The following is a 54,848-nucleotide window of genomic DNA, read 5'->3' on the forward strand; positions in this document are numbered from 1 at the left end:
TGGAAGATGTGTGGACGCCGCTTGATTCGCTTGGACCGCTGGCCAAGCAACTGCTCGTGGAAGCGGTGACTGCCGCCGTCAGCCACGACGGCCGCATCAACGTGGCCGAAGCCGAACTGCTGCGGACGATCTGCGGCGTACTGCACTGTCCTTTGCCCCCGGTGCTGCATCGCGCCTGAGGCGCCCCACCCAGACCGATGACCACGACCCGGCCCGCAGTCCGCCTCGGCGCCTTCCGCGATGCCCTCGCGGAGTCGCCACCGTTGTGGTGGTCGCTGCTGTACTTCTTCAGCCTGTTGTGCGGCTACTACGTGCTGCGACCGGTTCGCGATGCGATGGGCGCGTCGGGCGACGTCGCCGCGGTGTTTCCGCGCTGGCTGGTCGACTGGACCAGTGGGGCCGGCATCGCGCTTGGCGACTACAACCTGCAGGTTCTCTTCAGCGTCGTTTTCGTGGCGATGGTGGCGTTGCAGCCGGTGTACGGCGCGCTGGTGTCGAGGTTCCCGCGACGGGTGTTCCTGCCGGTGGTGTACCTGGTGTTCATCGCCTGCCTGGTCGGCTTCCACTGGCTGTTCGACAGCCGGGTATCGGGACGCGGCGCGGCGTTCTACATCTGGACCGCGGTGTTCAACATGTTCGCGGTGACCGTGTTCTGGAGCTTCATGGCCGACGTGTTCGACAACGAGCATGCCAAGAAGCTGTACGGCTACATCGGCGCCGGCGGGACCCTGGGCGCGCTGGTCGGCCCCGGCATCACGCGGCTGCTGGTGGAGCCGCTCGGCGTCGCCAACCTGCTGCTGGTATCGGCCGGGTTCATGGCGATATGCCTGCTGTGCATCCTCAAGTTGCGGCCGTGGGCGATGCGACGTGAACGGCTGCATGGCGATGCCACCGGCGAGGACGCGATGGGCGGTTCGGTGTGGGCCGGCGTCCGGCTGGTGTGGCGGCGTCCGCTGCTGCGGGCACTGGCGGCACTGCTGTTCTTCGGCGTCGGCGTCGGCACGCTGCTGTACAACGAGCAGGCCGCGATCGTGCGCCAGTTCTATCCGGGCGCGGAAGCCGCGACCCGTTATTACGCGATGATCGACTGGGCGGTGAACGGCCTGACCCTGCTGGTCCAGTTGTTGCTGACGCGATGGCTGCTGCGTCGCTACGGGATCGGGCCGGTGCTGCTGGCGCCGGCGTTGGCTATCCTGCTGGGCTACTGCCTGCTGACCGCGTCACCGCTGCCGATGCTGGTGGCGATCGTGCAGGTGGTAACCCGTGCCGGCGAGTTCTCGCTCGGCAAGCCCGGCCGCGAAACCCTGTACACCCGGGTCGATCGCGAGTCGCGCTACAAGGCCAAGGCGGTGATCGATACCGTGGTCTACCGTGGCGCCGACCTCACCTTCGTCTGGTTGCACAAGGCGGTGGCGTTGCTCGGTTCGACGATGGTGTTCGCCACCGGTGTCGCGGTTGCTGCTGCGATGACTGCCGCGGCCTGGAGCGTGGTCCGGTCGCAGCGCGAGCTGCCGGACGACCCGGCCGATCCGGCACTTGACCGCTGAAAACGACAACGGCGGGCCCGGCTTGATGACGCCCGGGCCCGCCGTTGTCCTGTCCGCATCCGGAACGGTTACGCCACCGCGCGGTTTTCCTCTTGCTCGCGTTTGTAGCCGGCAGAGCGCAACTCTTCAGTGTCGAAGTCGTCCACGCTGATCGCATCGACGGTCATCTCGCGCAGCGCCTCCAGTTGCTGGCGTTCGTCGGCCGTGATCCAGCCCTCGCGTACCCCTTCGTCAAGTTGTTCGACGAACGTCAGCGATTCGATGTCGCTGGTCTTGAGCGCCTTCAGGAACTTGCGTTCGACTGGCTCGGCGAGGATCACCGCCTGCAGGTAGCTGTTGATGCGGCCGGCCGGGTTGTTGGCGGTCGGCGTGGTGTAGACCCCCGTGGCGAGGCGGTCCCGGGCTTCGTTCGGCGACATCAACAGCGATGCGGCACGGTGGCCGAGGCGATCGCTCGGCGGAGTCGCGCGGCGGCCCCACGGGAAGATCAGTGCCCACAGCAGCCAGCCGACCGGACGGATCGGGAAGTTGCGCAGCGCGCCGGAGAACGCCAGTTCGATCTTGTGCACGGCATCGTGGAACGACCACGCCAGCAGCGGCTGGTCGGTTTCCGGCCGGCCCTGGTCCTCGTAGCGCTTGAGCAGGGCGCTGGTGATGTAGAGCTGGCTGAGCACGTCGCCCAGGCGCCCGGACAGCGACTCCTTGAACTTGAGCTTGCCGCCCAGCAGCAGCATCGAGGTGTCCGCGCACAGCGCCAGCGCCGCCGAGTAGCGGTTGAGCTTGCGGTAGTAGCGGCGGGTGTAGGCATCGCCCGGTGCCTGTCCCAGCTTCGCACCGGTCAGTCCGAACCACAGCGAACGCACCGCATTGGAAATCGCGAAGCCGATGTGGCCGAACAGGTTGCGGTCGAACTCGCGCAGGCGCTCGCCCTCGTCCTCCAGCGTGGCCGCCTTCATCTCCTTGAGCACCCACGGATGGCACAGGATCGCACCTTGGCCGAAGATCATCAGCGAGCGGGTCATGATGTTGGCGCCCTCGACCGTGATCGCGATCGGCGAGGCCTGCCAGCTGCGACCCAGGTAGTTCTTCGGCCCGAGGATGATGCCCTTGCCGCCGTGGATGTCCATCGCGTCCTGCGCGACCTGGCGACCGAGTTCGGTGCAGTGGTACTTGGAGATCGTCGACGGCACCGCCGGCAGTTCGCCACGCGTCACCGCCGCAGCCGAAGCTTCCGACAGCGCGCTGATCGTGTAGGCGTTGCCGGCGATCCGCGCCAGCGCCTCCTGCACGCCCTCGAAGCGGCCGATCGACAACCCGAACTGCTTGCGGATGCGCGCATAGGCACCGGTCACGATCGCCGCCATCCTGGCGCCGCCACTGGCGGTGGAGGGCAGGGTGATCGAGCGGCCGATCGACAGGCACTCGACCAGCATCTGCCAGCCCTTGCCCGCATACGCCTCGCCGCCAATCAGCTGGCTCAGCGGGATGAACACCTCGCGGCCGTGGATCGGGCCATTCTGGAACGGGCTGTTGAGCGGGAAGTGGCGGCGGCCGATGTCGATGCCGGCGGTGTCGCGCGGCACCAGCGCGAGGCTGATGCCGATGTCGCGGGTCTCGCCGAGGATGCCGTCCGGGTCGTACATGCGGAAGGCCATGCCGATCAGGGTCGCGACCGGCGCCAGGGTGATATAGCGCTTGTCGAAGGTCAGCTTGACGCCGACCACGTTCGCGCCGTTCCAGTCGCCCATGCAGACGATGCCGAAGTCCGGGATCGAGGTCGCGTCCGAACCGGCCCACGGCCCGGTCAGCGCGAAGCAGGGCACCTCGCGGCCGTCGGCCAGGCGCGGCAGGTAGTGGTCCTTCTGCTCCTGGGTGCCGTAGTGCATCAACAGCTCGGCCGGACCCAGCGAATTGGGCACGCCGACGGTGGAACTGACCACCGACGACATCGACGAGAGCTTCTGGATGACCTTGTGGTTGGCCAGCGCGCTGAAGCCGAGGCCACCGTATTCCTTCGGCACGATCATCCCGAAGAACTTCTTGTCCTTGAGGAACTGCCACATTTCCGGCGGCAGGTCCGCGCGCACGTGGGTGATGTCCCAGTCGTTGGTCATCGCGCACAGCTCTTCACAGGGCCCATCGAGGAAGGCCTGTTCCTCGGCGGTCAGTGTCGGTGCGGGCTGGTCCAGCAGCACCTGCCAGTCCGGCTTGCCGGAGAACAACTCACCCTCGAAACCGACCGTGCCGGCTTCGAGCGCGACCCGCTCTGTTTCCGAGAGCGGCGGCAGGATCCTGGTGTAGAAGCCGAGCAGCGGCGCAGTGATGAATGGCAGGCGGATCGGCGGCAGCAACAGCGGCACCGCGATCAACGCCGCGATCAGTCCGGCGACGATCGTGGCAGCGCCGTTGGCGCCCAGCAGCCAGCAGGCGACCAGCCCCACCGCGGTGATCGCGGCCCAGACCGCGAGCCGCAGCCGGTGGTAGGCGGCGAAGGCGCCGATCAGCAGGAACACGAGGAACGGGACGGCGATGCTCATGGTGGCGCTCCAACACTTGATCGTGGATGGCGGTGCGATGGATGGGGACAGCTTAGTCACGCAACGGTGACGGCCATGGACAGCACCCAGCGCAAAACATACGGAAGAGTATGGTAAATTGCCCTGGTTGCTGTCAACCGGGCCGGGTTGTTCCGGGTGCCGCTCCAGCCGTGCATACGCTTCCCGTCCATGGCGTATGGTCGCTATACTCGAGACCCATGATGCCCGCCACCAGCCCGCCCCCGTCTCCCCGCGCCGAACGCAACGGCCGCCTCAGCGCCGAGGACTGGGCCCAGGCCGCGCTCGACCAGATCGCCGAACAGGGCGTGGCCGCGGTTGCGGTCGAGCCGTTGGCGCGTCGGCTTGGCGTGACCAAGGGCAGCTTCTACTGGCACTTCCCCTCGCGCGATGCACTGCTGGTCGCGGCGCTGGAGCGCTGGGAGAAGGTCGAACAGGAACAGGTCTTCGGCCACCTCGAGGCGATTGCCGACCCGCGCGAGCGGTTGCGCGCGCTGTTCGAACTGGTCGCGCACGAATACAAGGCCCACATCATCTATTCCGAGTTGCTCAAGGCGCTCGACCACCCGGCGGTGCAACCGGTGATCGGCCGCGTGTCGGAACGTCGGCTCGACTACCTGACCGCCTCGTTCCGCCAGGCCGGGCTCGGTCGGCTCGATGCGCAGAACCGGGCCCGGCTGGCCTATGCCGCCTACGTCGGCTTCCTCCAGCTCAACCTGCAGCTGAAGCAGGCGCGTCTACAGCACGACGAGTTCGAGGCCTACGTCGACCACATGATGGCGACGTTGATCCCATCCGAGCTGCCCCGGTGACCTGACCCGGCGACTCGAATTCCACTTTCCCGGGTCCGGCCCGGGTTGCCCTTGATTCCCCCGGCTGGAGACCAGTGCCGTGAATGCGATTTCCCAAGACACCGCCGCGCCCGCGGCGCCCACCGAAGGCAGTACGCTCGAAGCGCTCAATGCGTGGGTTGCCGAGGTCGCCGCGCTGACCCGTCCCGACACGATCCACTGGTGCGACGGCAGCCAGGCCGAGTTCGATGCGCTGACCGGGACGATGCAGGCCGACGGCACCCTGGTCCAGCTCAACCAGCAGACCCATCCCGGCAGCTGGCTGCATCGCTCCGATCCCGACGACGTGGCCCGGGTCGAGCACCTCACCTTCGTCTGCCCGTCCAACCGCGACGACGCCGGCCCCAACAACCACTGGATGGACCCGGCCGAGGCCCACGCGAAGATCGACGCGCTGTTCGACGGCTGCATGCAGGGCCGGACGATGTATGTGATCCCGTACTGCATGGGGCCGATCGGTTCGCCGCTGTCGCGGTGCGGCGTGGAGATCACCGACAGCCCGTACGTGGTCGCCAACATGCGCATCATGACCCGCATGGGCACGCCCGCACTGGAGCGGATCGAGCGCGAAGGCCACGAGCGAGCCGCGGGCGGCGAGCGGACAGACACGTTCGTCAAGGGCCTGCATTCGACCGGCGAACTCGACCCCAACCGCCGCTTCATCATGCATTTCCCCGAGGAGCTGACGATCAAGTCGTACGGCTCCGGCTACGGCGGCAACGCGCTGCTGGGCAAGAAGTGCCATGCGCTGCGCATCGCCAGCCACCAGGCCCGGTCGGAAGGCTGGCTGGCCGAGCACATGCTGATCCTCGGCCTGGAGAATCCGCAGGGCGAGACCCACTACATCGCCGCCGCGTTCCCCTCGGCTTGCGGCAAGACCAACCTGGCGATGCTGATTCCGCCGGAGGGTTACCTGAAGGACGGCTGGAAGATCACCACCGTCGGCGATGACATCTGCTGGATGCGTCCCGGCGCCGACGGCCGGCTGTACGCGATCAACCCGGAGGCCGGTTTTTTCGGCGTCGCCCCCGGCACCTCGAAGAAGTCCAACCCCAACGCGCTGGAGTCGATCCAGTCCAACACCATCTTCACCAACGTCGGCGTGACCGCCGACAACCAGCCCTGGTGGGAAGGCCTGGGCGAGGGCGAGCCGGTCACCGACTGGCGCGGCGAGCCATACGACGCGGACAAGCGCCCGGCGGCGCACCCCAATTCGCGCTTCACCGTGTCCGCCCGGCAATGCCCGAGCTATTCGCCCGAGACCGAGAACCCGGCCGGCGTGCCGATCTCGGCGATTGTCTTCGGCGGTCGCCGCGCATCGCTGGTACCGCTGGTGTTCGAGGCCCGCGACTGGACCCACGGCGTGCTCGTGGGCGCCGCGATGGGTTCGGAAACCACCGCCGCGGCCACCGGTGCGGTCGGCGTCATGCGCCGCGACCCGATGGCGATGAAGCCGTTCTGCGGCTACAACTTCGCCGACTACTTCAGCCACTGGCTGTCGTTCGACGACGGCAGCAACAAGTTGCCGAAGATTTTCCACGTCAACTGGTTCCGCAAGGGCGACGACGGCAAGTTCATGTGGCCGGGCTTCGGCGACAACCTGCGCGTGCTGGAGTGGATGATCGGCCGGGTCAAGGGCGAGGCCAACGCGGTCGAGACCCCGATCGGCCACCTGCCGACCGACGCCGACCTCAACCTCGACGGCATCGAGCTGGATGACGAGGCCCGGGCCAAGCTGTTCGGTTTCGAAAAGCCGGGCTGGCAGGCCGAGTTCGCCAGCATCGGCGAGTACCTCGACGAATACGGCCCGCGCATGCCGCAGGCCCTGAAAGACGAACAACGGCGGATCGCGGCCCGGCTCGCCAGCTGACCGGCGTCCGCTTGCCCCTGCAAAAGCCCGGCTCACCCCGGGCTTTTGTCATGTAGGGCCCTGCAGGACGATTTAAACCTTCTGGCGCCTTGTGCCATCCCAATGGCTATGCTGACCGCCGTGATCGAGCGCCCACCCGAAATCGACCAGGCCGGTGCGCCCCCGACTCCGGTCGAAGGCGGTGATGACCATGCCCTGGTCGGCGCCGCCGCCCGCGGCGAGGTGGCCGCGTTCGAGGCGCTGTATCGGCGCCACGTCGGCCGGGTGCATGGCGTCATCGTGCGCCTGGTGGGCGGCCACGGGGCCCGCGCCGAGGACCTCACCCAGGAAGCCTTCGTGCGTGCGTGGCAGGCGCTGCCGGCGTTCCGGTTCGAGGCGGCGTTCTCGACCTGGCTGCATCGGCTGGCGGTCAATACCGCGCTGATGGAACTGCGCAGTCGCCGCAGCCGGCCACAGGACGACGGCGACGACGAGGTCCTCGACACGATCGGCAGCGCCGATTCCGCCGGCCACGCCACCGCGCTGTCGCTGGACCTGGAGCGTGCGGTCGCGACCCTGCCGCCGCGGGCCAGGGCGGTGCTGGTGCTGTACGACATCGAGGGTTGGAAGCACGAGGAGATCGCCACCGAACTCGGGATGGCGGTCGGCAGTTCCAAGGCCCAGTTGCATCGCGCGCGCGGCCTGTTGCGTGCACGACTCGGAGAAAACTGATGAAGCGCGAAATTCCGCACGACGACGCGAGCGCTGCCAATGACGGACTGACCGATGCGTTGCGCTGGCAACTCCGCGCGCTGCGTCGCGACGAGTTGCCAGCGGCCGATCCGTGGCCGACGATCGCCGCGCGCCTCGCCGGCCCACGCGCCGAATCGCTGGCGACGCCTTCGGCGCACCCTGCGGGACCGCGCTGGGCGATGCCGGTTGCCTTGGCGGCGACCCTCGCGATTGCCCTCGGGTTCGCCGGCTGGTGGCAGGGTGCATCGTCGCCAGCCGCGCCGAGCCTGGTCCAGCAGGAAGCCAATGGCCTGACGCTCCAGTACCAGGCCGCCTTCGCCGAAGTCGATGCGTTGCCGGCGTCCGCGACCCTCGCGGTGCAGCCGGCCTTCGATGAACTCGATCGCAGCGCGCGGTTGATCCTCGACGCACTGGCCCGCGATCCCGATTCGCGGCTGCTGCTGGAACAACTTCGCCGCACTTATTCCCATCGTCTCGCGCTGGCCCAGCGCGTTGTCCTCGGTTGACCGGAGAAACCACCATGAGCCTCGCCCGACCTTCATCAACCCCGCTTCGAACGCTGCTCGGTGCCGGCCTGCTGCTGGCCAGTGCCGTGGCGATGGCCGGTACCCCGATTGACGAGAACCGGCCGCTCGATCCCGCCGGCCGGGTCGAAATAGAAAACCTCAAGGGACGCATCGAAGTGCAGGCCTGGGACCGGCCGGAAGTCCGTATCGAGGGCAGCCTCGGCAAGGGCGCCGAGAAGCTGGAGATCCAGGGCGACCGCCAACGCCTGAGCGTGCGGGTCAAATATCCCAATCGCGGTGGCCTTGGCTTCCTGTCCGGCGACAACACCGAACCCACCGACCTGCGCCTGATGGTGCCGTTGCGCGCCGACCTGGAGATCGACTCGGTCTCGGCCACGGTCGATGTCCGCGGGGTCGCGCCACGCGAACTGTCGATCGACAGCGTCAGCGGCGACGTGGCCGTGATCGGCGCCCCCGGCGAAGCCAGCATCGACAGCGTCAGCGGCGACCTGCGGTTGACCATCAACAGTCGCAATGTCGATGTCGAAAGCGTCAGCGGGGATGTCGACCTGCGTGGTCGGCTCGACGGCGAGGTCGCGGTCGAGACGGTATCGGGGCGGATCGACATTGCCGGGCACGAGTCCAGCATGCGCAACCTGTCGGGCTCATCCGTATCGGGCGACATGACGATTGCCACCGCACTGGCCTCTGGCGGCGAGATGTCGCTGGAGACGGTCAGCGGCGACGTTGAACTGCGCCTGCCGGCCAACCTGTCGGCCAACGTGCATGGCGAGAGTTTCAGTGGTGACCTGGAACTGCCGGGCGCCCAGGTCGACCACGCGCGGCACGGACCAGGCTCCAGCGTCCGTCATCGCTACGGCAATGGCGATGGCGAGATTTCGATCGAGACGTTCTCGGGTGACGCGAGGCTGCAACTGGATTGAGCCTTCGGTCCAGGGCGGATTGGTCCGGCAGGTCGCAGACCGGGACTTGCCGACTCAGAGGTCCTGCTCGTAGCGGACGTAGGGCACGGTGCCTTCGTCGCTGTCGCTGTTGCTCGGCGCAAACGGGTTCTTGCCCCGGGTGACGACGTTCTCGGCGCCCACCGTGAGCTGGCCGCTCCACGGGGTGCGCCACGTCAGCCCGACGCCGAGGCCTTCCCAGCGGCCCGGGTCGTTCGGCGTGTCGACCACGCGCCCGACGATATTGGCGGAGAAGTCGCCGATGCCGGCGCCGACGGTCAGGCTCTGGCTGCTCCAGCGATCGGCCAGTGCGGGCACGTCGCCAGCGGGGATCAGTCGTGCCCGCGCCCAGGTGCCGCCGATCGATACCGTGGCCTCGCGGCCGATGTTCTTCTGGCCGTACACGGTCAGCGTGTTCTGGTCCAGTTGGCTGGCACCCCCATTCGGGCTGAGCCAGGCGGGCAAGTTATCGCGGCCCTTGCCCACGGCCAGCGCCAGCTTGTTGCCTGCACGGCTGAGGCTGGCGCCGACGCTGGCCTGGCGGCTGCCGTTGCTGCGGGCGTCCTGGTCCAGCGCAGCGAGCATGCAGTGGTTGGCGAGGTTGCCGATGGCGCTGGCCAGGCCGGTCTTGCGGTCGCAGACAAGGCCGAGCGTATCGCCGGCATCGAGGCCGAATGCTGCATCGAGCGTTGTCCGGCCGACCCGCCAGCGGGCGCCGGTGGTCGCCGACCCGGTGGGTTCAAGCAACAGCACGGCTTCCAGCTTGCCGCTGGTGTTGTTCCATACCGGCAGCGCGGTGACGTCATCGCGTGCGACGGACTTGTCCGGCGACTGGGCATGCGCACCCGCCGCCACGCCAATGGCGAGCAGAAGGGCAAGCGGCAGTCGAAGCAGGCGTGTGTCCATCGTGCGGTACGACCGGAATCAACCGGCGGAGTTCCCCCAACTAATGACCCGATACTAGGACGCTTATGATTCTTTAACAATAATGATGATGTGAAGATCGTCCCAGAAACCGACCCTATTGCACGCGGTCGGGCGCCTCCAGTCCGGACGCCGGGAGCGCCAGCAGTCCCCTGACCTGTTCCGGGCTGAAACGATAGTGCTGCCCACAGAACTCGCAACGGATGTCGGCTTCACCATCGGCCACCGCCGCCAGGGCCTCTTCTTCCCCGAGCGAAACGAGCATGGACTCGACCCGGCTGCGGGAACATGAACAGGCGAACCGCAATGGTTTCCGGCCGACCAGTTGTACCCCGTCCTCATGGAACAGGCGGGTCAACAGGTCTTCTGCGGGCAAATCCAGCAGTTCGCCGGTATCCAGGGTGTCGAACAATGCACCGACGCGCAGCCAGCCGTCTTCGTCGCCTTCGTCGCCAGGCAGCTTCTGCAGCATCAGGCCCGCCGCGCGGTCGCCGTCGGTGGCCAGCAGCAAGCGGGTCGGCAGTTGTTCGGACTGGCGGAAGTAGTCTTCGAAAGCACCCGACAGCGAGTCCGACTGCAACGCCACCAGGCCCTGGTAGCGCATCGGCTCGCGGGTGCCGCGCGCGGGGTTCTCGATGGTGATGGCGAGCACAGCATCGTCCCCGAGTTCGCGCAGGTCGCGCGACACGCTGCCCGCGGCAGCCCCGTCCAGTTGCACGATGCCGCGCAGGGTGCCGGCGGCGGTGCATTCGGCGAACAGCGTGCGCAACGGACCGGTACCGCGCAGTTGGACCGACAGGCGACCGTCGACCTTGGCGTGGCCGGTGAACAATGCGGTGGCCACCGCGGCTTCGCCAAGCAACTCGACGGCGGCAGGTGCCTGGCTGGCGGCGTCGTTCGCGCGCTCGCGGATCTGTTGCCAGCTGTCCTGCAGGTGTACCAGCACGCCGCGCACGCCGGCGCCCTGTATGAGGAAGCGGGTCAGCTGGTCGCGGTCGGTGGACGGCGGCATGGTGCCGGGTTGCGTGTCGGGCTGGGTCATATCAGGCTGCGTCATGGTGGCTCATGCGCTGGCGCGCGCTTGGCGGATAATGCCGCGGAAGAAGGTCGATACAGCGAAGATGGGGGCATGGCACAGCCGGTGCAAGACACGCGCGAAAACCCGAAACCCCACCGGTCCCACCGTCGCTGGCTGCGGCGGTTGCTCATCCTGCCTTTCGCGCTGGCATTGTTCAGCGTGCTGCAGGTCGCGGCATTGCGATTCATCGATCCACCCTTCACCGCGTTCATGGCGGCGCGTCAGCTGCAGGCGTGGACCGGGCGGGATTGGGACTTCAGGGTTGCCTACGATTGGCGCGATCGCGGCGAGGTGTCGTCGCATCTCGCGGTAGCGGTGATCGCGTCGGAGGACCAGCGCTTCGCCGACCACCACGGTTTCGACCTGAAGGCGATCGAGAAGGCACGCGACGCCCACGAGCGTGGCGGCAGGTTGCGTGGGGCGAGCACGATCACCCAGCAGACCGCGAAGAACCTGTTCCTGTGGAGTGGCCGAAGTTGGGTGCGCAAGGGCGTCGAGGCTTGGTACACGCTGCTGGTCGAGGCCTTGTGGCCGAAGTCGCGGATCATCGAGGTCTACGTCAACGTCGCCGAATTCGGTGATGGCGTTTACGGCGCCCAGGCCGCGGCTCGGACCTATTTTGGAAAGGACGCATCGCAGCTGTCAGTGGCCGAGGCGGCGCGGCTGGCGGCGGTTCTGCCCAGCCCGAAACGTTACAGCGCCGCACGCCCCGGGCCCTATGTGCAACGCCGCACCCGCGCGATCCAGCGGCAGATGCGCCAGATCGGCGGGGTGGGGTACCTGGAGCAACTGGATTGAACGAGTTGGATTGAGCGAGTTGGATTTGAACCAGCTGGATTGATGCAGGCGGTCGGCTACCATGCCGGCATGAGCGCCACCGCCCCGCAGGACCGCCTGACCGTTGTCATCGCCGCCTTCAACGAGGCCGGCAGTCTGCCGTTGTTGCAACCGAGGATCATCGCGGCGCTGGATGCGATCGCGGATGCATACGGAATCGAAGGACGGATGCTGTACGTCGATGACGGCAGCACCGACGCCACCTGGGATGTCATGCAGCAGCTGGCCGCCGCGGATCCGCGACTCGCGCTGCTGAGGCTGTCGCGCAATTTCGGCAAGGAACTGGCGTTGACCGCCGGGCTGGACCACGTAGGGCAGGGCGCCGCGCTGATCCTCGATGCCGACGGTCAGGATCCGCCGGAGTTGATCCCGCAATTCGTCGAGCAATGGTGCCAGGGCTTCGATGATGTCCACGGCACCCGGCTCGAACGCGAGGGCGAAGGTTGGCTGAAACGCGGTACCGCGCACGCGTTCTACCGGGTCATCGGGCGGCTCTCGAAAACCCCGATCCCGGCGGATACCGGCGACTTCCGCCTGTTGTCGCCGCGGGCATTGGATGCGCTGCGCCAGTTGCGCGAGCGCCACAGGTTCATGAAGGGCCTGTTCGGCTGGATCGGTTTCAACCGCACGGCCATCCCCTACCACCGAGAGGCCCGGGTGGCCGGCGACAGCAAGTTCAATTTCTGGCGACTTTGGAACCTGGCGCTGGAAGGCATCACCAGTTTCTCGACCGCGCCGCTGCGGCTGGCGACCTACCTCGGCCTGATCACCGCGCTGGTCGCCTTCGCCTACGGCCTGTGGGTGATCGGCAAGGCGCTGTTGTGGGGCGACCCGGTGCAGGGCTGGCCGACCATGATGGCGGTGATCCTGTTCCTCGGCGGCGTGCAGCTGATCGCGCTGGGGCTGATCGGCGAGTACCTGGGCCGGCTGTACGAGGAATCCAAGCAGCGGCCCTTGTACGTCGTTGACGCATGGTTGCCGGACTCGGGGGTATGCTCGGACCACGTCCACGTGGTCGAGGGAGGCAGCCATGCGCAGCGTTCGGCATCTGTTGGAAGCGAAAGCGCCTGAGGTTTTTGCGATCGGCCCGGATGCGCCGGTGATCGACGCGATTCGGTTGATGGCGGAGAAGCACATCGGCGCACTGCTGGTGATCGAGGGTGGCCGGCTGGCCGGGATCGTGTCCGAGCGCGACTATGCGCGCAAGGTCGTGCTGCAGGGGCGTTCGTCGGCCAGTACCCCGGTGCGCGAGATCATGACCGCCGAGGTGCTCAGCGTCGGACTCGACGATACCACCGACCGCTGCATGCAACTGGTCACCAGCAAGCGCATCCGCCACCTGCCGGTGGTGGCCGATGGCGAGGTGCTGGGCGTGGTATCGATCGGCGACCTGGTCAAGGCGGTGATCGAGGACCAGCAGCTCGAACTGGACCAGTTGCAGCGCTACATCGCCAGCTGACCGGCGACCCTGCTGGTCCTTATTCGGCGTACTGGCCACCGCATCCGGCGTCGTCACCCGGGCCAAGTTCGAGCGTCGCCAGCAACGCAGCGGGCGGCGCGATGCTGCCCAGGGTCAGGGCGATCGCCGCGCGCAGGCCGATGCGGCCCAGGTCGGGCTTGAAGGTCGGTTGCTTGAACGTCCCGCCAACCAGCAATGGAGAACGGAACACCAGCAGGCTTCGGTCCTTCGGTCGCGGCTTGATGGTCAGGTCGAGCCGCTCGTCTTTCAGGTTGATGGTGCCTTTTCCGACCAGGATGGTATCGGTGGTGTCGAACGCCAGCGAGCGCGCCGTCATCATGCCGTCGTCGACCTTGAAGTCGCCGAACGCGCAGCGGATCGGGATCAGCCGGTCCTCGGTCAGCTTGAACTTGATGATCTCGGCGACATCGATACCGGCCATCTCCATCAGCAGGTTGCTGATCTTGCCGTGGCCGATGCCGAGCGCTACATCGCCATCGCTGCTGCCGAGCATCTTCGCGATCGAGTTGCCGCTGCCGGCCAGCTGGACGTGGCCGCCGACCTTGCCGATCGCGTTCTGGGCCAGTTCCACCTTCGGCAGCAGCTGCGAGAGGTCGAGGTTCCGTGCAGTGATATCGGCCTGGGTGCCGATCGGGGATTCGCGCGCGTCCATGCGGATGGTCGAGCGGATGTCGCCGCCGGCAACGCCGAAGTTGAGCGGGTCGAGCCGGAGCAGGCCGTTTTCCAGCAGCAGGTGCGCATCCATGTCGTCCAGTGGCAGCGACGGCGCGTTGATGCGCTGCGCCTTCAGGCGCACGTCGGCGTCCATCGCGCGCAGCTTGTCGAGCTCGTAGGGGGTATCGGGCAGCACGCGCGCACCGGCATCGGCCTTTGCGGCCTGCGCGGCGAGTTCGGGATTGCTGGTCTCGTCGCCACCCGCCTGCGGGGCGCCGCCGACGAAGCCGGCGAGGTCGTCGAAGTCGAGCCGCCTGGAATGCAGGTCGGCGCGCAGATACGGACGGTCGCCGCCGGAATCGACGTTGGCGTCGCCGGACAGGTCGCTGTCGCCGACGGTGCCGCTGAAATCGTTGTAGAACCAGACCTCGCCGTCGCGGGTGAAATGGCCGTCGAGGGTGTAGGGCGGGGTCGGGGGAAGCGCGATGCCGACCAGCGGATAGAGGTCCTCGAGGTTGGCACCGCTGAGCTGCAATTGCAGGTCGAAGTCGCGCAACCGCAGTGGGTCGAGCAGGGTGCCGCGCGCGTGCGCCTTGGTGTCGCCGGCCTGCGCATGCGCGTCGATCGTGTAGGGGCTGTCGGTGTCGCGCAGCGCCAACGGTGATTCCGCGCTGCCCTGCAGCGAGAAGGCATTGCCCTCCCAGCGGCCGCCGCCCTTGACGGTGATCGGTGGCGCGGCCTGGCCTTCGGCCGGCGCGGCAGTCGCCACGTCTACCTTGATGTCGGTGTCGTTGGCGGTGTCGAGGAAGGCCAGCTTGCCGTCATCGATCCGGATCCGCCGGAACTGGACTTCGCTGTCGCCGCTGTCATCACCGAACTGCCAGTTGCCACCGCCTTCCGGCCCGGTTTCAAGGTTCAGGCGTGGCGCGACGAGGCGCAGGGTCGGGATCAGGATTTCACCCTTGAACAGCGGCTTCAACGCGATGGCGAGTTCGAGTTGTTGCGCCGCGGCCATGGTTGGCTGCTTTGACCAGTCGGCATTGCCGAAGCGGAGGTCGTAGGCGCGGACGGTCGGGACCCAGCCGAGATCGACGTCGAGGTCGCCACCGATGTCGAAGTCGCGTCCGGTGCGGGCCTCGACCTGGCGCTCGACCGGTCCCTTGAACCAGTTCCAGTCCCACAGCAGGACCAGCACGACGATGCCGATCGCGACGACCGCCACCGCGCTCAACCAGGGATGGTCGGCGACCGGTTGCCACCAGCGGCCGCCTGGCGACGCGGCTGAGTCATTCGCAGTCGTGCCACCGTCGGCATGTCTTTCCGGTTTTGGGGAACTGGCAGCAGCCATGGGGGAGTAGTCGACCGGGCTGGAATCAGGGCGTTGCGGCCACAGTCGGGAGGCGGCGGTAAAGCCGGAGTGAAACGTGTTGGGCGGTATTCAGATGCGCGTGCGTTTCACTGCGACGGCGGTGCCGGCCAGCAACGCAGCGATGCGCCGGTGAGTTCGAGCTGGATCGAGTCGCCCTCGCGCTGCAGCGCCACGTTCTGGCCTACGTAGACATCGACTCCGGCGGTGGACGCCGATTCGGCGCGGGGCAGGGTGGTCGTGGGCTTGCCTGCGATCTGCAGGGTGGCGTCGTGTTCGCCGTAACCGACGTGGACGATACGGCCGTCGTTGCAATCGTAGGCGATTGCATCCGGACCCATTGGGGATGGGGTGGGTGGAGTGGTGTCACGGGTCGATGAGGCCGGGGAGACGCCGGGTGTCGCCCCGGGTGCGCTGTCGGTGGAAACCGTACACGCACCAACGGCGCAGGCGACAAGCAACGTGAGCGTGGGAACGCGCATGGATGCCTCGACGGTTGGACCGGAGGCCACCCTATCCCAGGCCCTCCGACGGCGCGTGATCAAGGCGTGACCGGCGTGCGCGTGCTCAGTCCACGGCCAGCGCGTGCGCGTGCTCGCGGGTGGCGAGGAATTCGACATCCGGCGCACGCTCCTGCGCCAGTTGCAGGTTGACGCGGGTCGGTGCGAGGTAGACCAGTTGCCCGGCGGCGTCGATCGCGAGGTTCATCGCGTTCTTGTCGCGGAACTCCTCCAGCTTCCTGTCGTTGCCACAGCGGATCCAGCGCGTGGTCGCGACCGCGACCGGTTCGAAGATCGCATCGACCCCGTACTCGTCCTTGAGCCGGTAGGCGACCACGTCGAACTGCAGCACGCCGACCGCGCCGAGGATCAGGTCGTTGCTCATCAGCGGCCGGAAGAACTGGGTCGCGCCTTCCTCGCTGAGCTGGGCCAGGCCCTTCTGCAGCTGCTTGAGCTTGAGCGGGTCGCGCAGGCGTGCGCGACGGAACAGCTCCGGCGCGAAGTTGGGGATGCCGGTGAAGCTGAGTTTCTCGCCCTCGGTGAAGGTGTCGCCGATCGAGATCGTGCCGTGGTTGTGGATGCCGATCACGTCACCCGAGTACGCGCTCTCGGCGATCTCGCGGTCGCTGGCCATGAAGGTCAACGCGTTGGCGAGCTTGAGCTCCTTGCCACTGCGCACGTGATGGGCCTTCATGCCGGCGCTGAACTTGCCCGAGCATATCCGCATGAACGCGACCCGGTCGCGGTGCTGCGGGTCCATGTTGGCCTGGATCTTGAACACGAAGCCGGTCAGCTTGTCCTCGGTCGGCGCCACCTCGCGGGTGGTGGTCGCGCGCGGCCGCGGCGACGGCGCATGGCGGACGAAGAAGTCCAGCAGCAACTGCACGCCGAAGTTGTTGACCGCCGAGCCGAAGAACACCGGGGTTTGTTCGCCGGCCAGGTATTTGCCCAGGTCGAACGGATGGCTGGCGCCCTGCACCAGCTCCAGCTCGTCGCGCAGCTCGGCCAGCGTGGCCGCGCCGATCCGTTCTTCCAGCGCCGGGTCGTCGATCGAACCGAAGATGGTCGAGTCCTGCCGGGTGAAGTTGCGGCCCTGCTCGTACAGGTGCACCTCGCCGCTGACCAGGTGGACCACGCCCTTGAGTCGCTTGCCCATGCCGATCGGCCAGGTGATCGGCGCGCACTGGATGCCGAGCACGCTTTCGACCTCGTCGAGCAGCTCGATCGGGTCGCGACCCTCGCGGTCGAGCTTGTTGATGAAGGTCATGATCGGCGTGTCGCGCAGCCGGCAGACCTCCATCAGCTTGATCGTGCGCTCCTCGACGCCCTTGGCCACGTCGATCACCATCAGCGCCGAGTCGACCGCGGTCAGCACCCGGTAGGTGTCCTCGCCGAAGTCCGCATGTCCCGGCGTGTCGAGCAGGTTGACGATGTGGTCGTCGTAGGGGAACTGCATCACCGACGAGGTCACCGAGATGCCGCGCTCCTTCTCCAGCGCCATCCAGTCGGAGGTGGCGCTGCGGCTGGTCTTGCGCGACTTCACCGAACCGGCCATCTGGATCGCGCCGCCGAACAGCAGCAGCTTCTCGGTCAGCGTGGTCTTGCCGGCATCGGGGTGGGAGATGATCGCGAAGGTGCGGCGGCGCAGGGCTTCGATGGAAACGTCGGACATGGCGACGGCGCGCGCGATCGCGCCTTGAGGCTGTGGGAGGGCGCCGATTATAGCGGGGCCGCCTGTGCAGCGGCGCCGGCGCCCGCATCGTCGATGTGCAGCGGGCCGGCCGGACCGCGCATCCGGAACGGCAACGACCGCAGGCGCATCCCGCGATTGACCTGCACCACGAAGTGCAGGTGCGGCCCGGTGGTGAAACCGGTATTGCCCGACAGGCCGATCTGCTGGCCGGCGCGGACCCGTTGCCCGACCCTCACCAGCACGCCGCCGGGCTTGAGGTGGGCGTACAGACCCATCGTGCCGTCGTCGTGGAGTATCCGCACGAAGTTGGCGCGTCCGCCGTACCTGTCGCGATCCAGCCCGGGGCGGTCGAAGTCGGATTCGACCTGCATCACCAGCCCCTCGCGGGCGGCCAGCACCGGCGTCCCGATCGGCACGGCAAAGTCGACCGCGTAGCGGTTTTCCGGGTCGCCGTGGCTGAAGCGGCCACCGTAGCCCTGGTCGATCCGCGCTCCTTGGATTGCGAGTGGCAACCGGTATTCGACGTCGCGCGGCGCCGCGCTCGGATTGCCGGGCAGGCTGTCCATGCGCAACTCGAAGTCAACCGGGCGCCCGGGGGCGCGCGCACGCAGCACCGCGACCAGGGCCTCGCCGCCCGCGGTGACGGTGGCCCGCGCCGGCAAGGCCGGATCGCCGACGGTGTTGCCGTTGCGGGTGAAGTGCAGCATCACCTCGATCGGTCCGGCCAGCCGGTTGTCGGCCCAGGCGTAGTAGGCATCGCCATGGGGTTCGATCCGCAGGCGCGCGATCGCCGTCGGTTCGACGAACACCGGGACCGTGCTCACCTCGACGCCGGGCTGCTGTGGCTGGTGGTCGCCGTAGTGGGTGATGCCGTCGGCATCGGTCCAGCGGTAGACCTGGCCGGCACCGGCTGGCGCAGCGGCGGTGACCAGGCCGGTCGCCAGCGCCAGGCTCCATGCCAGGCAAGGCTGTCCGCGGTTCGCCGCGCCCACGGTCAGCCGCCGCACTCCGTCGACAGGCCGAGCTGGCGCGCGATGTCGGCGAGGTCGAAGGCGACGACCGCCGCGTCGTCATGCACCGCGAACAGCGCGCCCCTGGGGAATTCACGGGTACTGGCCGCATGCAGCGCGACCCCGTCGGTGTAGGCGGTGACGGCGCCGTGGAAACTCCCGGCCGGCGCGAGGCTGTCGCGTTCGAACAAATGGAACATCGTCAACGGCGCCAGTTGGTCGACCGCGATCCAGTAGCCCCCGGTGGCGCTGCACGACCACAGCGCGACGCCCTCGGCCTCGGCCGCAAACGCATCCTGCGGCAGGCTGCGGCCGGTGTAGTGGCCCTTGAAGTTGTATTCGCGCAAGGTCGACGCATTGCGCCCGTCCTCACGCGGGAAACGTTCGTCGGCGATCAGCAGGCGATCGCCGCCCGGGTCGCCGGCGATCGACTCGACTACCCGCAGTGCACTGTCCTGCCTGGTATCCCCGAACGAGCCGGCGTAGTGGCTGCGCGGTTGTCCCTTGTGGTCGAACACGACCCGGTACCGGCGCACGCGCTGGTCGAGCTCGGACAGCGGCGGCACCACGTTGAAATGCTCTCCGTACATGAAGCTGTCGGTGACGTAGATTTCCAGCTCGCCCGGTTCGGTCTCGTTGATCCAGAGCCCGTACGGCGCGCGCAACTGGTCCTGGCCGAAGCTGCCGAGCGGCTCGAAACCCGGCAACGCGAACACCTGCACGCGGTGGTTGTCGCGCTCGGCCACGAACAGGTGGTCGCCATGGACCGCCAGCCCGTTGGGCCGGTCGAAACGGCCTGCCGCGTCGCCCGGCTCGCCGACCGTGCGCAGGCGCTCGCCGGTGTCGGCGTCGAACACCACCAGCTGGTCGGTCGACTTGGCGCTCGCGATCAGCCAGGTGTCGCCGGTCGGTGAGGTCCAACTGGCGAGCGAGTCCAGCTCGTCGACGGGATTGGCGGCGGAGACATAGCGCTCGTTGACGGTATCGGAGGCCGGCGCGGTGGACGGAAGGGTGGGGGCTTCGGTGCGCGGCGGCTGGCTGGCGCAGGCGGCCAGCAGCAGGGCGGGCAAGGCCATGGAAACGGGGCGAAGGGTCATTGCGGCAGTGTAAATGGCAAACACGGGGCGGCGCTTGCCGCGAGACTAGCGATTGTTACATCGCTTCATACGTATAAAGCGATTGACAATCCGGAAACGACGCGGCAGACTGCGGCTATCCATCGAGACCGGCTGAGGGACAGGCCCTTTGAAGCCGGGGCAACCCAGCACCGCGCAAGCGGTGCGAAGGTGCCAATTCCTGCGGCCCGGTGAAGATCGGATCCGAAAGATGGTTGTGTCGTGCGCCCCTCGCGAGGCGCGTGCACATCCGTCGGCTCGATGGCCCCGTCACTTCCGGATGCCGCCATGAGCCTGCAAGCCAGTTTCGCTTCCCGTCCCACCTTCGATCCCGTCCCCGGCCATTCCCTGGCCGGCGCGTCGCCCGGACGCCACCCGCCATCCGTGCCGGGCGCCGCCCGCGACACCGTGCCCGCAGTGCGCGGCGAGGTGCGGGTCGACCTCGCTCTGCGCCACGCTGGCCGCCGCACCGTCGCCCTGCGCTACGAGCGCGTCGGCGATCCGTCGCTGCCGGTCGTGTTCGTCGCTGGCGGCATCTCCGCGGACCGGCATGTCGGCGCGAACGATGCGTCCACCGACGGTGGCTGGTGGAATGCGCAGGTCGGCCCGGGCCGCGCGCTCGATCCGCAGCGCCACTGCCTGCTCGCGTTCGACTGGGTCGGCAGTGACGGCAGCCTCGACGTGGCGCTCGATCCTGCCGACCAGGCCGATGCGATCGCCGCGCTGGTCGATGCGCTGGGCATCGTCCGGCTGCATTCCTTCGTCGGTTGCTCCTATGGCGCGATGGTCGGCCTGCAGTTCGCCGCGCTGCACCCGTCGCGACTGCGGCAACTGGTGGCGATCAGTGGCGTTCATCGCGCCCACCCCTACGCCAGTGCCTGGCGTGCGCTGCAGCGTCGCGCGGTCGCGCTGGGTGCGTTGCAGTGCGACGACAGTCATGGCCTGGAGCTCGCGCGCCAGTTGGCCATCCTGAGCTACCGCAGTCCCGAGGAGTTCGACGGCCGCTTCGATGCCGCCGAGGTGCTCGACGGTCGCGTCCGCGTGGGTGCCGAGGACTATCTCGACTACTGCGGCGCCCGCTACGCCAGCCGGACCTCGCCGACCGCGTTCGTGCGGCTGTCCGAGTCGATCGACCTGCAGGCGCTGCAACCCGAATCGGTGCGCCTGCCGGTGACCGTGGTTGCGGTGGAGGGCGACCGGGTGGTGCCGATCGGCGATTCCCGTGAACTGGTCGAACGGTTGGGCGGCGGGACGCGGCTGCACGTGCTCGAGTCGATCTTCGGGCATGACGCGTTCCTCAAGGAGACCGCGGCCATCGGCGGCATCCTCGTCGAGGCCCTGGGCGATGCGAAGGTGGCGGCATGAGCGTCCATCTGCAGGCCGCCCACGGCGTGGCGCCTGCCGCGCGCAATCGCTGTACCAGCGCGGTGCGCGCCGGCATCGACCGCGACAGCGCGTATGGCGCGGTCACCCCGCCGATCGTGCTGTCGTCGAACTTCAGCTTCGCCGGCTTCAACGACAAGCGCACCTACGACTACACTCGCAGCGGCAACCCGACCCGCGACCTGCTGGCCGAGGCACTGGCCGACCTGGAAGGTGGCGCCGGTGGCGTGGTCACCGCGACCGGCATGGCCGCGATCACCCTGGTGCTGCACGCGCTGCTCAAGCCCGGCGACAAGCTGGTGGTGCCGCACGACGGCTACGGCGGCAGCTGGCGGCTGTTCAACGCGCTGGCGGACAAGGGCGCGTTCGAGTTGTTGACCGTCGACCTGACCGACCCGCGCGCGTTGAGCGAGGCGCTGGCGCAGGAGCCGGCACTGGTCTGGATCGAGACCCCGTCCAACCCGCTGCTGCGCATCACCGATCTGCGCTTCGTGATCGACGCAGCGCATGCGGCCGGCGCGCTCGCGGTGGTCGACAACACCTTCCTGTCGCCGGCGCTGCAACAGCCGATCGCGTTCGGCGCCGACGTGGTCGTGCATTCGACCACCAAGTACATCAACGGCCACAGCGACGTGGTCGGCGGCGCGGTGGTGGCGAAGGAGGCCGACGTGCACGAGCAGTTGGCGTGGTGGGCCAACTGCCTCGGCATCACCGGTGCACCGTTCGACAGTTTCCTGACCCTGCGCGGCCTGCGCACACTCGGCGCGCGGTTGCGGGTGCACCAGGAGAACACCGCAGCGCTGGCCGAACTGTTCGACGGCCATCCGGCGGTGCGGGCGGTGCATTACCCCGGGCTGGCCAGCCACCCGGGCCATTCGATCGCGGCGCGCCAGCAGACGGGTTTCGGCGCGATGCTGAGTGTCGAACTGGAGGGTGGCGAGTCGGCGGTGCGCGCATTCCTCGAAGGCCTGCAGTGCTTCACGCTGGCCGAGTCGCTGGGCGGGGTGGAAAGCCTGGTCGCGCACCCGGCGACGATGACCCACGCGGCGATGTCGGCCGAAGCGCGTGACGCCGCCGGTATCGGCGATGGCCTGCTGCGGCTGTCGGTCGGGATCGAGCATGTCGACGACCTGGTCGCGGATATCGCGGCGGCGCTGGCGCGCGTGCCGGCGACGCGGGTCGACAGCAAACGCGTGGCGAAATGACCGCGGTTGCTACCATCCGCCTGGACACGCGCCGCGCACGTCCGGAGCCGTCGACGCTGGCCGCAACCGTGCCGGCGCGTGTCGCCCTGCTCGGCACCGGTACCGTGGGCACGGCGGTACTGCAGCGGTTGGCGCAATGGACCGGCACGCCGCTCGGCGCGCGTCTGTCGCTGGTGCATGTGGCGAACTCGCGGCACGCCACCAGTGCCGCGCTCGGCCTGGCGGCTCACGAGGCGGGCGGTCTGCTGCGAAGCCAGCATCAACCGAGCCGGCTCGATGCGTTGCCGGCCGCGCTGCGCGGTGCTGGCGCCCAGGTCGTGATCGACGCCACCGCCAGCGCCGCGGTCGCCGATCGACATGCCGAGTGGCTCGCGCAAGGCATCCACGTGGTGACTGCGTGCAAGCTCGGGCAGGGCACCGACCTGGCGCAATGGCGACGCATCCGGACTGGCTGCATCCGCGGCAACACGGCTTATGGTGACAGCGCCACGGTCGGTGCCGGCCTGCCGTTGTTGCGTTCGATTCGCGGGCTGCAAGCCGGTGGCGACCGCATCCACGGGATCGCCGGCGTGCTGTCGGGCTCGCTGGCGTGGCTGTTCAACCATTACGACGGCCTGCGTCCGTTTTCGGGCTTCGTGCGCGAGGCGCGCGATGCCGGTTACACCGAGCCCGACCCGCGCGAGGACCTGTCGGGCGAGGACGTGCGGCGCAAGATCCTGATCCTCGCCCGCAGTGCGGGGGTGGAGCTCGAGAGCAATGAAGTCGACGTCGAGTCGCTGGTGCCGCCGGCGCTTGCCGGTATTCCCCCGGCCGACGTCGATGCGGCGCTGCCGTTTCTGGACACGCCGTTGCGCGAGCGCTTCGCCGCTGCGCGCAAGGACGGCTGCAAGCTGCGCTTCATCGCGCGGCTGGAAAATATCCGGGACGGCAAGGGCAATGCGCGCGTTGGGCTGGAGGCGCTGCCCGAGGACCATCCGCTGGCGGGCGGCGCCGGCACCGACAACAAGGTCGCGATCTGGTCGGACCGGTATTGCCAGCAGCCGCTGGTGATCCAGGGCCCGGGCGCCGGCGCCGAAGTCACCGCAGCCGGGCTGCTGGACGACGTGCTGCGGATCGCGGCCAGCGCGTGACCGGCCGCGATCCTGCACATCGGTTTTCGCGTCAGCTGCAGGTTGCCTTGAGTTCGAGCGCGCGGGCGATATCGCGCCAGTCGAATGCGCCGACCCCCTGGTCGTCGTTGACCGCATAGAACACGCCGGCCGGGAAGCGCGTGGTCGGGGCCTGCTGCAGCCACACGCCATCGGTGTTGGCGACGGTGTTGCCGGCGAATGCACCCAGATGCGCCAGGCTGACGCGGTCGAACACGTGGAACAGGCTGCGGTCGGCGAACTGGTCGGTGGCGATCCAGTAGCCGCTGCCGTCGTTGCACTGCCACAACGCGATGCCCTCGGCCTGGGCCTGGAACACGTCGGCGCCGATGTTGCGACCGCGGAACCCGCCGTCCAGCCCGTACTCGCGCAGCAGCGTTCCGCTGGCCTGGTCCTCTTCCGAGATCAGCAGGCGGTCGTGAGCGGGATCGCCGAGCAGCGACTCGGTGATGCGGATCGCGCCCGCGGCGGTGGTGTCGCCGAACATGCCGGCCAGTTGCGCCTGGACCTGTCCATCGGCCAGCGCGGCGGCGTCGAGGCGGTAGCGCTTGATCCGCTCGTCCAGCTCGTCCAGCGGCGGCGGCAGGTCCTCATTGGTCGGTGACATGTAGTTGTCGCTGACCAGTACTTCGATGGCGCCATCCGCAAGACGGTGGACCGAGAGCCCGTACGGCTGAAGCAGTTCGTCCTGGCCGAACGCGCCCAGCGGTTCGAAGCCCGGCAGTTGCAGCACCTGCACCCGGCGGTTGTCGCGCTCGACCACGAACAGCAGGTCGTCGAGCACGGCGATACCGTTGGGGCGGTTGAACTCGCCCAGTGCCGGACCTTCGCCACCGACATCGCGGATGTGTGCGCCGGTGTCGCCGTCGTACACGGCTAGCCGATGGGTGTCCTTGGCGGTCGCGATCAGCCAGGTCGTGCCGGCGTCGTTGGTCCAGCTGGCCGGCGAGTCGATGTTCTCGGCCGGGGTGTTGGCAGTGAGGAACGCTTCGGCGACCGTGGTGTAGCCGGTGGCCGGTGCGAGCACGTCGTCGCCCTCGTCGGGCTCGCGTTCGCCGCCGGCGGGCAGGCTGGAGCAGGCGGCCAGCACCAGGGTCGAGGCAAGGACGGCGGCAAGCGGGGTAAAGCGCAGTTGCATCGGAAACTCCGGGTCGGGGCGGCGTCGGATCGCGCGCGCTGGCGAAAGCTTGTACCGGTGGAATGCGTCATCGCGATGACAGTCAGCCGTCATGCCAGTGCCATGAAGCGCCCGTAGAAATCAGCGCTTTAACCGGCACCGGAAACCCGAATGAAGAAGTCTCCCCTGGCGATTGCACTCTCGCGCGGCATGGCGGTCATGGCGCTGGTCGCCTCAGGCGGCGCGTTTGCGCAGGCCACGCCGGTCGCCGCGGCCGCGCCTGCCGCCGATGCCGCGATGAAGCAGCTTGACGCGGTGGTGGTGCAGGGCGAGATCGTCTATCGCAACCGCACGCCGGACATCGCGCCGGTGCTGAGCTACGACCTGGAGTACTTCCAGCGCTTCGAGCCGTCGACTGTGGGCGACATGCTCAAGCGCGTGCCCAGCGCGGTGTTCGTGTCCGACGTGCTCGAGTACGACGGTGTGCAGCTGCGCGGGCTCGATCCCGGCTACACCCAGATCCTGGTCAATGGCAGGAAGGTGCCCGGTGCCGGCGACGACCGCTCGTTCTGGGTCGACCGCATTCCCGCCGAGATGGTCGAGCGCGTGGAGATTCTGCGCAGCAACAGCGCCAACCGTTCCGGCGATGCCGTGGCTGGCGCGATCAATGTCGTGTTGCGCGATGCCTACGAGTTCGACGGCAGCTACATCCGCGTCGGCGCGATGCGCTACGACGACGGCGAGATCCAGCCGACCTTCGGCGCGGTGACCTCCGGCGAAGCACTCGGCGGCCGCCTGCTGGCCGGCATCAACGTGCAGGACCGCTACAACCCCAAGGTCAAGCGCAGTGACCGCTACGACAACCCCGATGACATGGAGCTGGTCTCGTGGGAGGACCAGACCGACACCCGCGACGGCCAGGACTACTCGGGCAACGTCTCCTACACCGTCAATGTCGGCGATACCGGCCGGCTGTCGGTCGACGGTTTCTACGTCAAGACCGATCGCGAGCAGGTCGAGATCTCTTTCGAGGAGGAGTACGACGATGGCGAAGTCATCACCAAGGACGTCCCGGGCCTGACCGAAATCGACCAGACCAACTGGGGAATCGGCGCCGACTACCGGTTCGCCATGGCCGGCGGCACCACCGAGATCGACCTCGACCACGCGCGTTTCGAGGACAAGAGTACCGAGAGCGAGGAAGAAGAGGAGTTCGTGGACGGCGGTTGGGAAGCCCACGAGGGCGAGGCGCTCGACATCGACGCCACCGACGCCGAGAGCAGCTTCGGGATTGCGCACAGGCGCCCGCTCGGTGCCACGGAAATGGAGTTCGGCATCGACTACCGCAGCAAACAGCGCGACACCACCCATACCTATTTCGCGTTCGAAGCCGAGGCCGAGGACGACCCCGTGGTGTACGCGCCCGACACGGTCATCGACAGCGTGATCGAGGAAACCCGCATCGACCCCTACCTGATGTTCTCCGGCGACGCCGGCACGCTGGCTTGGGAAGCGGGCCTGCGTTACGAGACCACCGACTCGGACATCGAGTCCGGCCAGGACGGCGAATCGGTCCGCGTCTCCAGCGACTACAGCGAGCTGCTGCCATCGCTGCACCTCAAGTGGGACATCGGCGAAGCCAGCCGCATCAGCTTCTCGGCCGCGCGCAGCCTGCGCCGCCCGAACTTCAACCACGTGCTGCCCGCGCTGCTGAGCGAGGAGTACGGCGACAATGACTTCCTCGGCAATCCCGCGCTGGAGCCGGAAACCGCGAACGGTTTCGACCTCGGCTTCGAGCGTCGCCTCGGCAAGCGCGGGGTGGCCGGCGTCAACCTGTTCTACCGCGACGTCAGCAACCTGATCGAGCTGGTCAACACCGGTGAACCCAACGAGACCGCCTTCGACGACTGGGCCGACGACATCGAGGCGTACATGGAGGACAACGGCGTCGGCGAGGACGAGGCGATCGCCGCGGTGCCGTTCGAGCCGGACAGCTTCGTCTACACCATGGACAACGTCGGCGACGGCGAGGTCTGGGGCGTCGAGTTCGACCTGTCCACGCCGCTGACCGCGTTCAACATGCCCGACACCGGCATGTTCCTGAACTACTCGTGGCTCGACAGCGAGGTCGAGGACTTCCTCGGCGCGCGCCGCTTCAACAACCAGGCCGAGAGTGTCTACAACGTCGGCTTCATCCAGGACCTGCCGACGTGGGGCGCCTCGTTCGGCGCCAGCTACCGCAAGCAGGGCGACGCCTACAGCCGCGTGCTCGCCGAGGAGGTGCTGACCACCTATGACGGCGATCTGGAAGTGTTCGTCGAGAAGCGTTTCGGTGACAGCCTCTCGGTGCGCCTGAGCGGTACCAACCTGCTGGATGCCGACAAGACCGAGGTGTTCGACAAGTTCGACAACCTGGCCGACCAGCTCGATCGCGACCATGACGAGTACGAGATCGAGGCCGAGCACGCCGGCCCGCGCTACCAGCTGGTGATGCGTTACGCGTTCTAGTCAGCACTCGATCACGTTCACCGCGAGACCTCCGCGCGAGGTCTCCTTGTACTTGTCCTTCATGTCGTTGCCGGTGTCGCGCATGGTCTTGATGACCTTGTCGAGGCTGACCTTGTGCTTGCCGTCGCCGCGCATCGCCATGCGGCTGGCGTTGATCGCCTTGACCGAGCCCATCGCGTTGCGCTCGATGCACGGGATCTGCACCAGCCCGCCGATCGGGTCGCAGGTCAGGCCGAGGTTGTGCTCCATGCCGATCTCGGCGGCGTTCTCGATCTGGCTGGGGTTGCCGCCGATCGCGGCGGTCAGGCCGGCGGCGGCCATCGAGCAGGCCACGCCGACCTCGCCCTGACAGCCGACCTCGGCGCCGGAGATGCTCGCATTCTCCTTGTAGAGGATGCCGACCGCGGCCGCGGTCATGAGGAAATCGCGCACGCCCTGCAGGGTCGCGTTCGGAACGAAGCGGTCGTAGTAATGCAGCACCGACGGGATGATCCCGGCCGCGCCATTGGTCGGCGCGGTGACCACGCGGCCACCGGCGGCATTTTCCTCGTTGACCGCTAGCGCGAACAGGTTGACCCAGTCAAGCATCGTCAGTGGATCGTCCTGCGGCGCATCGCGCGCGGTCAGTTCGGCATGCAGCAGCGGCGCGCGGCGGGTCACGTGCAGGCCACCGGGCAACGTGCCGCCGGAGCGGATGCCGCGCTCGACGCAGGACTTCATCGCCGCCCAGATCTCGTCGAGGCCGGCGTCGATCTCCGCGCGCGGGCGCCACACTTCCTCGTTGGCGTACATCAGTTGGGCGATGGTGATGCCGTGGTCGGCGACCTGTTTCAGCAATTCGTCGCCGGAGTTGAACGGGTAGGGCACCGCGGTGGTGTCGGCGACGATGCGGTCCTCGGCCGCCTCGTCCTCGTTGACCACGAAGCCGCCGCCGACCGAGTAGTAATCGCGCGTGGCGATCACTTCACCATTGGCATCGAACGCGGTGAAGCGCATGCCGTTGGTGTGGAACGGCAGCTTCTGGCGCTTGTTCATGATGAGGTCGTGCTTCTCGTCGAAGCCGATCTCGTGGCGCCCGAACAGCTTGATGCGCTTGGTCGAGCGGATGCGCTCCAGCGCCTCGGGGATGATGTCGGGGTCGATCAGGTTCGGCCAGTGGCCTTCCAGTCCCATCAGCACCGCCTTGTCGGTGCCGTGGCCGCGGCCGGTCAGCGCCAGCGATCCGAACACCTCCGCGCGCAGCCGCATGGTGCGCTGCAGATCGCCGTTGTCGATCAACCATCGCTCGATGAACCGCGCCGCCGCGCGCATCGGCCCGACGGTATGCGAGGAACTCGGCCCGATGCCGATCTTGAACAGGTCGAAAGTGCTGACGGCCACGTAATGCTCCTGCCGGGTTCAAGCGGCATCCGGTCCGGTGCCGCGCGGGAGACGCGGCCTGCGGCTATTCTACGGCGCCCTGCCGTCGGCTTCATGCCGACCGCCACGCCCGACATGCCCGTGCCGACCCATCCCGACGCCCCGACACCGATCACGCAGGCTCAGCCGCGCCTGACCCTTTATCAACGCGACGACTGCCACCTGTGCGACCTTGCGCTGGAGGTGCTCGCCGCCGCGCGCGCGCCCGAGTTCGACAGTGTGTTCATCGACGGGGATGAAGCGCTCGAACAGCGCTATGGCGTGCGTGTGCCGGTGTTGCGCGAAGAGAGCCGCGGTGTCGAGCTTGAATGGCCGTTCGACGTCGAGCGCGTACGGGCGTTTTTACCGCGTTAAGTCCGCTTTCGCTTTTCGTAGGAGCGGCTTCAGCCGCGATCTGGACTTGTTCGACCGCGCCGGTTCCGCGATCGCGGCTGAAGCCGCTCCTACAAGGGCCGGTGGCCCGCGTCAGTTCACCGGCCGGAGGTTGACCTTCGTGCTCACCGCCACCGCGTCCGGGATCAGCGACACATCCGCCCAGTCGCCACCGCCGACGTTGAAGGCGAGCCGCTGCACGGTCGCCTTGCCGGCCAGCACGGGGTTGGCGCCGTCGGTCCAACTGAACGTCAGCGTCACCGGCTGGCTGACCCCGCGCAGGGTCAACGTGCCGTCCGCGGCATACGTGCCATCGCCGAGCGCGCGGAAGGCGGTCGCGCTGTAGCGCGCCTGCGGGAACTTGTCGGCGTTGAAGAAATCCGGCCCAAGCAGGGTCTGGTCGCGATCGGGATTGGCGGTGCCGGCGCTGGCCAGCGGGATCACCACGTCGAGCTTTGCCGCCTCCGGATGTTGCGGGTCGAAGCTCACGGTGGTGGTGAACCGGCCGAAGTGGCCGCTGAACACTTCGCCGTCGTACTCGGTCGCGAACGCCAAGGTCGAGCCGGGCGCCTGCACGTAGTCGGTGGCGAACGCGGGCGCCGTGGCGAGTAGCAGGACACCGGCGGACAGCGCGGCGGCGCGGCGGAATTCAGGGAGCATCGCGGAAGGGCGCATCGTGGACCTCGGGAAGCGACGCGCGGCGACGCCGGGGCAGCATCCGCTGCAGGGTCGCGTCGCGCTGGAAGATGTGATGGTAGAACGCGGCAGCCACATGCCCGATGACCAGCACCACCAGCACCCAGAACAGCCATTCATGCGCGGTATGGCCCAGCTCGCGCAGGCCTTCGTCGGGCGCGCTGAGCTTGGGCATCTCGACCAGGCCGTACCAGCGCAGCGGCCGCAGCCCGCTGGCGGAGTCGTACAGCCAGCCCGACAGCGGCATCGCCAGGATCAGCGCGTACAGCAGCCAGTGGGTCACCGAGGCCACCCGCGCCTGCCAGGTCGGGGTGCCCGCCAGCGGTTTGGGTGCGCCCGCGTACAGGCGCCAGCCGATCCGCAACACCACCAGTGCCAGCAGCGTCAGTCCGGTCGACTTGTGCAGGTCGAACACCCAGAAGTACTTCGGAGTGACCGGCAGGCTGTCGAGCAACAGGCCGATGGTCGACAGCATCAGCAGCAGCAACACGATGACCCAGTGCAGCAACTGGCTGACAGGGCCCCAACGGTCGGCGGTGTTCTTCAGGTTCATGGCGTCGGCCCTGGTTCGGGTTGGCTTCCGGTTTCGGGAGCGGGTGGCGCGGGCGCCGCTTCGTTGGTCGCGGCCTGCAGCAAGCGCTCGGCGAATGCGCGGCTGGCGCGGGTCGCTTCGGCTTCGATACGCAGTTCGACTTCATCGCCGATCATCGATGACCACGCGTCGATGCCGTAGTCGCTGCGGCTCAGGGTCGCGGTCGCGGCAAAGCCCGCAGTCAGCCGGAACGGGGGCATCGGATGGCGCTCGACGGCATTGACGGTGACGTCCATGCACAGCGGGCGGGTGACCCCGTGCAGGGTGAGGTCGCCGCAAACGCGGGCATGTTCCGGGTCGCGCGCGGTGACCGTGGTCGAGACGAAGCGCGCGGTCGGGAAGTCGTCGGCGTCGAGCAGGTTGCCGGCCAAGGCGGCCCGGTTCCAGTCGGCGTCGCCGAGGTCGAGCCGGGTCAGCGGCACCTCGACCACCAGCCGGGCGCCGGACCAGTCGCCTGGATCGAACAGAAATCCGCCGTCGCTGCCCGACACGGTGCCTATCGCCCTGGAAAACCCCGCATGCGAGACCGCGAACATCACCCGCGTATGCACCGGGTCCAGCTTCCATGCGACAGGCTCGCTGGCGCCGGCCGGTGGTGCCGACAGCAGCGACAACAGCAACGCGACCGCGAGCAGCGGACCACGGCGGGCGGCAGAGGAATGCGTGGACAGGAACGGCATGCCGGGATTCTAGGCGCTGGCGGCCGAGACTGCCCGCTACCGCCCGGCACGCAGCATTGCGCGGACGTGATCGCACCGCCGCACTTGCCCGCCACGGCGCGATCGCCGAGGCTTGGCGCGGGGAAGCACCGTGAAGACCAGGGAGGGACGATGCGCAAGTTGACCAGGACGGCGGTGGCCGCGGCATGGCTGTGGATGGCCTGCATCACGGCGGCGCCGACACTGGTGGCGTCGCCGGCGATCCCGGAAGTCCCGACCCTGCGCCACATCGGCGTCGCCGACGGCCTGCCATCCAGCGACGTCAAAGGCCTGGCCTTCGATCCCGACGGTTACCTGTGGATCGCGACCATCGACGGCCTGGCCCGCTACGACGGGGTCGGCATGCAGGTCTGGCGCCACGTGCCCGGCGATGCCAGTTCGCTGCCGGGCAACTACATGACCGTGTTGCACGTCGACCCGCGCGGCCGGGTCTGGGTGGCGCCCGAGAGCCGCGGCCTCAGCGTGCTCGACACCGCGCGCGACGGCTTCCGCCACTACCGCAAGGCCGACCACGCGCAGATGGGCAGCGACGATGTCTGGGCGATCACCAGCCACGACGATGCGCTGTGGTTCGGGACCTTCGGCGGCGGCCTGCACCAACTGCGCGAAGACGCGGGCGGCGAGACCATCACCCGCTACATGCCGCGCGAAGGCGACCCGCGCAGCCTGCCGTCGGACATCGTGCTGTCACTCGGCGTCGACCGCCAGGACCGGCTCTGGGTCGGCACCACCGCCGGGCTGGCACGCTGGACCGGTCGCGATTTCGAACGGGTGGCACTGCCGGGCGAGGTCGCCGCGCCCGCCATCTTCTCGGTGACGCCGCTGGGCGATGACCTGTGGGTCGGTGCCAGCAGCGGCGTGTTCCGACGCGGACCGGATGGCACGTGGCAGCGGCCGGAATGGGCGGCGATGTTCGAAGCCCCGAGCAACACGGTCTTCGGCATGTTGGCCGAACCGGATGGCGGGATGTGGCTGGCCAGTGCGCGACAGCTGTGGCGGGTGTCGCCCGGGGCGATCCCGGTGCCGGTGCCGATCGGCGCGAAGGGCCCAGTGATGCCGATGTTCCAGATACTCCGGCAATCCAACGGCGCGATGTGGTTTCCGGTGCCCGGCGTCGGCCTCGGTTACCTGCAGCCGGACTGGCGCCGGATCGCGCAGTTCGACCGCGAGCACCATGGGCTGTCATCCGAGTTCTACCGTGACATCGCTATCGCGGCCGACGGCGGCACCTGGCTGTTCGGTGCCCGCGGCGAACTGGAGCGGCTCGATGCGGAAGGCGTCGTACACGGGCTCGACGAGGCGGTGCAGGATCAGCTGGCAGGCTCGGCGGGCCTGTCGGTACTTGAGGACTCCGCCGGCATCCTGTGGATCGGACAGCGCAAACGGCTGTCGCGGCTCGACCCGGATTCCGGCGTCGTGCAACGCTGGGGCGTGGGCGATCCGGCCGACGCAACGCTCGACGGAGCGCCCCATCTGCTGGTGCAGGCGCCTGACGGCGATATCTGGGTGTCGTTCAGCGGCCGCGGCCTCCAGCGGCGCGACCCATCCAGCGGCACGGTATTGCAGACGATCCTGCCGGGCCCGCGACAGGGGCTCGGGATCGGCGACATCGAAGCGATGGCATTCGACAGCCGCGGTGCGTTGTGGATCGCCGACGGTCGCGGGATGCGCCGGTGGGATGTCGATGCCGATCGTTTCGTCACGGCGGACGGGATCGAGGTCGGCGACCGGGTGTTCGCATTCGCGTTCGACGACGAGGGCGGGCTGTGGCTGCAGCATCTCGCCGGGCTGGAACATTACCTTCGCGTCGGCGATCGATGGCAGCGCGATGCCCGCGCCGGTGTCGCAGAGGGCATCCCGTCGCTGGAAGGGGCGGGACTGGAGATCGACCGCAACGGCCGGGTGTGGCTGTCGAGCCGGCGCGGCCTGTTTCGCTGGGATCCCACCAGCCGCCACCTGCGCCGGTTCGGGCTGGCCGACGGGCTGGGCAGCCAGGAGTTCGTCGACCGCGCACTGGTCATGAACAGTGAAGGCGTACTCGCGGCAACGCTCGCCGACGGTGGCGTGGTGATGATCGACACGCTCGCGCCGGATCCGCCGTCGTTGCAGCCGACATTGCATTTCGACCGGGTCGAGGTGCGTCGCGACGGTCGTTGGATCGCGCTGGACGCCGTGGATGCCGGCACCGGATTGCAACTCGCCCCCGATGACCGCGAGATGCGGGTCCGGCTCCGCCTGCTGTCCTACGACGACCCGCAGGCGAACCGCTACTTCACCCGTCTCGACGGCTACGACAATGACTGGATCGAGCAGGACCAAAGCGGCGAGCGCATCTTCGCCAGCTTGCCCCCGGGTGATTACACGCTGCATGCGCGCGCGGTCGACGCCGCCGGGAACGCGTCTGCCGAGCAGGTGCTGTCATTCACGATGCAGCCGCCGTGGTGGCGCACGCCGCCGGCACTGGCCGGGTTCGCCGCGTTGTTTGCGCTGCTGCTGTGGTGGGCGTTCGACGAATACCGCGAACGGCTCACGCGCCGCCAAGCCCTGCAGCGCGCACGGCACGAGAACGAGGTCGCGCGCGAGGCCTCGCTGGCCAAGACCCGGTTCCTGGCGACCCTCGGGCATGAAGTGCGCACGCCGATGACCGGGGTGCTGGGCATGACCGAATTGCTGCTGGGCACGCCACTGGACCCGCGCCAGCGCGGCTATGCCGACTCGATTCGCGGCGCCGGTGAACACCTGCTGCGCCTGGTCAACGACGCGCTCGATCTCGCGCGGATCGAGTCAGGCAAACTGGAACTGGCCGAGCAACCGTTTGACCTGCGCGCGCTGGTCGATGACGTGGCCGCGCTGATGGCGCCGCTGGCGGCGGCGCGCGGACTGGCGTTCGCGGTGGAGTTCGACGGCGATGTGGCGAATGGATGGCGTGGCGATCCGGTGCGGCTGCGGCAGATCCTGCTCAACCTGGTCGGCAACGCGATCAAGTTCACCGAACACGGGTCGGTGACGCTTGGGGCAAGCCGCGATGCCGACACCGGCATCCACCTGCGGGTCGCCGACACCGGCCCCGGCCTCAACGAAGAACAACAGGCCCGGTTGTTCCGTCGCTTCGAACAGGCCGAAGGCGCACGTACCGCGGCGCGCTATGGCGGCAGCGGCCTCGGGTTGGCGATCTGCCAGGAACTCGCGGCGGCGATGGGCGGCAGCATTACCGTCGAAAGCTCACCGGGCGTCGGCGCCACCTTCGATGTCCACTTGCCCTTGCCGCAGGCGGCCGTGCCGACGGTGGCGACGCCGCCGGTTGCGGCCGGTTCCGCGCGCCCGCTGTCAGTGTTGCTGGTCGAGGACGATCCGATCGTCGCCGAGGTCATCACCGGCTTGGTGCAGGCGCAGCGGCACCGGGTCAACCACGTGGGGCACGGCCTCGCAGCGCTGGTGGAAGTCGCGACCCAGCGGTTCGATGTCGCGTTGCTGGACCTCGACCTGCCGGGAATGGACGGCATCGCGCTGGCCCGGCACCTGCGTGCGCAGGGCATCCGGTCGCGGTTGGTCGCGATCACCGCGCGCGCCGATGCCGAGGCGGAACCGCAAGCGATGGCCGCCGGTTTCGACGGCTTCCTGCGCAAGCCGGTCACCGGCGCGCTGCTGCGGCAGCAACTGGAGGGCGAGCTGCAGGCGGTGGAGTAGGCCGGCGGTTGGACGCGGGGTTTTGCGGTCCGGACTCAGCGCGCGCTGAGCGTATGCACGGCGTCCACCAGTACCGCGACGTGTTCCGGATCCATGTCCGGTGACATGCCGTGGCCGAGGTTGAACACATGGCCCTCGCGCGAACCGCCGTTGCCATCGCGGTAGCTGTCGAGCGCGCGGCCGACCTGGGCGCGGATCGCATCCGGCGACGCGTACAGCGTCACCGGGTCGAGGTTGCCCTGCAGCGAGACCTTGCCACCGGTGCGGCGGGCGGCGTCGCCCAGGTCGATGGTCCAGTCGACCCCGACCGCGTCGGTACCGCTGTCGGCCAGCTCGGCCACGTAAGCGCCGTTGCCCTTGCCGAACAGGATCAACGGCGTCCGCGCGTCGCCTTCGCCGCGCTCGAGCTCGCGCGCGATCCGGTTGAGGTATCGCAGCGAGAACTCGCGGTACATCGATGGCGACAGTACGCCGCCCCAGGTGTCGAACACCTGCAGCACCTGGGCGCCGGCCGCGCGCTGGGCCGTGAGGTAGGCGATCACCGCGTCGGTGGTGACCTCCAGCAGCTGGTGCATCGCCGCCGGGTCGTTCAATGCCAGCGCCTTGACCCGCGCGAAGTCCTTGCTGCCGCCGCCCTCGACCATGTAGCAGGCCAGCGTCCACGGGCTGCCGGAGAAGCCGATCAGCGGCACGCTGTTGTCGAGCTCGCGACGGATCGTCGACACCGCGTCCATTACGTAGCGCAGCTCGCTGCCCATGTCGGGCACGCCAAGACGGGCGATGTCGGCAGCGTTGCGCACCGGGCGTTCGAACTTCGGGCCCTCGCCCTCGACGAAATACAGCCCCAGCCCCATCGCATCGGGGATGGTCAGGATGTCCGAAAAGAGGATCGCCGCGTCCAGCGGGAACCGGCGCAGCGGTTGCAGGGTGACTTCGCAGGCCAGGTCCGGGTTCTTCGCCATCGCCAGGAAGCTGCCGGCGGCCTTGCGGCTGGCGCGGTACTCCGGCAGGTAGCGACCGGCCTGCCGCATCAGCCAGACCGGGGTGCAGTCGACGGGTTCGCGACGCAGCGCGCGCAGGAAACGGTCGTTACGGGGCTGGCTGGTCAAATCGGGTTCCTCGGTCATGGCCATGGTTGCGTGCGCTCGGGCGGCAACGGCGGTATCAGCGCGGGGCGTCGGTGCCCTGGCTGAACATCAACTGGAATCCGCGCTTGAGCTGGGCATCGCGCGCGGCTTCCAGCGCCGCCAGGGCGCTGTCGTGATCAGGAAATTGCTCGCGTCGCAGCTGGCTGCGGCCACCGATCTGGCCGGATTCGCGCACCAGCGTCCAGCCGCCCAGCAGGTCACCCTGCAGCATCAGTTGCACGAAGCGCGGGGCCTCGGGGCCGTCGGGACGTTGTTGCAGGAGCAATCGCATGGCGCGGATTGTACGGGTTGGCCGGTCGTGTTGGCGGACCGGCCAATCACTCGCGAAACCACCGGGCTCTTGCAGGAGCGGCTTCAGCCGCGATCTGGGAGTCGTTCGCCCGTGCCGGCTCCAGATCGCGGCTGAAGCAGCTCCTACGAAAAGCCAGCCCCGCTCAGCACCGCCCGCACTTCGGCGTCGCCCACCCCGGTCACCAGCCGCGCCCGGCCGGCGCCGTCCCACAGCACGAAGCGGATACCGCCCGCATCGGCCTTCTTGTCCAGCCGCATGCGGGCCAGCAGTTGTTCGGCGGCGAGCCCGGGCGGCAATGCGGTCGGCAGGCCGAAGCGCTGCAGCAGCGCCTGCAGGCGTTCGGCGTCGGACAACGGGGCCAATCCCAGCGTCGCCGCCAGCCGTGCCGCCAACACCATGCCGACCGCCACCGCCTCGCCATGGTTGAGGCCATCGCCGCTGGTCCCGGCATAGCCCTGTTCGGTCTCGATCGCGTGGCCGAAGGTGTGGCCGAAGTTGAGCAGTGCGCGGTCGCCGTGCTCGCGCGGGTCGCGTGCGACCACGTCGGCCTTGAACCGGCACGAGCGGGTGATCGCCTCGGCCAGCGCGTCGTCGTCGCGGGCGAGCAGGGCGTCGGCGTGGGCGTCGAGCCAGTCGACGAAGCCGGCGTCGAAGATCGCGCCGTACTTGACCACCTCGGCCAGCCCCGCGCGCAATTCGCGCTCGGGCAGGGTGCGCAGGGCGCGGGTGTCGGCGACCACGGCGCGTGGCGGGTGGAATGCGCCGACCAGGTTCTTTCCGGCCGGCAGGTCGACCGCGGTCTTGCCGCCGACCGAGGAGTCGACCATCGCCAACAGTGTGGTCGGCACCTGCACCACGTCGATGCCGCGCATCCAGCACGCCGCGGCGAAACCGGCGAGATCGCCGACCACGCCGCCGCCGAGGGCGACCACGCACGCATCGCGTGTCGCGCCGAGGGCGGCAAGCGCGTCGACAACTTCACCGAAGCGGGCCAGGGTCTTCTCGTGCTCGCCCGCCGGCATCACGAAACGCGCCACCGACAGTCCGGGTCGTGAGAGCTGCAGGGCCGCTTCGACCTGGCCGGCGTACAGCGGCGCCACGTTGTCGTCGCTGACGAGCAGCACCTGGCTACCGCGGATGCTGTGCGCCAGATGATTGCCTTCGTCCAGCAGTCCGGGGCCGATGGTGATCGTGTAGGGCGTCGCGCCGCCGACATCGACCGTGCGCCGGATGCTCACAGGGTTTCCCCGCGCTGCCACTCGCGATCGAGCCGTTCGACCAGTCGCGCGGTCGCGTCCGCGGCGACGAAGCCATCGGTATCGAAGCGCAGGTCGGCTACCTCGGCGTACAGCGGTGTGCGCCGGGTCGCCATCTCGTCGAGCACCGTGTCGCGGTCTTCGCGCTGCAGCAGCGGCCGGCTGGTGTCGCGCGCCAGCCGCGCGAGTTGCTGCGGCGGGCTCACATCGAGATGGACCACGAAACCGCGCGCCCGCAAGAGTTGCCGGTTGTCCGGGTCGAGCACCGCGCCGCCGCCGGTCGCGAGCAGGATGCCGTCGTCGGCCAGCAGTTCGACCAGCGCGGCCCGCTCACGCGCACGGAACCCGGCTTCGCCCTCGCACTCGAAGATGGTGCCGACGCTGGCGCCGGTGCGCCGCTCGATCTCGTGGTCGGCGTCGACCAGGCGCAGGCCGTAGTGCCCGGCGAGGCGGCGGCCGATGCAGCTTTTCCCGGCACCCATCGGGCCGACCAGGATCAGGTTCGCGGCGGGATTCATGCGCCGATTGTAGGGGCTGCTTGCAACTTCTTAACAGTTGCCGGCCTACGGTGGTTGCCCGCTTTCAACATCAGGAGATCGCCATGTCGGTAGCGAAAGTCATCGAACTCAATGCCTCGTCTAAGAAGAGCCTGGAGGACGCGGTACAGACCGGCCTGAAAAAGGCCTCAACGTCGGTCAAGGGCATCAAGGGCGCCTGGGTCAAGGAGATCAAGGTGGTCACTGATGAGGACGGCAACATCACCGAGTGGCGCGCCGACATGAAGGTGAGTTTCCTGGTCCAGTGACCCTCAGTCGACGGGGCGGCGGCTGGCATCCAGCCGCCGGGTCCGGTCGGCGATCCCCGGCAGCACCTGCCAGGCGTGGCGGCTGACGCGTTCGAAGAACTGCACGAAGCGCATGACCTGCGGCCGGGTCATCGCCGCGCGTCCCGGATTGGCCGCCTGCAGGGTGCATTCCTGCTGCCAGCGCCATTCCGGGACCTGGTCGAACCCGGGGCCCTGCAGGAACAGCAGCCGATCCAGCTGGGCCCATAGCGGGTCGTAATCGCTACCCAGTGAGTCGTTGCAATACGTGCGCCAGATGCCGTGCGGGTCCTCGTCGCGCTCCAGTTCATTGACGGGCTCGGACAGCACCGCCGGCGATTGCGCGGGCACCTTCTGGAACCAGCCCTCGAACAACACCAGGTCCACCCCGTCGACGAGTGGCCACCCGGTGCGCGGCAGACGGCGGTCGGCAATCTTGTCGAAGCGCGGCAACCGGGTTGCGCGGCCCCCGCGCAGCGCATCGACCACCTCGCAGGCCAGCGCGACATCGTGCGATCCCGGCGGGCCGCGGGTGGCCAGCAGCGGATGCACCTCGCGGCCCAGGCGGACACGCTCGTCGTGGTCCAGGTAGAAGTCGTCGATCGACAGCGCCACCGCATGCAAGCCGCGCTCGCGTGCAAGCTCGACCAGTTGCGCGGCGATCGTCGACTTGCCGGTGCCCTGCAGGCCAGTGATCGAGTACACCCGGCAGTCGTGGGCGAGGGCGTCGTCAAGTACCTCGGCCACGAACGCCGGGGCGTAGCCGGCGGGCAGGGGACCGGTGCCGGGCGGGGTAATCTGTGGGCTCGATGTCATCGGATCAGAATATCGCAATGGACCCTCCCGACCTGCTGTCCGAAGCCCATGCCACGTTTGCCAAGCTGTTCGAGCAGGCGCGCGTGGCCGGCGAACCCGACCCGACCGCGATGACCGTCGCCACCGCCGGGCTCGACGCGCGACCTTCGGCGCGCACCGTGCTGCTCAAGGCGCATGACCAGCGCGGCTTCGTGTTCTACACCCATCTCGACGGCCGCAAGGGCTGCGAGTTGCAGGCCAACCCGAACGCCGCGCTGCTGTTCCATTGGCCGCGGGTGCGTGGTGGCGTGCAGGTGCGGATCGAGGGCCCCGTCGAAATCGTCAACGACGACGAGGCCGATGCCTACTTCGCTACCCGCGCGCGCGGCAGCCAGATCGGTGCGTGGGCGTCGAAGCAGTCGGAAACGCTGGAGTCGCGCGAGCAGTTCGACCAGCGCGTGGCCCAGGTCGAACAGGAGTTCGAAGGCCGCGACATCCCGCGCCCGCCGCGCTGGACCGGTTTGCGGGTGCAACCGCGCACGATCGAGTTCTGGTATGGCGCGCAGTACCGCCTGCACGAACGCTGGCTGTACGAGAGCGACCTCGCCGGCGAATGGTCCAAGCGGATGCTTTACCCGTGACGACGGCCGGCCCCCGGCGCATCGTCTGCCTGACCGAGGAGCCGACCGAGACCCTGTACGCGATCGGCGAGCAGGACCGCATCGTCGGCATCAGCGGCTTCACCGTGCGCCCGGCGATCGCGCGCAAGCAGAAGCCCAAGGTCAGTGCGTTCACCAGCGCGAAGATCGGCGAGATCCTCAAGCTCGGACCGGATTTCGTGGTCGGCTTCTCAGACATCCAGGCCGAGATCGCCGCCGAGCTGATCCGCCACGGCGTCGAGGTCTGGATCAGCAACCACCGCAGCGTCGATGGCATCGTCGACTACATCCGCCGGCTCGGCGCGCTGGTCGGCGCGGCCGACAAGGCGAACGCCTACGCCGACGACCTGCAGCGCGGGCTCGATGGCATCGCCGAAGCGGCCGCGCGCCTGCCGCGGCGGCCGAAGGTCTATTTCGAGGAATGGGACGAGCCGCTGATCAGCGGCATCCAGTGGGTCGCCGAGCTGGTGCGGATAGCCGGGGGCGACGACATTTTCCCCGAGCGCGCCGCCGAGTCGCTGGCGAAGCAGCGCATCCTCGAAGATCCGACGGAAGTGGTCCGCCGTGCGCCCGACATCATCCTCGGCTCGTGGTGCGGCAAGAAGTTCCGCCCGGAAAAAGTCGCGGCGCGGGACGGGTGGGGCGCGATCCCGGCGGTGCGCGACGGCGAACTGCACGAGATCAAGTCACCGATGATCCTGCAGCCCGGCCCGGCCGCGCTCACCGACGGGGTCGGCGCGATCGCCGCGATCATCCGCGACTGGGCCGTGCGCCACGGCTGAGCCGTTTCGTGACGCGCGCAAGATCGCCTTCACGCCGGCTGTGGCATACCTCCTCCGATCCACCACGAGGAGTCCCCCGATGTTCAGGAAGTACATAGCCACCCCGCTGCTGGCAGGCACGCTGGCCGCATCAATGATCGTCAACCCGGCGACCGCCAGCGTCATCAGCACCCAGCAGGCGCTGTCGGCCGACATGCGCGCCAGCACCGAGGCGGACGTCCGCGCATCGCTCGCGCGCGACGACGTGCGCCAGGCGATGCAGCAACTGGGCGTCGACCCGACGGATGCCGATACCCGCATCGCGTCGCTCAGCGATGCCGAACTCGTGCGGATGCAGGGCGAGCTTGACCGCCTGCCGGCCGGCGGCGGCGCACTGGCCGTGATCGGCGTGGTGTTCGTGGTGCTGCTGATCCTCGAACTGGTCGGCGTGACCAACATCTTCAACCGGATCTGATGCCCGCGGCCGCCACCGCGCGCGGCCCGGCATCACGTGCGGCGGCGGGCCTCGTGCTCGCCGCCGCGCTGCTGTTGCCGGCCTGCTCGACGATCAATCCCGCCTGGCAGCTGGCGCGTCCGGATGGCGTCCCGGCCAAGCCGGTGCTGCTTGCCGACGTGCCGTTCTACCCGCAGGACGAGTACCAGTGCGGCCCCGCCGCGCTGGCGACGGTGCTGGTGGACAGCGGCGTGTCGACCAGTCCGGAGGCGCTGGTCCCGCAGGTCTACCTGCCCGGCCGAGAAGGCAGCCTGCAAGTCGAACTGGTGGCGGCCACCCGCCGCGCCGGCCGCATCCCGTACGTGGTCGAACCCGATACCGATGCGCTGCTGGCCGAGCTGCACGCCGGCCGCCCGGTGCTGGTGCTGCAGAACCTGCTGGTGCGGACCGTGCCGCGCTGGCACTACGCGGTGCTGGTCGGGACCGACCCCGCGGCCAACGAAGTGATCCTCAACAGCGGTACCGAGCGCGGGCTCGAAGTGGAAGCGCCCAGGTTCCTGCGCACCTGGGACTGGGCCGGCCGCTGGGGCCTGCTGGCATTGCGGCCGGGCGAGTTGCCGGTGCGCGCCGATGCAACGAAGTACCTAGCCGCGGTCGCCGATTTCGAGGCCGTCGCAGGGGCCGAAGCGGCCGGCCCGGCCTACGAGGTCGCGCTGGAGCGCTGGCCCGGTGATCCGCGCGCCCACCTGGCGATGGGCAACCACGCCTATGGGACCGGCGAACGCGTCGCGGCCGCGACGCATTACCGCGACGGGCTGGCACTGGCGGCGGACGACCCGGTGCTGGGCAACAACTACGCGAGCGTCCTGACCGAACTGGGGTGCAGGGACGAAGCACGGGTCGCGCTGGAGGCCGCCCAGGCAAGCGCGGGCAACGACAGTCGCTGGCGCGAACAGTTGGACCGGACTGCCGCCGAAGTGGAGTCGAGCACGGCCAAACCAGGTGCGGCCTGCAAGAAGTTCACCCGCAGGCCATAGCTTCACCCGCCGTCATAAACCGCCTTTTGCAGGAGCGACGTAAGTCGCGAATGCACGGCGATCCCGGACATCAGTGAAACCGCGACTTACGTCGCTCTACAACGACGCCGGCTCCAAACACCACGGGAAAATTCGCTTGCAACGAAGCCCCTACTGCGGGAAGAACTCCCGGCTGAAGCGCATCGTCGAATCCGGCTTGCCCGGTCGCGCGATCGAGACCTCGAACGCCAGCGTATCCGGCAGCGACACCTGCAGCGTCCCGACGTAATCGACCAGCTCGCCGCTGGACAACTCGCGCATCTCGACCGACTGCTTGCGACCGCGCAGGTCGGTCACGGTCGCGGTGACGGTCGCCGGTACCGAGACCTCCTCGGCCGGCGGTCCCTCGCGCAGGCCGACCAGCAGCATCACGATGTCGTCGCCACGCTCGATGCCGTACTGGCGCGCGACCGTGTCGTTGAGCGCCGAGGTCTGCACCACGGTGGCGCGGATGGTGGTGTCGCCGGCTTCCAGCATCGCTTCCTGCGGCGCCGCGACCTGGCTGGCGACACGCGGGGCGGGTTGGCTGTCACAGCCGGCGAGCAGGGCCGGGCCCAGCAGCAGGGCGCCGAGGATCGGGGCGAGGAGGGTGCGCATGGTGGAACTCCGGGGCAATGGTTGAAAGCGGCTCGGTCGGGCTCAGTCGTCGTTCGCCGCGGACAGTTCGCGACCGCGCTCGGTCGCGGCGGTGACCGCGCGGTCGACCAGCTCGCGCAGGCCGCCGGACTCGAAGGTCTCGATCGCGGCCTGGGTGGTGCCGCCGGGCGAGGTGACCTTTTTGCGCAGCACGTCGGCTGGCTCGTCCAGTTCGGTCAGCATCTTCGCGGCGCCGAGCAGGGTCTGGCTGGCCAGTTGGCGCGCGGTGTCGGCGGGCAGGCCCTGTTTCACGCCGGCGTCCTGCATCGCCTCGGCCAGCAGGAATACGTAGGCCGGGCCGCTGCCGGACACTGCGGTGACTGCGTCCATCTGCACTTCGTCGTCGATCCACACGGTCGGGCCGACCGCGTCGAGCAGGTCCGCCGCCTGCTTGCGCTGGGTCGCGTCGGTACGGTCGTTGGCGAACAGCCCGGTGATGCCGGCGCCGAGCAGCGCCGGGGTGTTCGGCATCGCGCGCACCACCGCGATGTCGCCACCCAGCCAGCCCGAAAGCTGCGTGGACGTGATGCCGGCGGCGACCGAGATCGCGACCGGTTGGGTGCCCTGCGCGACCGCCGTCAACTCGCCGCAAACCGTGCGCATGACCTGCGGCTTGACCGCGAGCAGCCAGACCGATGCGCCCTCGACGGCCTCACTGGCGCTGGCGAAGCAGGGCACGTCGAAGTCGGTCTTCAACGCATCGCGCAGTGCCTCGACCGGTTCGGCCACGCGCACCCGCGCCGGGTCCGCTCCACGCGCGATCATCCCGCCGATCAGGCTGCGCGCCATGTTGCCGCCGCCGATGAAGGCGACGACGGGCGTATCGGACTGCCTGGATGGATTGCTCATGGACGTGACCTCTGCAACGAATCAGCGCCCAGTGTAAGAGGGCGCGGCCGGCGCCGCTCCTACGCCCCGGAGGAAGTCCCCTTGGAGGACAGGTTGCGCGCCCCGAACAGGGCGGTGCCGATCCGCACCATCGTCGCGCCTTCGGCAATCGCGATCGCCGCATCGCTGCTCATCCCCATCGACAGGGTGTCGACCTGCGGATAGCGCTCGCGCAGCGCGTCGAACAGCGCACGACTGCGACGGAACGCCGGACGCCCCAGCTCCGGGTCGTCATGCGGGGTCGGGATCACCATCAACCCGCGCAACCGCAGCAACGGTTCGCCCGCGATCGCCGCCGCCAGTCCTTCGACCTCGTCCGGCCGGCAGCCGTGCTTGCTGGCCTCGTCGTCGATGTTGACCTGGACCAGCACGTTCAGCGGTCCGCGCTCGGGGTCGCGGTGGCGGGCCAGGGCGGCGACCAGCTTGGCCCGGTCGACGGTCTGCACCCAGTCGAACAGCGCCGTCGCCTCACGCGCCTTGTTGGATTGCAGGTGGCCGATCAGGTGCCATTCCAGCGACGGCATCCCCGGTTCAGCTTGCTCCAGTTCCGCGATCTTGGCCGCCGCCTCCTGCACGTAGTTCTCGCCGAACGCGCGCTGGCCCAGCACCACCAGTCCAGCCACGGCGCCCGCCGGCTGGGTCTTGCTGACCGCCAGCAGGCGCGGCGGCGGCCGGCCCGCGGCGCTCGCAGCGTTGTCCAACAATCGGGAGATGTCGTCCAGGGGATGTGTCTTCACGTCGTTTGATCCTGTGATGCAGGGCTGGATTGACGGCGCGGGTCCGGGGCTATACTGCCGCGAAGGGGGACTGGCTCGCCAGTCACAAGTCATCCGTTGTGCAGGGGAGCACGCATGGATATCGCCGAACTGTTGGCGTTTTCGGTCAAGAACAAGGCATCCGACCTGCACCTGTCGGCCGGCATGCCGCCGATGATCCGGGTCGACGGCGACGTCCGCCGGATCAACATCCCGGCGCTGGATCACAAGGCGGTGCACGCACTGGTCTACGACATCATGTCGGACAAGCAGCGGCGCGACTTCGAGGAATTCCTCGAGGTCGACTTCTCGTTCGAGATTCCCGGGCTGGCCCGCTTCCGCGTCAACGCGTTCAACCAGAACCGTGGCGCCGGCGCGGTGTTCCGCACGATTCCTTCCGACGTGCTGACGCTCGAGGACCTCGGCACGCCGCGGATCTTCAAGGAGCTGATCGACCAGCCGCAGGGACTGATCCTGGTCACCGGGCCGACCGGCTCGGGCAAGTCGACCACGCTGGCGGCGATGATCGACCACATCAACAAGAACGAGTACGCGCACATCCTCTCGGTCGAGGATCCGATCGAATTCGTGCACACCTCGCAGAAGTGCCTGATCAACCAGCGCGAGGTCCACCGCGACACCCATGGCTTCAACGAGGCGCTGCGCTCGGCGTTGCGTGAGGATCCCGACTACATCCTGGTCGGCGAGTTGCGCGACCTGGAGACCATCCGCCTGGCGCTGACCGCCGCGGAAACCGGCCACCTCGTGTTCGGCACCCTGCACACCTCGTCGGCGGCCAAGACGGTTGACCGCATCATCGACGTGTTCCCCGCCGGCGAGAAGCCGATGGTGCGCTCGATGCTGTCGGAATCGCTGCGTGCGGTGATCTCGCAGGCGCTGCTGAAGAAGGTCGGCGGCGGGCGCACCGCGGCATGGGAAATCATGGTCGGCACCCCGGCCATCCGCAACCTGATCCGCGAGGACAAGGTCGCGCAGATGTACTCGTCGATCCAGACCGGCCAGCAGGCCGGCATGATGACGCTGGACCAGCACCTGCAGGACCTGGTCAAGCGCGGCCTGATCCTGCGTCCGCAGGCCCGCGAGTACGCCAAGGACAAGCGCCTGTTCGACTGACCATGCAAATCAGCCGGCGGGCATCGGGTCCGGCGGCAAGGGGAATACCGCAATGAGCACCACCAGCAGCACGACCGCCGCCGGCAGCATCGACTTCACCTCGTTCCTGAAGCTGATGGCGCACCAGAAGGCCTCCGACCTGTTCATCACCGCCGGCATGCCGCCGTCGATCAAGGTCAACGGCAAGCTGTCGCCGATCACGCAGAACCCGTTGACGCCGCAGCAGAGCCGCGACCTCGTGCTCAACGTGATGAACCCGATGCAGCGCGAGGAGTTCGAGAAGACCCACGAGGCCAACTTCGCGATCGGCGTCTCCGGTGTCGGCCGCTTCCGCGTGTCGTGCTTCTACCAGCGCAACCAGGTCGGCATGGTGCTGCGCCGGATCGAGACCAAGATCCCGACCATCGAGGAGTTGAACCTGCCGGCGGTGATCAAGACGCTGGCGATGACCAAGCGCGGCATCATCATCTTCGTCGGCGCCACCGGCACCGGTAAATCCACCTCGCTGGCGGCGATGATCGGCTACCGCAACCAGAACTCGACCGGCCACATCATCACCATCGAGGACCCGATCGAGTTCGTGCACAAGCACGAGGGCTGCATCATCACCCAGCGCGAGGTCGGCATCGACACCGACAGCTGGGAGAACGCGCTCAAGAACACCCTGCGCCAGGCCCCCGACGTGATCATGATCGGCGAGGTCCGCACCCGCGAGGGCATGGACCACGCGATCGCCTTCGCCGAGACCGGCCACCTGGTGCTGTGCACCTTGCACGCCAACAACGCCAACCAGGCGATGGACCGCATCATCAACTTCTTCCCCGAAGACCGCCGCGGCCAGTTGCTGATGGACCTGTCGCTGAACCTCAAGGGCGTGGTCGCGCAGCAGCTGATCCCGACCCCGGACGGCAAGAGCCGTCGGGTCGCGATGGAGATCCTGCTCGGCACGCCACTGGTGCAGGATTACATCCGCGACGGCGAGATCCACAAGCTCAAGGAAGTGATGAAGGAGTCGGTGCAACTCGGCATGAAGACCTTCGACCAGGCCCTGTTCGAGCTGTACCAGGCCGGCGAGATCAGCTACGAGGACGCGCTGCGTTACGCCGACTCGCAGAACGAGGTGCGGCTGCGCATCAAGCTGGCCCAGGGCGGCGACGCCAAGACCCTGTCGCAGGGCATGGACGGGATCGAGGTCGCCGAGATCCGCTGACCGCGCCCGGCTCCTGCAAACGGATCTCCCCGCTGTTGTAGGAGCGGCTTCAGCCGCGATCTGGAATCGCGTGGCCTTGCCTGGTCCCGATCGCGGCTGAAGCCGCTCCTACAAAGGCGCGGGGACCCGGGCAGGCAATGACCAGGGCGCCCCGGCCGCCACCGTGCGTTCGAACACCGGGCAGTCCTCCCGGTGCGCGCCCGGCAGGTAGCCCAGGCTCATCAGGAACTCGCCGGTTATCTCGCCGCCGGTGAAACGGAACGTGCGCTTGAACAGCTTCACCCAGCCGGCCTTGTCGCGCCGGGTGTCGCCGTCCATGACATGCGCGTCCAGCCACGCGGCAAATCCCCCGTGCGAATCGCGCAGGCCGCGGATCACCCCGGCGTTGTGGATCGCCGCATCGACCTTCAGCCGGTTGCGGATGATCCCGGCATCGGCGAGCAGGCGCGTGCGGTCCGTCTCACCGTACGCGGCCACCTTGTCGACTTCGAAGCCGTCGTAGGCGCGCCGGAACCCTTCGCGCTTGCGTAGCATCGTCTCCCAGCTCAGGCCGGCCTGGTTGATCTCCAGCAGCAGGCGCTCGAACAGCACCGGTTCGTCGCGCTGCAGGAAGCCGTATTCCTCATCGTGATACGGCCCGTGCAGCGGATGCCCGGGCGCGGAGTCGCAGTAGCCGGACATGCGGTCAGTCCTTCGCCGCGTATCCGGACAGCCCCAGCACCTCCAGCCCCTGTTCGAAGCGGATGTCCACCGGGATCCCGGCCGCATCCAGGCGGGCGAGGTCGGCCGCCAGTTCCGGCTTCACCACGCCCAGCGTGTCGGTCATCCGCTTGGCTTCGGCGTAATCGCCGTCGCCCTGCACGGTCAGCAGCTTCGCGCTGAGGCCGTTCATCGCCTCGCGCATCTTCTCGAAGTCGACCCGGTAGCGACCGGACTCCGCGTCACGACTGAACGCACCGGCGTCGGCGAAGTAATTGAAGCGCAGCATGTTGGCCTTGCCGTGCGCGTCGGCCGCGCCAAAACGCACCGAGCGCAGGATGCCGGCGAGGAAGGTCACGTAGCTGTCCATCAATCGGTCTTCGACACCGGCCTGCACATCCGGCTCGTCCGCTTCGCCGCCATCGAGTTCGCCCTGCCGACCGAGTGCGTCGACCATGTACAGCCCGAGGATGTCGGCCTTGCCTTCCTCGAAGCTCGACGCGTACTCCTTCAGCGCATCACTGACCGTACCTTCGCCATCGAGCGTGTTCTTGATGCCCAGCCCGTGCGCGACCTCGTGGAACATGGTGTTGCCGAAGAACGCGTCGAAGGTGACGTGCTCCATCTGGTCCTCGGCGATCAGCACGTCCGCGATCGGCACCAGGATCTTGTCGAACTTGGCCTGCATGACGTTCTCGAGCTGCAATCGACGCGTGCCCTTGGACAGTTGCACCGATTCGTCGTTGGGCAGGTTGATGGCGATGGTCTTGGCGCCGACGTTGGCGTTGCCGCCGTAGTAGATCGCCTCGTAGGCGCCGAGGTCGGCATCCGAGCCCGGCGTTTCAGCCTTGTATTCGGCATCCACCGGCAGGCCCTTCTGCAGTTCGGGCAGGAATGCGGCGAAGCGCGCCAGCCGGTCGCTCCATGCCTGGTCCTTGACCAGCACCAGTCCCTCGTACGACGCCTTGTAGCCGAACAACTGGTCGTCATAGGTCTCGATCGGGCCGATTACGATATCGACCGGGTTGGTCTTCATCTCCATCCACGCCATGTCGCTGGGACGGAAGTCGTCGTCGAGCAGGGCGTCGGCGCGCATCGTCAGGTAGTTGGCGAAGCTCTTGTCGTCGCTGAACGTGGCGGCTTCGCGCAGCAGTGCGGCGGCGCGCTCGAGGTCGGCTTTGTAGGCCTCGTGGTAGGGCACGGTGACCAGCTCGCCATCCTTGCGCTGCAGCAGCGTGTAGTTGGATGTCTTGTCGGGTAGCTCGGCGGCGGCGAACGCGGCCTTGCTCATGTCGACCGGATAGAACGTGCCGCCGGGCGGACGCGCGGGCACGCCCTCGATGATCGGCGTGTCGGCGTTGAGGCGGTCCCACGGGCCGAAGTTGATGCGCAGCAGCTCGCGGGTCGCCTCGTCCGACGCGCGGGCGAGCAGGGCGTCGCGTTCGCCGTCCCAGGATTGCCGCCACCACAGGTCGTCCATCACCTGCGCCGCCTGCACCAGCCGGGCGATCATGTTCTTGCCGCGTTGGTCGAACGCGGACAGGTCGGCGGTCAGCTGCACCGTCGCGTAGTCGCCGGTGTGGGCCTCGGCGTAGGTCGGTTCGGGGGTTTCGGCGGCGCCGGTCGCGACCGGGTCGGCGGTCGTGCCCGCGTCGGGGGCTTCAGGTTGGCAGGCGGCCAGCGCCAGGCAGGCGAGGCAGGCCGCGGCGAGGCCGCGGAGTCGGTACGGGCGGGAGTGGCGCGACGGTGACATGTGGAACCTCGATCGAGCGGACAGGCCAGTCCGCATCGTATCGCTCCACGTCGTCCGGCGTCGCCCGCCGGCCGACAACGGCCCCATCGGACGCGAATCAGGCGTCCGGCACCACGCTGCGGATGACGGCCGGCATCCGCGCCAGTTCCTGCTTGTGCACGTACTCGTTGGCCCCGGCTTGCAGGGCCGTGGTCATGGCGTCCTCGCCGGGGTCGCCCGAGAGGAAGATGAATGGCACGTCCGGTTGCGCCGCGCGCACCAGTTGCAACGCGCGCAGGCCACTGAAGCCCGGCAGGCCCAGGTCCGACACCACGAGGTCGTGGGCCGGCTCGTCCACCGCCGACAGCAGTTCCGCCTCGCCCGCCACCCGGGTCCAGGTGGCGGCCAGGCCGGCTTCGTCGAGTTCCAGCGCAAGCAACTCGGCGTCGTCGGCACAATCCTCGATGAGCAATATCCGGAGCATCGCGGGGCGCGGGTTACTCGGCCGGGACTTCGTTGTACACGGCCCAGAACTGGCCCAGCGTCTTGACCGCCGCGAAGAACTGGTCGATGTCGACCGGCTTCACCACGTAGGCGTTGACGCCCAGGTCCCAACTGCGGGCCAGGTCGCTCTCTTCGGCGGAGGAGGTCAGCATCACCACCGGGATGCGCCGCAGCGACTCGTTCTCGCGCATGGTGCGCAGCACTTCCAGCCCATCCATGCGCGGCATCTTGATATCGAGCAGGAGCACCGCCGGGTCTTCGTCCTTGCGGTCGGCCCAGCGTCCGCGACGCAGCAGGTAATCCATCGCCTCGACGCCGTCCTCGACGTGGACGACCTGGTTGGCGAGGTGGGCGTCACGGAGCGCGTCGATCGCCATTTCGGCATCGGCGGGGCTGTCTTCGGCGAGAAGAATGGTGCGGATCATGCTCATGCGGTGGTTTCCTGGATGGAACTGTTGTCGAGGGTGGCAGGCAGGGTGAAATGGAAGGTGGCGCCGGCTTCCGGCTCGGCCTCGGCCCAGACGCGGCCGCCGTGGCGGACCAGCACGCGGCGCACGCTGGCCAGCCCGATGCCGGTGCCGGGATATTCGGACGCTTTGTGCATGCGCTGGAACACCCCGAACAGTTTGGACGCGTACTGCATGTCGAAGCCGGCGCCATTGTCGCGCACGCTGAAATGGTGGCCGCCATCGTCCGTGCGCTCGTGGCTGACCTCGATGATCGCCGGCGTGCGCCTGGCGCTGTACTTGACCGCGTTGCCAAGCAGGTTGAGCCAGACCTGGCGCAGCATGTTCTCGTCACCGATCACGATCGGCAGCGGCGCGATGCGCCATTCGATCCGCCGGTCCGGGGTGTCGGTGGTGACGTTGGCGTCGAGCAGGGCGCGGGTTTCGACCGCCATCGACTGCATGTCGACCGCCTGCAGGCGCATCGCACTGCGACCGAGCCGCGAATAGACCAGCAGGTCGTCGATCAGCGTGGCCATGCGCTTGGCCGAGCTGCCGATCACCTCGATGTAATGCCGGCTCTTGTCGTCGGCGGCCTCGCCAAGATGGCGCCCAAGCTTGTCCGAGAAGCCGGCGATGTGGCGCAGCGGCGCGCGCAGGTCGTGCGAGACCGAATAGCTGAATGCCTCCAGCTCGCGGTTCACCTCCGAGACCTGCGCGACCTTGCCTTCGAGCTGGCGGTTGAGCTCGCGCACGTGGTTCTCGGTCGCCTTGTGCGCACTGATGTCGCTGACGGTGAGCAGGACCACGCGGTCCTCGCTGCCGGGCAGCTGCATCCTGCGGGCATTGACCAGCATGACCCGTTCGGTGTCGTCGCGCGTGCGCTGGCGTTGCTCGTAATCCCACAGTTCGCGATCGCGCGCGAACACATCGGCGAGGCGTTGCAGCATCACCGGGTCGTGCCAGGCGCCTTCGCCGATGTCGGCCAGCGGTTGGCCGATGATCGCGGTGTCGTTATCCGGGTCGACGTACAGGTCCGCGAATGCGGCGTTGTGCATGACGATCAACTGCTCGTCGTCGATCACCACGATCGGCTCGCGCACGCTTTGCAGGATCGCTTGCGAACGGGCACTGGTGCGCCGGGCCTGCTGTTCGATATGGATCCGCCGCCGGGCCTGGCTTTCAGACAGGTAGATAAGTGTGCCCAGCAGCAGCAACTGCGCCGCCATCATCACCCACAGCAGGACATCACCCTGCCTGCGCAGGCGCTCGGCGCTGGCCACTCGCCCGGCCAGCAGGTGTCGTTCCTCCGCAACGATGTCCTCGGCGATCGTCTGGACCGGGTAGCGGGTGACGATTTCCTCGGCATCCGAGCGTCGCTCGGCCAGCCCGGTGCTGGTTGCGATAGCGCCGACCAGCTGGCGGCGCTGGTCGAGCACGGCCTTGAGCTCGCCGATGCGTAATTGCTGCGATGGATTGTCGACGGTCAAGCTGGTCAGCTGCTCGAACGCGACCGGAATCTGCGCCGTACCGGTGGCCAGCCGCTCCCGCACCAGCGGCGTATCGATTCCGGATGCGAGCGCCAACGTGGCGGCTTCGCTGTTGCGGATGGCGGAGGACAGGGAGTGGATCGTCGATTCCACCTGGCGGGTATGGTCGACGCGCCGGGTTGCGTCCTGGCTGTCCTGGACCACCGAGTACAGGAAGACGAACGGCAGCACCACGATCACCAGGATCGCAATGGCGAACGTCGGTAAGCGCCAACGCGCCCATTTGTCACTGATGGCTTCCTGCGCGCCTTCCTGCATGCGGTCTTTTCCCCTGTAGGACGCATCGGTGCCGGCTGTTCCGGCCCGATGCCATCGGGAATGATCGCCGTGGCGGGGGGACAAGGCAATACGGGCGGGAATGGGGCGTTCGCGCGGGCTAGAATGCGGCCATGAGCACGTCCCCCACGCCCCTGGCCAACCAGCTGCTGATCGCTTTGCCGTCTCTGGCGGAAACCAATTTTTCGCGCAGCGTCGCGCTCATCTGCCAACACGACGCCGATGGCGCCATGGGCATCGTGGTCAACCGCCCTTCCGAATACACGCTTGGCGAAGTGCTGGGACAAATGGGCGTGGACGGTGGCAGCGAGTCGATGCGAGCGCAGGTCGTACTTGCTGGTGGACCGGTGCATCCGGAGCGGGGTTTCGTGCTGCACGACGGCGGCCCGCAGTGGGATTCGACCATGGCGATCACCGACTCGCTGTTCCTTACCACCTCGCGCGAGATCCTCGAAGCAATGGCACGCGGCGAAGGCCCGGCCAACATGGTGGTCGCGCTGGGTTGTGCGGGATGGACTTCCGGGCAGCTTGAGCAGGAGCTGGCCGAGAACGACTGGCTGACCGCGCCGGCCGATGCCGAGTTGCTGTTCGATCTGCCACTGGACGAGCGTTGGCAGGCCGCCGCCGGCCGCATCGGGGTCGATTTCGCGCACCTGGCGGACTACGCGGGCCACGCATGAAGGACGCCACGCCCGGTCCCGGCAACGTCGCACCAACGATCCGTCGCGATGGCACCGTGCTGGGTTTCGACGTCGGCTCGCGCCGGATCGGGGTCGCGGTCGGCAGTGCTTTCGGCCATGGTGCGCGCGCATTGGCGGTCGTCGACGTGCATGGCCACGGCCCGGACTGGACCGCGTTGGACCGCCTGCGCAAGGAATGGCTGCCCGACGGTCTGGTCGTCGGCGATCCGCTGACCCTCGACGGCGGCAACCAGCCGGCGCGGGAACGTGCCCACGCCTTTGGCCGCGAACTCCATGCCCGCTACCGGTTGCCGGTGGTGTTGGTCGATGAGCGTTCCAGCTCGATGGAGGCCGCGCGGCGCTTTGCCAGCGAGCGTGCCCAGGGCCGCAAGCGCAAACGTGATGCCGAGACGCTGGATGCGGTCGCCGCTGCGGTGATCATCGAGCGCTGGCTCGCCGCTCCCGACGATGCGGTCGATATCAACCGGGCCTCCATCGAAACCCCTGGTCCAGGCCGCACGCCAACCCCCGGCGCGCCGGGCCGAACCGACTGATTGTGCAACCCCGACCCGCATGACTGACCAGCCCGACACCCGACCCGCACTGCGGCACCTGCTGACCCTCGAAGGCCTGCCGCGCCCGCAACTGCTGGGCTTGCTCGACCGTGCGCAGCATTACGTCGATGGTCGCGACGACCGGCAGGCGCTGGCCGGCACCGCGATCTGCACGTTGTTCTTCGAACCGTCCACGCGGACCCGCCTGAGTTTCCAGCTGGCCGCCCAGCGGCTTGGCGCCGACGTGCTCAACTTCGACGTGTCCACCTCGTCTACCCGCAAGGGTGAGACCGCGCGCGACACGCTCAGGACGATCGAGGCGATGGGCGTGCGCGGATTCGTCATCCGGCACCATGACGACGGTGCCGTCGCGGCGCTGGCCGAGGCCGCCGCCCCGGGTACCGCGCTGGTCAATGCCGGGGACGGCCGCAGCGCCCACCCGACCCAGGGCCTGCTCGACATGCTGACCCTGCGCCAGGCCAAGGGCGATGACTTCAGCCGCCTCAAGGTGCTGATCGTCGGCGATGTCCGGCATTCGCGCGTCGCCCGCTCCGACCTGCACGCGTTGCAGGCGCTCGGGGCTGGCGAGGTCCGCGTCTGCGGCCCACGAGCGTTGCTGCCCGATGAAGCCGCCCTCGAAGGTTGCGTCGTCAGCCACGACCTCGATGCCGCGCTGGAAGGCGTCGATGCGGTGATGATGCTGCGCCTGCAGCGCGAGCGCATGGACGAGGGCCTGATCGACTCGATCGACGACTACCACCGTGATTACGGCCTGACCGCGCAGCGCCTGCGCCGTGCGGCACCCGATGCGGTGGTGATGCACCCCGGTCCGATCAACCGCGGCATCGAGATCACCGACGAGGTCGCCGACGGCCCGCAATCGCGGGTGCTGGCGCAGGTCCACAACGGCGTCGCCGTGCGCATGGCGGTGCTGGAAAGCCTGCTGGCAGGGCGCCAGGCGTAACGCCGATCACTCCGGGTCGGGCGGTGGCGCCTCGTGGCGGATGTGCAGGAACCGCGCGAACCGGGGCACGTCGTTGGCTGTCAGTCCGTTGTACCGATAGGTGACCAGGGCGCCCACCGGCGGCGGATCCGCGCGCTGCGTATCGGTGAATCCACTGCCCAGGCGGAACCGCAGTCCGTCGGCCCGTTCGACGATCAATGCCCCGAGCATGCCTTCATACTTGCCGCGCCCGGCGGTGTGCCCGACCACGGTCGCCTCGGCGTCCTGGTAAGGCTTGTACTTGAGCAGGTGGCTGTTGCGGCCCACCGTGTAGATCGCGTCCCGGTGGTGGAGCATCAACCCCTCGCCACCGGCCGCGACGACCCGGTCCAGCCGGGCATCCAGCTGCGCCGCATCCTCCACCCGGAACTGGCGGACCGGCTGTAGCCACTCGATCGCGGTTTCGTCGAGCATCGCACGGATGCGCATCACGCGGCTCTCGAAGCGCGCGGGGCTGCCGGGCAGGTCGAACACCATGAAGTGGACCCGTTGCCAGGCGTCGTCGTCGGGATCGATCGCGCGGACCAGGCCACTGACCTCTTCGAACCGCCCGCGCCCGATCCAAAGTTCGCCGTCCATGGGGACCGCCGGCCAACCCGAGGTGAACCAGGTGGGCGGATCGACCCGGTGTCCGCCGCGCGTCCACAACTCGTGCCCATCCCAGCGGCCGCGCACCCCGTCGAGCTTCTCGCTGACCCAGTATTCGGAGACATCGATGCCAGCTTCATAGCTCGTGGCCAGCATGAGCGGTGGCGGCCCCGCCTCCCGCGCCGGCGACAGCGAGGGGCAGGACAGCAACAACAGGCACGGCAACCACAGGCGGGCGACACACGCATACATGGACTCTTCCTTGAGTTGGATGGTTCTTGTCGAACGAAAAATCGTCAGGCGCCAGCCGACACCCGTTCCCATGATGCCACGGGCCCGAGAGCCCCAATGGTGAGCGGATGTTTCACATGCACCTATTGAACGAATTGTCCGGCCTCACAGC

The 54,848-nt window shown here is 68.2% G+C and carries 53 protein-coding genes, 1 pseudogene and 1 riboswitch (2 of these 55 running past the window's edge); of the genes and pseudogenes, 26 read left to right on the top strand and 28 right to left on the bottom strand.

The window, feature by feature from the left end; translation table 11 throughout:
- Positions 1–179 carry the 3' portion of a M48 family metalloprotease gene (locus ACT9F5_RS13595; RefSeq protein ID WP_445120498.1) on the top strand. 1,717 nt of this gene lie to the left of the window's left edge, so the window shows 179 of its 1,896 coding nt (coding positions 1,718–1,896); its start codon lies off the left edge, out of view; the stop codon is at positions 177–179.
- Positions 180–197: 18 nt separating this feature from the next.
- Positions 198–1,547, top strand: a complete 1,350-nt coding sequence (locus tag ACT9F5_RS13600; RefSeq protein WP_445120499.1) for an MFS transporter — start codon at positions 198–200, stop codon at positions 1,545–1,547.
- 68 nt (positions 1,548–1,615) lie between these two features.
- Here ACT9F5_RS13600 and ACT9F5_RS13605 read toward each other — a convergent pair whose 3' ends face one another.
- On the bottom strand, positions 1,616–4,084 hold the full coding sequence (locus ACT9F5_RS13605) for an acyl-CoA dehydrogenase (protein WP_445120500.1): 2,469 nt from the start codon (positions 4,082–4,084) through the stop codon (positions 1,616–1,618).
- 218 nt (positions 4,085–4,302) lie between these two features.
- Between ACT9F5_RS13605 and ACT9F5_RS13610 the strand changes: the two genes are divergently transcribed.
- From ACT9F5_RS13610 to ACT9F5_RS13630, 5 genes are all read left to right on the top strand, one after another.
- Positions 4,303–4,914 (top strand): TetR family transcriptional regulator, encoded by a 612-nt coding sequence (locus tag ACT9F5_RS13610; RefSeq protein WP_445120501.1) that lies wholly within the window; start codon positions 4,303–4,305, stop codon positions 4,912–4,914.
- Between the two features lie 79 nt (positions 4,915–4,993).
- Positions 4,994–6,823, top strand: a complete 1,830-nt coding sequence (locus tag ACT9F5_RS13615) for a phosphoenolpyruvate carboxykinase (GTP) (protein WP_445120502.1) — start codon at positions 4,994–4,996, stop codon at positions 6,821–6,823.
- Positions 6,824–6,931: 108 nt separating this feature from the next.
- On the top strand, positions 6,932–7,534 hold the full coding sequence (locus ACT9F5_RS13620) for a sigma-70 family RNA polymerase sigma factor (protein ID WP_445120554.1): 603 nt from the start codon (positions 6,932–6,934) through the stop codon (positions 7,532–7,534).
- Positions 7,534–8,061, top strand: coding sequence for a hypothetical protein (locus tag ACT9F5_RS13625; protein WP_445120503.1), 528 nt, complete (start codon positions 7,534–7,536; stop codon positions 8,059–8,061). The genes ACT9F5_RS13620 and ACT9F5_RS13625 overlap by 1 nt, the downstream gene beginning before the upstream one ends.
- Before the next feature lie 14 nt (positions 8,062–8,075).
- The gene (locus tag ACT9F5_RS13630) at positions 8,076–9,005 is read left to right on the top strand and encodes a DUF4097 family beta strand repeat-containing protein (protein WP_445120504.1); all 930 of its coding nucleotides are present in this window, start codon (positions 8,076–8,078) and stop codon (positions 9,003–9,005) included.
- A gap of 54 nt (positions 9,006–9,059) precedes the next feature.
- Here the strand turns inward: ACT9F5_RS13630 and ACT9F5_RS13635 are convergent, their stop codons facing one another.
- Positions 9,060–9,929 (bottom strand): XOO1806 family protein, encoded by an 870-nt coding sequence (locus ACT9F5_RS13635; protein WP_445120505.1) that lies wholly within the window; start codon positions 9,927–9,929, stop codon positions 9,060–9,062.
- A gap of 115 nt (positions 9,930–10,044) precedes the next feature.
- The gene (hslO, locus tag ACT9F5_RS13640) at positions 10,045–10,959 is read right to left on the bottom strand and encodes an Hsp33 family molecular chaperone HslO (RefSeq protein ID WP_445120555.1); all 915 of its coding nucleotides are present in this window, start codon (positions 10,957–10,959) and stop codon (positions 10,045–10,047) included.
- 117 nt (positions 10,960–11,076) lie between these two features.
- On the opposite strand from hslO, the gene mtgA reads away from it, so the two are divergent.
- Genes mtgA through ACT9F5_RS13655 form a run of 3 tightly spaced genes read left to right on the top strand, consistent with a single transcriptional unit; the run spans position 11,077 to position 13,321 of the window.
- On the top strand, positions 11,077–11,823 hold the full coding sequence (mtgA, locus tag ACT9F5_RS13645; RefSeq protein ID WP_445120506.1) for a monofunctional biosynthetic peptidoglycan transglycosylase: 747 nt from the start codon (positions 11,077–11,079) through the stop codon (positions 11,821–11,823).
- Between the two features lie 42 nt (positions 11,824–11,865).
- The gene (locus tag ACT9F5_RS13650; RefSeq protein ID WP_445120507.1) at positions 11,866–12,933 is read left to right on the top strand and encodes a glycosyltransferase; all 1,068 of its coding nucleotides are present in this window, start codon (positions 11,866–11,868) and stop codon (positions 12,931–12,933) included.
- Complete coding sequence (locus ACT9F5_RS13655; protein WP_445120508.1) at positions 12,893–13,321, top strand: CBS domain-containing protein; 429 nt, start codon at positions 12,893–12,895, stop codon at positions 13,319–13,321. The genes ACT9F5_RS13650 and ACT9F5_RS13655 overlap by 41 nt, the downstream gene beginning before the upstream one ends.
- Before the next feature lie 19 nt (positions 13,322–13,340).
- On the opposite strand, the gene ACT9F5_RS13660 is transcribed toward ACT9F5_RS13655, so the two are convergent.
- From ACT9F5_RS13660 to ACT9F5_RS13680, 5 genes are all read right to left on the bottom strand, one after another.
- Positions 13,341–15,344, bottom strand: a complete 2,004-nt coding sequence (locus tag ACT9F5_RS13660; protein ID WP_445120509.1) for an AsmA family protein — start codon at positions 15,342–15,344, stop codon at positions 13,341–13,343.
- A gap of 107 nt (positions 15,345–15,451) precedes the next feature.
- Positions 15,452–15,703 carry a hypothetical protein gene (locus ACT9F5_RS13665; protein WP_445120510.1) on the bottom strand — a complete coding sequence of 84 codons (252 nt, stop codon included), beginning with the start codon at positions 15,701–15,703 and terminating at the stop codon, positions 15,452–15,454.
- A gap of 226 nt (positions 15,704–15,929) precedes the next feature.
- The gene (locus ACT9F5_RS13670) at positions 15,930–17,534 is read right to left on the bottom strand and encodes a peptide chain release factor 3 (RefSeq protein ID WP_445120511.1); all 1,605 of its coding nucleotides are present in this window, start codon (positions 17,532–17,534) and stop codon (positions 15,930–15,932) included.
- Positions 17,535–17,581: 47 nt separating this feature from the next.
- Complete coding sequence (locus ACT9F5_RS13675; protein WP_445120512.1) at positions 17,582–18,547, bottom strand: peptidoglycan DD-metalloendopeptidase family protein; 966 nt, start codon at positions 18,545–18,547, stop codon at positions 17,582–17,584.
- 2 nt (positions 18,548–18,549) lie between these two features.
- Positions 18,550–19,662 (bottom strand): phytase, encoded by a 1,113-nt coding sequence (locus tag ACT9F5_RS13680; RefSeq protein WP_445120513.1) that lies wholly within the window; start codon positions 19,660–19,662, stop codon positions 18,550–18,552.
- A 116-nt stretch (positions 19,663–19,778) separates the two neighbouring features.
- Positions 19,779–19,898: riboswitch (SAM riboswitch) on the top strand.
- A gap of 70 nt (positions 19,899–19,968) precedes the next feature.
- On the opposite strand from ACT9F5_RS13680, the gene metX reads away from it, so the two are divergent.
- Genes metX through ACT9F5_RS13695 form a run of 3 tightly spaced genes read left to right on the top strand, consistent with a single transcriptional unit; the run spans position 19,969 to position 23,398 of the window.
- The gene (gene metX, locus ACT9F5_RS13685; protein ID WP_445120514.1) at positions 19,969–21,045 is read left to right on the top strand and encodes a homoserine O-succinyltransferase MetX; all 1,077 of its coding nucleotides are present in this window, start codon (positions 19,969–19,971) and stop codon (positions 21,043–21,045) included.
- Positions 21,042–22,268, top strand: a complete 1,227-nt coding sequence (locus ACT9F5_RS13690) for an O-succinylhomoserine (thiol)-lyase (protein ID WP_445120515.1) — start codon at positions 21,042–21,044, stop codon at positions 22,266–22,268. The genes metX and ACT9F5_RS13690 overlap by 4 nt, the downstream gene beginning before the upstream one ends.
- Positions 22,265–23,398, top strand: a complete 1,134-nt coding sequence (locus ACT9F5_RS13695) for a homoserine dehydrogenase (RefSeq protein ID WP_445120516.1) — start codon at positions 22,265–22,267, stop codon at positions 23,396–23,398. Before ACT9F5_RS13690 ends, ACT9F5_RS13695 begins: the two co-directional genes overlap by 4 nt.
- Positions 23,399–23,429: 31 nt before the next feature.
- Here ACT9F5_RS13695 and ACT9F5_RS13700 read toward each other — a convergent pair whose 3' ends face one another.
- Positions 23,430–24,554, bottom strand: coding sequence for a phytase (locus ACT9F5_RS13700; protein WP_445120517.1), 1,125 nt, complete (start codon positions 24,552–24,554; stop codon positions 23,430–23,432).
- 150 nt (positions 24,555–24,704) lie between these two features.
- On the opposite strand from ACT9F5_RS13700, the gene ACT9F5_RS13705 reads away from it, so the two are divergent.
- Positions 24,705–27,041 carry a TonB-dependent receptor domain-containing protein gene (locus ACT9F5_RS13705; protein WP_445120518.1) on the top strand — a complete coding sequence of 779 codons (2,337 nt, stop codon included), beginning with the start codon at positions 24,705–24,707 and terminating at the stop codon, positions 27,039–27,041.
- On the opposite strand, the gene ACT9F5_RS13710 is transcribed toward ACT9F5_RS13705, so the two are convergent.
- Complete coding sequence (locus ACT9F5_RS13710) at positions 27,042–28,421, bottom strand: L-serine ammonia-lyase (protein WP_445120519.1); 1,380 nt, start codon at positions 28,419–28,421, stop codon at positions 27,042–27,044.
- A 114-nt stretch (positions 28,422–28,535) separates the two neighbouring features.
- Between ACT9F5_RS13710 and ACT9F5_RS13715 the strand changes: the two genes are divergently transcribed.
- Positions 28,536–28,814 carry a glutaredoxin family protein gene (locus ACT9F5_RS13715; RefSeq protein ID WP_445120556.1) on the top strand — a complete coding sequence of 93 codons (279 nt, stop codon included), beginning with the start codon at positions 28,536–28,538 and terminating at the stop codon, positions 28,812–28,814.
- A 111-nt stretch (positions 28,815–28,925) separates the two neighbouring features.
- Here ACT9F5_RS13715 and ACT9F5_RS13720 read toward each other — a convergent pair whose 3' ends face one another.
- The 3 genes from ACT9F5_RS13720 to ACT9F5_RS13730 are packed head-to-tail and all read right to left on the bottom strand — an operon-like array spanning position 28,926 to position 30,800.
- Positions 28,926–29,492: a YceI family protein gene (locus ACT9F5_RS13720; protein WP_445120520.1), complete on the bottom strand. Its 567-nt coding sequence runs from the start codon at positions 29,490–29,492 to the stop codon at positions 28,926–28,928.
- Positions 29,482–30,081: a cytochrome b/b6 domain-containing protein gene (locus tag ACT9F5_RS13725; RefSeq protein WP_445120521.1), complete on the bottom strand. Its 600-nt coding sequence runs from the start codon at positions 30,079–30,081 to the stop codon at positions 29,482–29,484. Before ACT9F5_RS13725 ends, ACT9F5_RS13720 begins: the two co-directional genes overlap by 11 nt.
- Complete coding sequence (locus ACT9F5_RS13730; protein ID WP_445120522.1) at positions 30,078–30,800, bottom strand: YceI family protein; 723 nt, start codon at positions 30,798–30,800, stop codon at positions 30,078–30,080. Before ACT9F5_RS13730 ends, ACT9F5_RS13725 begins: the two co-directional genes overlap by 4 nt.
- Before the next feature lie 150 nt (positions 30,801–30,950).
- Between ACT9F5_RS13730 and ACT9F5_RS13735 the strand changes: the two genes are divergently transcribed.
- Positions 30,951–34,526, top strand: a complete 3,576-nt coding sequence (locus ACT9F5_RS13735) for an ATP-binding protein (RefSeq protein ID WP_445120523.1) — start codon at positions 30,951–30,953, stop codon at positions 34,524–34,526.
- 35 nt (positions 34,527–34,561) lie between these two features.
- Here the strand turns inward: ACT9F5_RS13735 and hemE are convergent, their stop codons facing one another.
- From hemE to ACT9F5_RS13755, 4 genes are all read right to left on the bottom strand, one after another.
- Entirely contained in the window at positions 34,562–35,653 is a 1,092-nt protein-coding gene (gene hemE / locus ACT9F5_RS13740; RefSeq protein WP_445120524.1) for a uroporphyrinogen decarboxylase, read from the bottom strand.
- Between the two features lie 37 nt (positions 35,654–35,690).
- Positions 35,691–35,945, bottom strand: coding sequence for a WGR domain-containing protein (locus ACT9F5_RS13745; RefSeq protein ID WP_445100409.1), 255 nt, complete (start codon positions 35,943–35,945; stop codon positions 35,691–35,693).
- 143 nt (positions 35,946–36,088) lie between these two features.
- Positions 36,089–37,204, bottom strand: coding sequence for a 3-dehydroquinate synthase (gene aroB / locus ACT9F5_RS13750; RefSeq protein WP_445120525.1), 1,116 nt, complete (start codon positions 37,202–37,204; stop codon positions 36,089–36,091).
- Complete coding sequence (locus ACT9F5_RS13755) at positions 37,201–37,740, bottom strand: shikimate kinase (RefSeq protein WP_445120526.1); 540 nt, start codon at positions 37,738–37,740, stop codon at positions 37,201–37,203. Before ACT9F5_RS13755 ends, aroB begins: the two co-directional genes overlap by 4 nt.
- An 83-nt stretch (positions 37,741–37,823) precedes the next feature.
- Here ACT9F5_RS13755 and ACT9F5_RS13760 point away from each other — a divergent pair, with 83 nt between their 5' ends.
- Positions 37,824–38,027: a dodecin domain-containing protein gene (locus ACT9F5_RS13760; RefSeq protein ID WP_445120527.1), complete on the top strand. Its 204-nt coding sequence runs from the start codon at positions 37,824–37,826 to the stop codon at positions 38,025–38,027.
- 3 nt (positions 38,028–38,030) lie between these two features.
- On the opposite strand, the gene ACT9F5_RS13765 is transcribed toward ACT9F5_RS13760, so the two are convergent.
- Positions 38,031–38,861 carry a kinase gene (locus tag ACT9F5_RS13765; protein ID WP_445120528.1) on the bottom strand — a complete coding sequence of 277 codons (831 nt, stop codon included), beginning with the start codon at positions 38,859–38,861 and terminating at the stop codon, positions 38,031–38,033.
- A gap of 17 nt (positions 38,862–38,878) precedes the next feature.
- On the opposite strand from ACT9F5_RS13765, the gene pdxH reads away from it, so the two are divergent.
- The 4 genes from pdxH (at position 38,879) to ACT9F5_RS13785 (ending at position 41,751) form a co-directional block, all read left to right on the top strand.
- A complete protein-coding gene (pdxH, locus tag ACT9F5_RS13770; RefSeq protein ID WP_445120529.1) occupies positions 38,879–39,481 on the top strand; it encodes a pyridoxamine 5'-phosphate oxidase in 603 nt (200 codons plus the stop codon).
- Entirely contained in the window at positions 39,478–40,281 is an 804-nt protein-coding gene (locus ACT9F5_RS13775) for an ABC transporter substrate-binding protein (protein ID WP_445120530.1), read from the top strand. Before pdxH ends, ACT9F5_RS13775 begins: the two co-directional genes overlap by 4 nt.
- A 79-nt stretch (positions 40,282–40,360) precedes the next feature.
- Positions 40,361–40,735 (top strand): PA2779 family protein, encoded by a 375-nt coding sequence (locus ACT9F5_RS13780; protein WP_445120531.1) that lies wholly within the window; start codon positions 40,361–40,363, stop codon positions 40,733–40,735.
- On the top strand, positions 40,735–41,751 hold the full coding sequence (locus tag ACT9F5_RS13785; RefSeq protein WP_445120532.1) for a PA2778 family cysteine peptidase: 1,017 nt from the start codon (positions 40,735–40,737) through the stop codon (positions 41,749–41,751). Before ACT9F5_RS13780 ends, ACT9F5_RS13785 begins: the two co-directional genes overlap by 1 nt.
- 150 nt (positions 41,752–41,901) lie before the next feature.
- On the opposite strand, the gene ACT9F5_RS13790 is transcribed toward ACT9F5_RS13785, so the two are convergent.
- Genes ACT9F5_RS13790 through ACT9F5_RS13800 form a run of 3 tightly spaced genes read right to left on the bottom strand, consistent with a single transcriptional unit; the run spans position 41,902 to position 44,051 of the window.
- Complete coding sequence (locus tag ACT9F5_RS13790) at positions 41,902–42,387, bottom strand: DUF4426 domain-containing protein (RefSeq protein WP_445120533.1); 486 nt, start codon at positions 42,385–42,387, stop codon at positions 41,902–41,904.
- Between the two features lie 42 nt (positions 42,388–42,429).
- Positions 42,430–43,275 (bottom strand): pyrroline-5-carboxylate reductase, encoded by an 846-nt coding sequence (gene proC / locus ACT9F5_RS13795; RefSeq protein WP_445120534.1) that lies wholly within the window; start codon positions 43,273–43,275, stop codon positions 42,430–42,432.
- 59 nt (positions 43,276–43,334) lie between these two features.
- A complete protein-coding gene (locus ACT9F5_RS13800) occupies positions 43,335–44,051 on the bottom strand; it encodes a YggS family pyridoxal phosphate-dependent enzyme (protein WP_445120535.1) in 717 nt (238 codons plus the stop codon).
- A gap of 114 nt (positions 44,052–44,165) precedes the next feature.
- Between ACT9F5_RS13800 and ACT9F5_RS13805 the strand changes: the two genes are divergently transcribed.
- Positions 44,166–45,203 carry a PilT/PilU family type 4a pilus ATPase gene (locus ACT9F5_RS13805; protein WP_445120536.1) on the top strand — a complete coding sequence of 346 codons (1,038 nt, stop codon included), beginning with the start codon at positions 44,166–44,168 and terminating at the stop codon, positions 45,201–45,203.
- Positions 45,204–45,255: 52 nt separating this feature from the next.
- A complete protein-coding gene (locus ACT9F5_RS13810; RefSeq protein WP_445120537.1) occupies positions 45,256–46,413 on the top strand; it encodes a PilT/PilU family type 4a pilus ATPase in 1,158 nt (385 codons plus the stop codon).
- A 108-nt stretch (positions 46,414–46,521) separates the two neighbouring features.
- Here the strand turns inward: ACT9F5_RS13810 and ACT9F5_RS13815 are convergent, their stop codons facing one another.
- The 5 genes from ACT9F5_RS13815 to ACT9F5_RS13835 form a co-directional block, all read right to left on the bottom strand.
- Positions 46,522–47,094, bottom strand: coding sequence for a DNA-3-methyladenine glycosylase I (locus ACT9F5_RS13815; protein ID WP_445120538.1), 573 nt, complete (start codon positions 47,092–47,094; stop codon positions 46,522–46,524).
- A gap of 4 nt (positions 47,095–47,098) precedes the next feature.
- Entirely contained in the window at positions 47,099–48,865 is a 1,767-nt protein-coding gene (locus ACT9F5_RS13820; protein ID WP_445120539.1) for a dipeptidyl-peptidase 3 family protein, read from the bottom strand.
- 97 nt (positions 48,866–48,962) lie between these two features.
- Positions 48,963–49,328: a response regulator gene (locus ACT9F5_RS13825; RefSeq protein ID WP_445120540.1), complete on the bottom strand. Its 366-nt coding sequence runs from the start codon at positions 49,326–49,328 to the stop codon at positions 48,963–48,965.
- Positions 49,329–49,341: 13 nt separating this feature from the next.
- Positions 49,342–49,779: a response regulator gene (locus tag ACT9F5_RS13830; protein WP_445120541.1), complete on the bottom strand. Its 438-nt coding sequence runs from the start codon at positions 49,777–49,779 to the stop codon at positions 49,342–49,344.
- The gene (locus ACT9F5_RS13835; RefSeq protein ID WP_445120542.1) at positions 49,776–51,602 is read right to left on the bottom strand and encodes an ATP-binding protein; all 1,827 of its coding nucleotides are present in this window, start codon (positions 51,600–51,602) and stop codon (positions 49,776–49,778) included. The genes ACT9F5_RS13830 and ACT9F5_RS13835 overlap by 4 nt, the downstream gene beginning before the upstream one ends.
- A 131-nt stretch (positions 51,603–51,733) precedes the next feature.
- Between ACT9F5_RS13835 and ACT9F5_RS13840 the strand changes: the two genes are divergently transcribed.
- The 3 genes and pseudogenes from ACT9F5_RS13840 to ACT9F5_RS13850 all read left to right on the top strand — a co-directional run bounded on the left by ACT9F5_RS13840 (position 51,734) and on the right by ACT9F5_RS13850 (position 53,818).
- A complete protein-coding gene (locus ACT9F5_RS13840; protein ID WP_445120543.1) occupies positions 51,734–52,300 on the top strand; it encodes a YqgE/AlgH family protein in 567 nt (188 codons plus the stop codon).
- Positions 52,297–52,773 (top strand): annotated as a pseudogene (gene ruvX / locus ACT9F5_RS13845) (Holliday junction resolvase RuvX); the annotation flags it as partial. The gene ACT9F5_RS13840 and the pseudogene ruvX, both read left to right, overlap by 4 nt.
- Before the next feature lie 100 nt (positions 52,774–52,873).
- Entirely contained in the window at positions 52,874–53,818 is a 945-nt protein-coding gene (locus ACT9F5_RS13850) for an aspartate carbamoyltransferase catalytic subunit (RefSeq protein ID WP_445120544.1), read from the top strand.
- A gap of 6 nt (positions 53,819–53,824) precedes the next feature.
- Here ACT9F5_RS13850 and ACT9F5_RS13855 read toward each other — a convergent pair whose 3' ends face one another.
- Positions 53,825–54,697: a DNA ligase gene (locus tag ACT9F5_RS13855; RefSeq protein ID WP_445120545.1), complete on the bottom strand. Its 873-nt coding sequence runs from the start codon at positions 54,695–54,697 to the stop codon at positions 53,825–53,827.
- Positions 54,698–54,841: 144 nt separating this feature from the next.
- Positions 54,842–54,848 carry the end of a demethoxyubiquinone hydroxylase family protein gene (locus ACT9F5_RS13860; RefSeq protein WP_445120546.1) on the bottom strand. The gene runs 521 nt beyond the window's last position, so the window shows 7 of its 528 coding nt (coding positions 522–528); the start codon falls outside the window, past its right edge; it ends in the stop codon at positions 54,842–54,844.

This window comes from Lysobacter sp. F6437, from assembly GCF_052547215.1.

Excerpts from the sequence above, each read along its gene's own strand:
- ACT9F5_RS13670 (WP_445120511.1), bottom strand. The coding sequence starts at position 17,534 with ATGTCCGACGTTTCCATCGAAGCCCTGCGCCGCCGCACCTTCGCGATC.
- pdxH (WP_445120529.1), top strand. The coding sequence starts at position 38,879 with ATGGACCCTCCCGACCTGCTGTCCGAAGCCCATGCCACGTTTGCCAAG.
- ACT9F5_RS13820 (WP_445120539.1), bottom strand. The coding sequence starts at position 48,865 with ATGTCACCGTCGCGCCACTCCCGCCCGTACCGACTCCGCGGCCTCGCC.
- proC (WP_445120534.1), bottom strand. The coding sequence starts at position 43,275 with ATGAGCAATCCATCCAGGCAGTCCGATACGCCCGTCGTCGCCTTCATC.
- ACT9F5_RS13660 (WP_445120509.1), bottom strand. The coding sequence starts at position 15,344 with ATGGCTGCTGCCAGTTCCCCAAAACCGGAAAGACATGCCGACGGTGGC.
- ACT9F5_RS13785 (WP_445120532.1), top strand. The coding sequence starts at position 40,735 with ATGCCCGCGGCCGCCACCGCGCGCGGCCCGGCATCACGTGCGGCGGCG.
- ACT9F5_RS13610 (WP_445120501.1), top strand. The coding sequence starts at position 4,303 with ATGATGCCCGCCACCAGCCCGCCCCCGTCTCCCCGCGCCGAACGCAAC.
- ACT9F5_RS13765 (WP_445120528.1), bottom strand. The coding sequence starts at position 38,861 with ATGACATCGAGCCCACAGATTACCCCGCCCGGCACCGGTCCCCTGCCC.
- ACT9F5_RS13790 (WP_445120533.1), bottom strand. The coding sequence starts at position 42,387 with ATGCGCACCCTCCTCGCCCCGATCCTCGGCGCCCTGCTGCTGGGCCCG.
- ACT9F5_RS13850 (WP_445120544.1), top strand. The coding sequence starts at position 52,874 with ATGACTGACCAGCCCGACACCCGACCCGCACTGCGGCACCTGCTGACC.
- ACT9F5_RS13840 (WP_445120543.1), top strand. The coding sequence starts at position 51,734 with ATGAGCACGTCCCCCACGCCCCTGGCCAACCAGCTGCTGATCGCTTTG.
- ACT9F5_RS13745 (WP_445100409.1), bottom strand. The coding sequence starts at position 35,945 with ATGCGATTGCTCCTGCAACAACGTCCCGACGGCCCCGAGGCCCCGCGC.
- ACT9F5_RS13600 (WP_445120499.1), top strand. The coding sequence starts at position 198 with ATGACCACGACCCGGCCCGCAGTCCGCCTCGGCGCCTTCCGCGATGCC.
- ACT9F5_RS13665 (WP_445120510.1), bottom strand. The coding sequence starts at position 15,703 with ATGGGTCCGGATGCAATCGCCTACGATTGCAACGACGGCCGTATCGTC.
- ACT9F5_RS13810 (WP_445120537.1), top strand. The coding sequence starts at position 45,256 with ATGAGCACCACCAGCAGCACGACCGCCGCCGGCAGCATCGACTTCACC.
- ACT9F5_RS13700 (WP_445120517.1), bottom strand. The coding sequence starts at position 24,554 with ATGCAACTGCGCTTTACCCCGCTTGCCGCCGTCCTTGCCTCGACCCTG.
- ACT9F5_RS13825 (WP_445120540.1), bottom strand. The coding sequence starts at position 49,328 with ATGCTCCGGATATTGCTCATCGAGGATTGTGCCGACGACGCCGAGTTG.
- ACT9F5_RS13855 (WP_445120545.1), bottom strand. The coding sequence starts at position 54,697 with ATGTATGCGTGTGTCGCCCGCCTGTGGTTGCCGTGCCTGTTGTTGCTG.
- ACT9F5_RS13605 (WP_445120500.1), bottom strand. The coding sequence starts at position 4,084 with ATGAGCATCGCCGTCCCGTTCCTCGTGTTCCTGCTGATCGGCGCCTTC.
- ACT9F5_RS13725 (WP_445120521.1), bottom strand. The coding sequence starts at position 30,081 with ATGAACCTGAAGAACACCGCCGACCGTTGGGGCCCTGTCAGCCAGTTG.
- hslO (WP_445120555.1), bottom strand. The coding sequence starts at position 10,959 with ATGCCGCCGTCCACCGACCGCGACCAGCTGACCCGCTTCCTCATACAG.
- hemE (WP_445120524.1), bottom strand. The coding sequence starts at position 35,653 with ATGACCGAGGAACCCGATTTGACCAGCCAGCCCCGTAACGACCGTTTC.
- ACT9F5_RS13735 (WP_445120523.1), top strand. The coding sequence starts at position 30,951 with ATGCGCAAGTTGACCAGGACGGCGGTGGCCGCGGCATGGCTGTGGATG.
- ACT9F5_RS13760 (WP_445120527.1), top strand. The coding sequence starts at position 37,824 with ATGTCGGTAGCGAAAGTCATCGAACTCAATGCCTCGTCTAAGAAGAGC.
- metX (WP_445120514.1), top strand. The coding sequence starts at position 19,969 with ATGAGCCTGCAAGCCAGTTTCGCTTCCCGTCCCACCTTCGATCCCGTC.
- ACT9F5_RS13755 (WP_445120526.1), bottom strand. The coding sequence starts at position 37,740 with ATGAATCCCGCCGCGAACCTGATCCTGGTCGGCCCGATGGGTGCCGGG.
- ACT9F5_RS13650 (WP_445120507.1), top strand. The coding sequence starts at position 11,866 with ATGCAGGCGGTCGGCTACCATGCCGGCATGAGCGCCACCGCCCCGCAG.
- ACT9F5_RS13805 (WP_445120536.1), top strand. The coding sequence starts at position 44,166 with ATGGATATCGCCGAACTGTTGGCGTTTTCGGTCAAGAACAAGGCATCC.
- ACT9F5_RS13625 (WP_445120503.1), top strand. The coding sequence starts at position 7,534 with ATGAAGCGCGAAATTCCGCACGACGACGCGAGCGCTGCCAATGACGGA.
- ACT9F5_RS13715 (WP_445120556.1), top strand. The coding sequence starts at position 28,536 with ATGCCCGTGCCGACCCATCCCGACGCCCCGACACCGATCACGCAGGCT.
- ACT9F5_RS13815 (WP_445120538.1), bottom strand. The coding sequence starts at position 47,094 with ATGTCCGGCTACTGCGACTCCGCGCCCGGGCATCCGCTGCACGGGCCG.
- ACT9F5_RS13730 (WP_445120522.1), bottom strand. The coding sequence starts at position 30,800 with ATGCCGTTCCTGTCCACGCATTCCTCTGCCGCCCGCCGTGGTCCGCTG.
- ACT9F5_RS13705 (WP_445120518.1), top strand. The coding sequence starts at position 24,705 with ATGAAGAAGTCTCCCCTGGCGATTGCACTCTCGCGCGGCATGGCGGTC.
- ACT9F5_RS13780 (WP_445120531.1), top strand. The coding sequence starts at position 40,361 with ATGTTCAGGAAGTACATAGCCACCCCGCTGCTGGCAGGCACGCTGGCC.
- ACT9F5_RS13690 (WP_445120515.1), top strand. The coding sequence starts at position 21,042 with ATGAGCGTCCATCTGCAGGCCGCCCACGGCGTGGCGCCTGCCGCGCGC.
- ACT9F5_RS13620 (WP_445120554.1), top strand. The coding sequence starts at position 6,932 with ATGCTGACCGCCGTGATCGAGCGCCCACCCGAAATCGACCAGGCCGGT.
- ACT9F5_RS13635 (WP_445120505.1), bottom strand. The coding sequence starts at position 9,929 with ATGGACACACGCCTGCTTCGACTGCCGCTTGCCCTTCTGCTCGCCATT.
- ACT9F5_RS13835 (WP_445120542.1), bottom strand. The coding sequence starts at position 51,602 with ATGCAGGAAGGCGCGCAGGAAGCCATCAGTGACAAATGGGCGCGTTGG.
- mtgA (WP_445120506.1), top strand. The coding sequence starts at position 11,077 with ATGGCACAGCCGGTGCAAGACACGCGCGAAAACCCGAAACCCCACCGG.
- ACT9F5_RS13630 (WP_445120504.1), top strand. The coding sequence starts at position 8,076 with ATGAGCCTCGCCCGACCTTCATCAACCCCGCTTCGAACGCTGCTCGGT.
- ACT9F5_RS13695 (WP_445120516.1), top strand. The coding sequence starts at position 22,265 with ATGACCGCGGTTGCTACCATCCGCCTGGACACGCGCCGCGCACGTCCG.
- ACT9F5_RS13830 (WP_445120541.1), bottom strand. The coding sequence starts at position 49,779 with ATGAGCATGATCCGCACCATTCTTCTCGCCGAAGACAGCCCCGCCGAT.
- ACT9F5_RS13680 (WP_445120513.1), bottom strand. The coding sequence starts at position 19,662 with ATGACCCTTCGCCCCGTTTCCATGGCCTTGCCCGCCCTGCTGCTGGCC.
- ACT9F5_RS13655 (WP_445120508.1), top strand. The coding sequence starts at position 12,893 with ATGCGCAGCGTTCGGCATCTGTTGGAAGCGAAAGCGCCTGAGGTTTTT.
- ACT9F5_RS13720 (WP_445120520.1), bottom strand. The coding sequence starts at position 29,492 with ATGCTCCCTGAATTCCGCCGCGCCGCCGCGCTGTCCGCCGGTGTCCTG.